Below are 44688 nucleotides of genomic sequence, written 5' to 3' on the forward strand. Positions count from 1 at the left end.
CCGGTCGGCGACCGCCGACCGCTCCGACTCCGAGCGCAGACCCAGCAGCACCGGCACCCGCCCCTCCACCGGCCGTACGCCCAGCAGGACCGGCACCCCCACCGAGGCCAGCTCCTCCGCGACCGCCCGCGCCAGCACCGCCCAGCCCCCGCCGGGGGAGAGCGTGTCGCCGAGACGCATGACGACCGGCAGCAGCGGGCTGTCACCGGGCTTGAAGCCGAGGACGCGCGCCTGCGCAGGAGCATCCTCCGCCGCGATACGGCCCTCGGCGAGGTCGGTCAGGAAGTCGCCCCGGCCGCGCGCCGCCAGCTCCTCCTCCTGCCGTGCCTGCATCAGCACCACGGCGAGGATCCCGGCCGCCCGCTCGGCGGCGATCCTGTGCACCGGCGCGAGCGGCGCGCGCACCGGCAGCAGCGCGAGCCGGGCGCGCACCGCACCCGCCCCCGGTCCGCCGCCCGGCACGTCCACGAGTACCGAATCGGCGGGCGCGTCCTTGTGCGGGCCGCGCAGCCCTTCCCACACCTGGAGCGGATCCGCTCCCTCGGGCCCGGACCCGGCCGCGTACAGCAGCTGCCCGTCGGCGGTCTCCAGGAACACCGGGTTGTCGCTGAAGTCCGCCAGGATGCCCAGCACCTGGGGGATGCCGCCGCCGCCCAGCAGCGCCCGGGTGCAGCGCCGGTGCACCTCCTCGGCCTGCTGGAGCAGCGCGTAGTGACCGTTGACGATCTCGGTGTGGATCTCCTCGGTGACCGCGACGAACGGCACCTCCCGGTGCAGCTGGACCAGTGGCAGGCCGGTCGAGCGGGCCGTCTCCACCAGCGCCACGGGCAGCCGGTCGAAGCGCGGACCCAGCTCGATCACCAGCGCCGCGATGCCCCGCTCGGCGAGGGTGCGCACGAACGCCCGCTGCTCGGCCGGGCGGGTGCCGAGGCCGTAGCCGGTGGTCAGCAGCAGTTCGCCGCCCTTGAGCAGGGAGGCGATGTTCGGGACCTCACCGGCGTGCACCCAGCGCACCGTGCGGCCCAGCCGCTCCGCGCCCGCCAGGATCTCCGGCAGACCGCTGCGCAGGCCGGGCAGCTCCAGCGCCCGCCGCACGGTGATGCCGGCGCCCCGGCTGTCGAATCGTCGGTCCGCGTGGCTGTCCATGCAGCGGACGCTACCCGCGGACCCGGCCGGGCCACATCTCGCGGCCGGCCGCGGACCCGCCCTCAGCCGCCGTACGCACCCGAGGCCGTCAGGCGCAGGGCCGTGTCGATGAGGGGGACGTGGCTGAAGGCCTGGGGGAAGTTGCCCACCTGGCGCTTCAGACGGGGGTCCCACTCCTCGGCGAGGAGGCCCAGGTCGTTGCGCAGCGCCAGGAGCTTCTCGAAGAGCTTGCGGGCCTCGTCGACCCGGCCGATCATCGCCAGGTCGTCCGCCATCCAGAACGAGCAGGCCAGGAAGGCGCCCTCGTCGCCGGGGAGGCCGTCGACGCCCTCGCTGTCGCCCTCGGTGGGGTAGCGCAGGATGAAGCCGTCCGACGTGGACAGCTCCCGCTGGATCGCCTCGATGGTGCCGATCACGCGCTTGTCGTCCGGGGGCAGGAAGCCCATCTGCGGGATGAGCAGCAAAGACGCGTCCAGCTCCTTGGAGCCGTAGGACTGCGTGAAGGTGTTGCGCTCCTTGTCGTAACCCTTCTCGCACACGTCCCGGTGGATGTCATCGCGCAGCTCGCGCCAGCGCTCCAGCGGGCCGTCCGCGTCACCGGACTCGATCAGCTTGATCGTGCGGTCCACCGCCACCCAGGCCATCACCTTGGAGTGCACGAAGTGGCGGCGCGGGCCGCGCACCTCCCAGATGCCCTCGTCCGGCTCGTCCCAGTGCTGCTCCAGGTAGCGGATCAGCTTGAGCTGGAGCAGCGAGGCGTAGTCGTTGCGGGCCAGTCCGGTCATGTGGCCCAGGTGCAGGGCCTCGGTGACCTCGCCGTACACGTCCAGCTGGAGCTGGTGCGCCGCGCCGTTGCCCACCCGGACCGGGGCGGAGCTTTCGTAGCCGGGCAGCCAGTCCAGCTCCGCCTCGCCCAGCTCACGCTCACCGGCGATGCCGTACATGATCTGGAGGTTCTCCGGGTCGCCGGCGACCGCGCGCAGCAGCCACTCGCGCCAGGCGCGGGCCTCCTCGCGGTAGCCGGTGCGCAGCAGCGAGGAGAGGGTGATGGCCGCGTCGCGCAGCCAGGTGTAGCGGTAGTCCCAATTGCGGACGCCGCCGATGTCCTCGGGCAGCGAGGTGGTGGGGGCCGCGACGATGCCGCCGGTGGGGGCGTACGTCAGCGCCTTCAGCGTGATCAGCGAACGGATCACCGCCTCGCGGTAGGGCCCGTGGTACGTACAGTGCTCGACCCACTCGCGCCAGAAGTCCTCCGTGGCCTGGAGCGACTGCTCCGGCTCCGGGAGCGCGGGCGGCTCCTTGTGCGAGGGCTCCCACGAGATCGTGAACGCGATGCGGTCACCGGGGGCGACCGTGAAGTCGGCGTACGTCGTCAGCGACTTCCCGTAGGTCTCGGCCTCCGTGTCGAACCACACGGAGTCCGGGCCGGCGACGGCGACCGTGCGGCCCTCGTGCTTGTGCACCCACGGCACGACCCGGCCGTAGGAGAAGCGCATGCGCAGGGTCGAGCGCATGGGGACGCGGCCCGAGACGCCCTCGACGATGCGGATCAGCTGGGGGGCGCCGTCACGCGGGGGCATGAAATCGGTCACCCGGACCGTGCCGCGCGGGGTGTCCCACTCGGATTCCAGGATCAGTGAGTCGCCCCGGTAGCCGCGCCGGGCCGCGCGCGGTGGCGCGGCGTCGGAGGCGTGCGCCGGACCGAGCCGCCAGAAGCCGTGCTCCTCGGTGCCCAGCAGCCCGGCGAAGATCGCGTGGGAGTCGAAGCGGGGCAGGCAGAGCCAGTCCACCGTCCCGTCGCGGCAGACCAGAGCGGCTGTCTGCATGTCTCCGATGAGTGCGTAGTCTTCGATGCGCCCGGCCACGTGCAACTCCAGTCGAACGGCCACGTAGGCCCCCATGAGGGGGCTGTCGCTTGGTGCGGTCAAGGGGGAATGTGTTGTCTTGAGTCGTTGAGCGGTGAAGCAAAGCAGTCGCTCAGCCGAGTTGGCAAAACGCCAATTCTTGCTCAACGAACTGACGAGCTCTCATTGTTCCGGTGGGTACGGGCTGGGGTGTGCCGTCTTGCCGGCCGGGCTCGGCAGCGAGTGTCCGAGCAGGATACGACGCACGTAGATGATCTGCGTGCCGCTCCGGGCAACGTGGGTGGGCCGAACGGGTGAGCAGTGGGTGAGGACCCGGTATGGGTGTGCCCAGGGGTGCCCGGCCGTGCGCGGAGCGTGGTCGGAAGCCATCGCCCCGAGGCGCTGATACCCTGGTAGCCCGTGGACCGGTGGGCACCAAACCCCCGAACCGCAGCGACGGCACCCCCGGAAATCTCCGGCAAGAACCGCTGGTGAAAGCCTCCGGGAGCCGCTCCGCACCCCCAGATCGCGACCACGGGAGCCCCCTCTTGGCCATGCCGCCCGCTGCTTTCCGAAACAGCTCCGCCACGACGACCAAGCACATCTTCGTCACCGGGGGTGTCGCCTCCTCCCTCGGCAAGGGGCTGACCGCCTCCAGCCTCGGCATGCTGCTCAAGGCGCGGGGCCTGCGCGTCGTGATGCAGAAGCTCGACCCGTATCTCAACGTCGACCCCGGCACGATGAACCCCTTCCAGCACGGTGAGGTGTTCGTCACCAACGACGGCGCCGAGACCGACCTGGACATCGGGCACTACGAGCGCTTCCTCGACCGCGACCTCGACGGCTCCGCGAACGTCACCACCGGCCAGATCTACTCGACCGTGATCGCCAAGGAGCGCCGCGGCGAGTACCTGGGCGACACCGTGCAGGTCATCCCGCACATCACCAACGAGATCAAGCACCGCATCCGTCGGATGGCCACGGACGAGGTCGACGTGGTGATCACGGAGGTCGGCGGCACGGTCGGCGACATCGAGTCGCTGCCGTTCCTGGAGACCGTCCGCCAGGTCCGTCACGAGGTCGGCCGGGACAACGTCTTCGTCGTTCACATCTCGCTCCTGCCCTACATCGGTCCCTCGGGCGAGCTGAAGACCAAGCCCACCCAGCACTCCGTGGCCGCTCTGCGCAACATCGGTATCCAGCCGGACGCGATCGTGCTGCGCTGCGACCGCGAGGTCCCCACCGCGATCAAGCGGAAGATCTCGCTGATGTGCGACGTCGACGAGGCCGCCGTCGTCGCCTGCCCGGACGCCCGCTCGATCTACGACATCCCGAAGACCGTGCACGGCGAGGGCCTGGACGCCTATGTCGTCCGCAAGCTGGACCTGCCGTTCCGTGACGTGGACTGGACGACCTGGGACGACCTGCTCGACCGCGTCCACAACCCCGACCACGAGATCACGCTCGCCCTGGTCGGCAAGTACATCGACCTGCCCGACGCCTACCTCTCGGTCACCGAGGCGCTGCGCGCCGGCGGCTTCGCCAACAAGGCCCGCGTGAAGATCAAGTGGGTCACCTCGGACGACTGCAAGACCCCGGCGGGCGCCAAGGCGCAGCTCGCCGACGTCGACGGCGTCTGCATCCCCGGCGGCTTCGGCGACCGCGGTGTGCTCGGCAAGGTCGGCGCGATCCGTTACGCCCGCGAGAACAAGATCCCGCTGCTCGGGCTGTGTCTCGGCCTGCAGTGCATCGTGATCGAGGCGGCGCGCGACCTGCTCGACATCTCGGACGCGAACTCCACCGAGTTCGACCCGGCCACCGCCCACCCGGTCATCTCCACGATGGCCGAGCAACTCGACATCGTCGCGGGCGAGGGCGACATGGGCGGCACCATGCGGCTCGGCATGTACCCGGCGAAGCTGGCCGAGGGCTCGATCGTGCGCGAGGTCTACGACGGCAAGGAGTACGTGGAGGAGCGGCACCGTCACCGCTACGAGGTGAACAACGCCTACCGCGCGGAGCTGGAGAAGAAGGCGGGCATCCTGTTCTCCGGCACCTCGCCGGACGGCAAGCTCGTCGAGTACGTGGAGTACCCGCGTGACGTCCACCCGTACCTGGTCGCCACGCAGGCCCACCCGGAGCTGCGCTCGCGGCCGACGCGTCCGCACCCGCTGTTCGCCGGGCTGGTGAAGGCCGCGGTCGAGCGGAAGACTTCGAAGTAACACACCAGCTTGTACGGTGGCCGGGGTGCTTCTCCTCAAAGGTGAGCACCCCGGCCTCTTTTTATCGGTTCGATGTGGCCGGTTTTCCGCTGGCCCGACTACTTTCGGCCGGATTCTTTTGTGCGTGTGGAAGGACAGGGCATGACGATCAAGGACACCGCGCAGGCGTGGGAGATCCGGGCGACGGAGACCCCCTTCGTGGGCAACAAGACCTCCGTCCGCACGGACGAGGTGCTCATGCCCGACGGCTCCGTCGTGCGCCGTGACTACCAGGTCCACCCCGGCTCCGTGGCCGTCCTCGCCCTCGACGACGAGGACCGTGTCCTGCTGATCAAGCAGTACCGCCACCCCGTGCGGCAGAAGTTGTGGGAGATTCCGGCCGGCCTGCTCGACGTGCCCGGCGAGAACCCGCTGCACGCCGCCCAGCGCGAGCTGTACGAGGAGGCGCACGTCAAGGCCGAGGACTGGCGGGTGCTGACCGACGTCTACACCACCCCCGGCGGCTGCGACGAGGCCGTACGCGTCTTCCTGGCCCGGGGGCTCTCGGAGGCCGACGGGGAGCGGTTCGAGGTCGAGGACGAGGAGGCCGACATGGAGCACGCGCGCGTGCCGGTCGACGAACTCGTCCGGGGGGTGCTCGCCGGCGAACTGCACAACAACTGCCTCGTCGTGGGCGTCCTCGCGCTGGTCGCCGCCCGGAGCGGTGAGGGGATCGACGCGCTGCGCCCGGCGCAGGCGCCGTGGCCGGCCCGTCCCTTCGAGGCGTGACCGCCGCGCCGCACCTCTCACCGACCCGTGCGGTGTGACCATCGGCTGATCCGATCGGGGGACGTCACCGCCGCGCTCCTCACGGAACGTCGCAGAGCGTGAACTAGGCTCGGGAAACGCCCGATCCGGAGTCCCGGCGGGCTTGCGCGTGCGGTGGGACGGGAGTGTGGCCCGTGACGGATCAGGCAGTGGACACAGGCGGCGTGCAGCTGTCCGGACACGCTGCGACGGAGGGCCATTTCCTGGGGCGTACCCGGGAGTTGAAGGAGCTGCGCGCCGACATCGAGCGCGCGGGACTGGACACCCTCTCCGGGAAGAAGGCCCCCCGCGCGCGTGTGCTCCTCATCGCCGGACGGCCCGGTTCCGGCCGTACGGCACTGGCCGAGGAGCTCGTCCGGCAGGTCGCCGAGCGTTACCGGGACGGAGTGCTGCGCGTCCGGCTCGGCGAACCCGACGGGACACCCGTTCCCGTCGAGCGCGCCGCCCGCGAACTGCTCGCCGCGCTCGGCCGGCCGGTCCCGCCCGGCGCCGGTGAGGAAGACCTTTCGGCCACTCTGCGCGAGGCCCTCGCCGAGCGCCGCGTGCTGCTCCTGCTCGACGACGCGGCCGGCGCCGACCAGGTCGACGCGCTCCTCCCGGACACCCCCGAGTGCCTGGTCGTCGCCGTCTCGGCGGGCCCGCTCACCGGGATCTCCGACGTGCGGCCCTGCACCCTGGGCGGCCTGGACACCAAGTCCGCCCTCGACCTGCTCACCCGCCACACCGGCTCGGTCCGCATCACCGTCGACCCGCGGTCCGCCGAGGGCCTCGTCGAGGCATGCCAGGGACACCCCGCCGCCCTGATCCTGGCCGGTGGCTGGCTCGCCGCGCGGCCCAAGTCGGCGGTCGCCGACCTCGCCAAGCAACTGCACGCCGAGGGCGGCGACGGATCCCCCCTCAGCCGGATCTTCCGGCTCGTGCACGCCACCCTGCCCTCGGCCGCCGCGCGGATACTGCGACTGCTCAGCCTGGCCCCGGCCGGCCTCGTCGACCCGCACACCGCCTCCGCGCTCGCCGGCTGCTCGATCGGCGCCGCGCGCACCACCCTGGACGACTTCGTCGCCCTCGGCCTGCTGCGGACCGTCGCCGCGCCGCTGCCCCAGTACGAGGTCCCCGGCTGCCTCCAGCCCCTGCTGCGGACGGCCGCCGAGACCCATGAGCGGTCGGCCGAGCTCCAGCTGGCCCGCGCCCGCATGCTGGAGCGGACGGTACGGCTGCTCCAGTCCTGCCGGGCGATCACCGAGACGGACAACCCGCAGGCCCGCGAGAAGCTCCAGGGCATGCCCCGCGCCCTGCGCTTCGCCACCCCGCGCGCCGCCGCCGACTGGCTGCGCGCCCGCCGGCCCGCCCTGCTCGCCTCCGCCCGCCTCGCGGTCGCCGACGGCGAGCTGGACACCCTGGCCAGGCGCCTGATGTCCCAGCTGGTCAGGGCGATGGTCGCGCATTTCGGCACCCAGGGCGCCGCGCCCGACCTGTACGGCATCCACCAGCTCGTCCTGGACGTCGCCGAGCGCCGCGATCTGCCCCGTGAGAAGGCCGCCGCCCTGCTGAACCTGGCGGACGTCGACGCGCGAACCGGGCGCACCGCGGAGGCTCTGGTGCGCTACCGGGCCGCGCTGGACGCCGGACGGGAGGCGAACGACCCGTATGCGACCGGCCGCGCGATGGAATCCGTAGGCGGCGCGCATCTGGAGCTGGCGGACTACGACCGGGCCGCCGACTGGTTCGGCCGGGCCCTCGCCCAGCGGCAGGCACGCGACGAGCGCGCGGACGCCGCCCGGCTGTACGGCCGTATCGCCACCGCGCACACCTACGCCGGCCGGTACGGCGAGGCGCAGCGGGGCTGGCGGGCCGCCGCCGCCGGGCACCGTAAGAACGGCGATGTCGCCGCCGCCGCGCGGGCGTTGAGCGAGCTGGCGCGGGTGCAGGAGTACGCCGGCCGGCCCGAGGAGTCGCTGCGCACCTGCCAGGAGGCGGTGGAGTGGGCCGGACGCGCCGACGACACCCGTCTGCAGGCCGCTCTCCAGCTCCGGCTGGCCGACACGCTGGAGCACCTCGACGACCCCGCGGCGGCCCGTCTGCACCGGGCCGCGGCCGAGCGCATCCTGGAAGAAGAGTCCGCCGGACCGTGATCCGGAGCCGGAACATGGAGCTAACGCCTGCGAAATCCGCAGTACATCCGCTGAAGGTTGATGCAATGAAAGGCTAGACAGCGGGAACACCTTCATTAGACTGGCTCTGCCGCACGTTCTCCTGCGGTGCATCCCGGTGCGTCCGCTACCTCCGGGTATGTGTTGCTGTTTCCCCCTCTGAGCCAAGGACCGTGATCGACGTGAAGGTCGGCATCCCCCGCGAGGTCAAGAACAACGAGTTCCGGGTGGCCATCACCCCCGCCGGCGTGCACGAGCTGGTGCGCAACGGCCACCAGGTCGTCATCGAGCGCAACGCCGGTGCCGGGTCGTCGATCACGGACGGCGAGTACGTCGCCGCCGGGGCGCGGATCCTGGAAACGGCCGACGAGGTGTGGGCCACCGCCGACCTGCTGCTGAAGGTCAAGGAGCCCGTCGCCGAGGAGTACCACCGCCTCCGCAAGGACCAGACCCTCTTCACCTACCTGCACCTGGCCGCGTCCAAGGAGTGCACGGACGCCCTCGTCGCCTCCGGCACCACCGCGATCGCCTACGAGACCGTCGAGCTGCCGAACCGCGCCCTGCCGCTGCTCGCCCCGATGTCCGAGGTCGCGGGCCGGCTGGCACCGCAGGTCGGCGCCTACCACCTGATGCGCGCCAACGGCGGCCGTGGCGTCCTGCCCGGCGGTGTCCCCGGCGTCACCCCCGCCAAGGCCGTCGTCATCGGCGGCGGCGTGTCGGGCTGGAACGCCACCCAGATCGCCGTCGGCATGGGCTTCGACGTGACCCTGCTGGACCGCGACATCAACAAGCTGCGCGAGGCCGACAAGATCTTCGGCACCAGGGTCAAGGCCGTCATGTCCAACTCCTTCGAGCTGGAGAAGGCCGTCGTCGAGGCCGACCTCGTCATCGGTGCCGTGCTCATTCCGGGCGCCAAGGCCCCGAAGCTGGTCACCAACGAGCTGGTGTCCCGGATGAAGCCCGGGAGTGTCCTTGTCGACATCGCGATCGACCAGGGCGGCTGCTTCGAGGACTCCCACCCGACCACCCACGCCGAGCCGACCTTCCCGGTGCACAACTCGGTCTTCTACTGCGTCGCCAACATGCCGGGCGCGGTGCCCAACACCTCCACCAACGCCCTCACCAACGCCACGCTGCCGTACATCGTCTCCCTCGCCAACAACGGCTGGGTCGAGGCGCTGCGCCGTGACCCCGCGCTCGCCAAGGGCCTCAACACCCACGACGGCCAGGTCGTTTACCGCGAGGTCGCCGAGGCCCACGGCCTGGCCCACCTGGAGCTGGACACGCTCCTCGGCTGACCCGCCAGGGCAAGTCGCCGTGCCGTAAAGGCGATACGTCAACATGCCGCGTCAAAGGCGCACCACCTGCCGGACCTTGCCCGACAAGGTCCGGCCCGATGTGTGTATGGTCACTTTGCGGCTCTCGGTCAACTCGCCGCGAACGTAACCCTTCGACCGATTCGCACGCCGGTGAAGCCTGCTGTGCGACGGTCGTACGCCCTTGACAGTGGGATGTTTCATTGTCGACACATCGAGTCGGGTACGGCGGATTGTGTTGCTGCGAACACCCGACACGCCATAGAGTCGCCAACCGTCGGCATGGTGCCACGCTGACCTTGTCTAGAAGTTTCCTGGTCACCAAGGAGGTAAGACGACTTGTGAATGAGTCGACATTTGCTCCCGGGGGTGGTCAACCAGGAATGCCTACGCGGAGTCAGGGCTCCACGGGGCTCGAGGCTGTCGGCTCCGTCGCTGTCCGAACCTTCGCAGCCCACCAGAGCCAGTCAAGCCCCCACACGGCTCTGCAAGCACACCAGAGCATGGATGGCCATCACGTGAACGCCATGGCCGGCGACGGAAGTGGCGCGCCCCGCAACCACTTCGCCGACTACGACGAACTGCCCGAAGGGCACTTCTACGACCCCGACGCCGAGTACGAGCCCGACCCCGAGTACGCGGCCACACTCGCGCCCGACGCTGCCCGCCAGCGCCGCGAGCGCATCGGCCCGACCGGTCGCCCGCTGCCGTACTTCCCGATCCCGGGACCGCTGACCAATCACGGTCCCGCGACGATCATCGCCATGTGCAACCAGAAGGGCGGCGTCGGCAAGACCACGTCGACCATCAACCTGGGTGCGGCGCTCGCGGAGTACGGACGCCGGGTACTGCTCGTGGACTTCGACCCGCAGGGCGCGCTGTCGGTCGGTCTGGGCGTCAACCCCATGGAGCTCGACCTCACGGTCTACAACCTGCTCATGGAGCGGGGCATGTCGGCCGACGAGGTGCTCCTGAAGACGGCGGTCCCCAACATGGACCTGCTGCCCAGCAACATCGACCTGTCCGCCGCCGAGGTCCAGCTGGTCTCCGAGGTCGCGCGCGAGTCGACGCTCCAGCGGGCGCTGAAGCCGCTGATGGACGACTACGACTACATCGTGATCGACTGTCAGCCCTCGCTCGGCCTGCTCACCGTCAACGCGCTCACCGCCGCCCACAAGGTGATAGTGCCGCTGGAGTGCGAGTTCTTCGCGCTGCGCGGTGTCGCCCTGCTGACGGAGACCATCGAGAAGGTCCAGGAGCGGCTCAACCCGGAGCTGGAGCTCGACGGGATCCTGGCGACCATGTACGACTCGCGCACGGTGCACAGCCGTGAGGTGCTCGCGCGGGTGGTCGAGGCCTTCGACGACCACGTCTACCACACGGTCATCGGACGCACGGTCCGCTTCCCGGAGACCACGGTCGCCGGTGAGCCGATCACCACCTACGCCTCCAACTCCGTCGGTGCCGCCGCCTATCGCCAGCTCGCCAGGGAGGTGCTCGCCCGGTGTCCCGCCGAGTGAGTCTGCCGGGGGCCGACGAACTCTTCCGTACGACAGGGGGAATGGCGCTCCAGCCGTCCGCACCCCGGCGTCCCGCCAACGGCGAGGTCCGGGTTCCCGCTCCGGCGGGGGACAGCGACGGTACGGCGCCCGGTTCCGCCGAGGACGCGCCGCACGCCGTGCCCGCCCAGGGCGGGGACGGCGGGGGCGCCGAACACGCGGCGGCCGGAGCCGAGCAGGGCGGCACCCGCGGCGCCGGGGAACGTTCCGGTCCGCGGCAGGGCACGCAGGAAGGTTCTGCCGCCCAGGCCGACGCCCAGTCGCGCAAGCGCGGACGGGCCCCCGCCCGCCGGCCCAGCGGCCGGGAGCGGCACGACGAGAAGATCACCGTGTACGTGTCCGCCGAGGAACTGATGGACCTGGAGCACGCCCGTCTGGTGCTCCGCGGCGAACACGGACTCGCGGTCGACCGCGGGCGCATCGTCCGCGAGGCGGTCGCCGTGGTCCTCGCCGACCTGGAGAGCCGCGGAGACGCCAGCATCCTCGTACGACGGCTTCGCGGGCGGTAGCGGTAGCCTGCGGAGGCCATGACCTCGAACGATCCCGCCCCGGCCCCCGGCGCACCGGCCGGCCGTCGGCGTGCGCTGGGGCGGGGGCCGGGCGCGGCACCCGCGGAACCGCAGGAGCGGCCCGGGGCGGTCGTACCGGAACCCGTTGCGGAGCCGGAGCCGGAACCCGTTGCGGAGCCGGAGCCGGAGCCCGTTGCGGAGCCGGAGCCGGAGCCCGTTGCGGAGCCGGAGCCGGTGCCGGTCGCTGATTCCGCGGGCAGCTCCCCGGAGCCGCCCGACGGCGTCTTCAAGGTCCGGCTCGCCAACTTCGAGGGCCCCTTCGACCTCCTGCTCCAGCTGATCTCCCGGCACAAGATGGACGTCACCGAGGTGGCGCTGTCCAAGGTCACCGACGAGTTCATGGCGCACATCCGGGCGATGGGACCCGACTGGGACCTGGACCAGACGACCGAGTTCCTCGTCGTCGCCGCGACGCTGCTCGATCTGAAGGCGGCCCGCCTGCTGCCCGCCGCGGAGGTCGAGGACGAGGCGGACCTGGCCCTCTTCGAGGCCCGTGACCTGCTCTTCGCCCGGCTGCTGCAGTACCGCGCGTACAAACGGATCGCCGACATCCTCCAGGAACGGCTGGAGGTGGAGGCCCGCCGCTATCCGCGCACCGTCGGCCTGGAACCGCACCACGCCGAGCTGCTGCCCGAGGTCGTCATCAGCATCGGCGCCGAGGGCTTCGCCCGGCTCGCGGTCAAGGCGATGCAGCCCAGGCCCAAGCCGCAGGTGTACGTCGACCACATCCACGCCCCGCTGGTCAGCGTGCAGGAACAGGCCGGGATCGTGGTCGCGCTGCTGCGCCGGCTCGGCGAGGTCAGTTTCCGCACGCTCGTCGAGGACACCGACGACACCCTCACCGTCGTAGCGCGGTTCCTGGCCCTGCTGGAGCTGTACCGGGAGAAGGCCGTCGCCCTCGACCAGGAGAGCGCCCTCGGGGAGCTGCTGGTGCGCTGGACGGGCGGGGACGGGGAGGACCAGCCCAGGGTGACCGACGAGTTCGACCGGCCGCCGGAGAGGACCGAGGAGGAGAAGAAGGCATGAGCGAGGACACCGCAGACGTCCCGGCCGGACCGCGTACCGCCGCGGGCCTCGATCTCAAGCCCGCCCTGGAGGCCGTCCTGATGGTCGTGGACGAGCCCGCGACCGAGGAACATCTCGCGAAGATCGTGGAGCGCCCGCGCCGCCAGGTCGGGGACGCCCTGCGCGAGCTGGCCGACGAGTACACCGTGCAGGGGCGCGGCTTCGAGCTGCGGTTCGTCGCGGGCGGCTGGCGTTTCTACACCCGCGGCGAGTACGCCGCGGCCGTCGAGCGGTACGTCCTGGACGGCCAGCAGGCCCGGCTCACCCAGGCGGCGCTGGAGACCCTCGCGGTGGTCGCCTACCGCCAGCCGGTCAGCCGCAGCAGGGTCTCCGCGGTGCGCGGAGTCAACTGTGACGGCGTGATGCGCACCCTCCTCCAGCGCGGTCTGGTCGAGGAGGCGGGCACGGAACCCGAAACAGGTGCGATCCTGTACAGGACGACGAACTACTTCCTGGAGCGGATGGGCCTGCGCGGTCTGGACGAGCTCCCGGAGCTCGCGCCCTTCCTCCCGGAGGCGGAGGCGATCGAGGCCGAGACCCAGGAAGCCGTACCGTCGTTCGATCCGGACGCCCCGGATGCGGACGACGGTCCCACGACGGACACGACGACGACGGAAATCTGATGCGAAGCAGCGGTAGCGGTAGCGGCAAGAGCGGTGGGCGCGGCAACCCCCGCGGCGCCGGCAACAACAGGGGCCAGAAGCCGGGCCAGGGCCGGGGTCAGGGGCAGGGCCAGGGCCGTGGCCAGGGCGGTCGCGGCGGCCAGGGCGGTCGCGGCGGCCAGGGCGAGGCTCAGGGCCGGCCCAGCAAGCCCCGCCCCGAGGAGCGCCGCTACGACGTGGGCCCCGGCGCGTCGCACGAGGGCCCGAAGGCGGGTCGCGGCGGCGCGGCCCGCGGCGGTGCCAAGGGCGGTCCGAAGAAGCCCCAGCAGCGCGGCCCTTCGGTCCCGGCGACCTCCCGCGAGTACGAGACGCGGGCCGAGGAACGCAACCGCGAGCGGTACGCGGACAAGAAGGACATCAAGCTGCCCAAGACCTTCCCGGGCGCCGAGCAGGAGGGCGAGCGGATCCAGAAGATCCTCGCGCGCGCCGGCTACGGCTCCCGTCGGGCCTGCGAGGAGCTGATCGAGCAGGCGCGGGTCGAGGTCAACGGCGAGATCGTCCTGGAGCAGGGCAAGCGGGTCGACCCGGAGAAGGACGAGGTCAAGGTCGACGGCCTGACCGTGGCGACGCAGTCGTACCAGTTCTTCTCGCTCAACAAGCCCGCCGGTGTCGTCTCCACGATGGAGGACAACGAGGGCCGGCAGTGCCTCGGCGACTACGTCACCAACCGTGAGACCCGGCTGTTCCACGTCGGCCGGCTCGACACCGAGACCGAGGGCGTCATCCTGCTCACCAACCACGGTGAGCTGGCACACCGGCTGACGCACCCCAAGTACGGCGTGAAGAAGGTCTACCTCGCGCACATCGTGGGCCCGATCCCGCGTGACCTGGGCAAGCGGCTCAAGGACGGCATCCAGCTGGAGGACGGGTACGCGAAGGCGGACCACTTCCGGGTCGTCGAGCAGACCGGCAAGAACTACCTCGTCGAGGTCACCCTCCACGAGGGCCGCAAGCACATCGTGCGCCGGATGCTCGCGGAGGCCGGTTTCCCGGTCGACAAGCTGGTGCGCACGGCCTTCGGCCCGATCACCCTGGGCGACCAGAAGTCGGGCTGGCTGCGGCGGCTGTCGAACACCGAGGTCGGCATGCTGATGCAGGAGGTCGACCTCTAGAGCGCTGCCTCTGGAGAGCTGCCTCTAGCGCGCTGCCTCTGGAGAGCTTTGTGAGAGCGGCCGGTTCCGGAGTTTCCGGGCCGGCCGCTTTCTTGTGCCCGGACACCGGCCAGGTTTATAGTCGGTACGACTATTAAAGGGGGTGGGTGGATGCCGGGCTACGACAAGTACGCCTTCGAACCCTTCGCCGTCACCGTGGACCTCGCCGTCCTCACCCTGCGCGCGGGCGCCCTGCACGTCCTGCTCGTCGAGCGCGGTCAGGAGCCGTACCTCGGCCACTGGGCGCTGCCCGGCGGGTTCGTCCTGCCGGACGAGTCCGCCGAGACCGCCGCGCGGCGCGAACTCGCCGAGGAGACCGGCCTCGCCGACGTCTCCGGACTCCACCTGGAACAGCTGCGCACCTACAGCGAACCCGGCCGCGACCCCCGGATGCGCGTCGTCTCCGTCGCCTTCGCCGCCCTGCTCCCCGACGCACCCGAACCACACGGCGGCGGCGACGCGGCCCAGGCGCGCTGGCTGCCGTACGACGGCACCGAGCCGCTCGCCTTCGACCACGACCGGATCCTGGCCGACGCCCACGACCGGGTCGGCGCCAAGCTCGAGTACACCTGCCTCGCCACGGCCTTCTGCCCGCCCGAGTTCACCCTCGGCGAGCTGCAGCAGGTCTACGAGACGGTCTGGGGCACCGGCCTGGACCGGCCCAACTTCCGCCGCAAGGTGCTCGCCACCCCCGGCTTCGTCGAGCCCGTCCCCGGCGGCGCCGCCCGGCTGACCGGCGGGCGCGGCAAACCGGCCGCCCTCTACCGCGCGGGCACCGCCACCACCCTGCACCCACCCCTGCTGCGACCGCCCCGGGAAGGACGTTCCGCATGACCACCACGACCGTCAGGAAGCGCGCCGCGACGGGGGCCCTGCTGGGCCTCGCCCTCGGGGACGCGCTCGGGTTTCCGACCGAGTTCAACGATGTCCCGTCCATCCTCGCCAAGTGCGGGCCCTGGCGGGAGATGGAACTGCCGAGGCGGGCCTTCGTCTCCGACGACACCCAGATGACGCTGGCCGTCGCGCGGGCCCTGCGCACGGCCATGGACCGCGGACTGCTCGTGCCGACCCGGCTGGAGCGGCCGCTGCGCGAGGAGTTCGTGGACTGGTACCAGTCGCCCGAGAACAACCGCGCCCCCGGCCGGACCTGCCTGACCGCCTGCGACCTGCTCAAGGACGACAGGCGGCTGTGGCAGGACGCCAGTCAGATCGGCTCCAAGGGCTGCGGCGCCAACATGCGCGTCGCGCCCCTCGGCCTGGCCCCCGGCCTCAGCGACGAGCAGCGGGCCGGCGCCGCCCAGCTCCAGTCCGGCCTCACCCACGGCCACCCCACCGCGCTCGCCGCCTCCGACCTGACCGCCCACGCCGTACGGCTGCTCGCACAGGGCGCCGAACCGGTGGGCCTGGTCGGGCTGCTGCGGTCGTACGCACTCGACAACCGCACCCGCTACCACCACCGCTGGCTCGGCGACCTGTGGACCCGCTCCCAGGACCCGACGCCCGAGCACTTCATCGCGCGGGGCTGGGACGACTGCCTGGGCGTCCTGGAGCGGCTCCAGGAGGCTCTGCGCAGCCCCTCACCGGAGACGGACCCGTGCCTGGCCACCGGGGACGGCTGGATCGCCGAGGAGGCGCTGGCGAGCGGCCTGCTGTGTTTCCTGCTCTTCCCCGACGAACCGGTCACCGCGCTGCGCCGGGCCGCCTGCTCCGCCGGCGACTCCGACTCCATCGCCTGCCTGGCCGGCGCCTTCGCGGGCGCGTACACCGGGGCCGACGCCTGGCCGACAGAGTGGGCGGACCGGATCGAGCACCAGAGCGAGCTCGTCACCCTCGGGGCGCTGTGGGACCACTGATCCCGCTCACGCCAGTGTGATGGCGTCGCCCTTCACCGTGATCTTCTGCGCGGGCAGCGGCTCGGTCGCCGGGCCGCCCGCCACCGCGCCGTCGGCGATCCCGAAGCTGCTCTTGTGGCAGGCGCAGTTGATGGTTCCGTCGGCGACCGTCGCGACGATGCAGCCCTGATGGGTGCAGACCGCCGAGAACGCCTTGAAGTCGCCCTGCGCAGGCTGCGTCACCACGACCTTCTCGTCCTTGAAGATCTTGCCGCCGCCGACCGGGATGTCGGCCGTCCTCGCCAGTTCCTGACCGGCGGAGACGGACGCGCCGGACGAGTCGCCGTCGGCGTCCTGATCGCCACAGCCGACGGCGAGCGCCGCCGCGCCCGTCGCGAGGAGAACCGTCCGGCGCGAGGCGGGGAGGGTCATGTCGTCACTCCGAAAGTGGGGAAGAAGCAGAGGATGCGTCCGAGGGACAGAGTGACACAGAACACCCGAGTCGTACCGGCGGCGGCCGGGCGCGCACGGGACGCGTCTCAGCGGGCGGGCGCCGTGTTCCGGGCCGGTCCGGGCTGACTACGCTGGACGGCGAAGACGGACAGAGAGAGTCGTCAGCCGAGTCAGCGAGGAGCAGCGCCGTGGCGGTACGAGCGGTCCGGGGGGCCGTCCAGCTGGACAGGGACGAAGCCGGACACATGGACGAGCAGGTCGGGGCGCTGCTCACCGCCGTGATGGAGCGCAACTCCCTCAGCGCGGACGACCTGATCAGCATCTGGTTCACGGCCACCCCCGACCTGCACAGCGACTTCCCGGCCGCCGCCGCGCGCAAGCTGGGCATCGTCGACGTGCCGCTGATCTGCGCCCAGGAACTCGACATCCAGGGCGCCCTGCCCAGGGTCGTCCGCGTCCTCGCGCACATCGAGTCCGACCGGCCCCGCTCGGAGATCAACCACGTCTACCTCGGCGCCGCCGCCGCCCTGCGCAAGGACATCGCCCAGTGAGGACCGCGCTCGTCATCGGAACCGGCCTCATCGGCACCTCCGCGGCCCTCGCCCTCGTCCAGCGGGGCGTCGTCGTCCACCTGGAGGACCACGACCCCGAGCAGGCCCGTACGGCGGCGGCGCTCGGCGCGGGCACCGACGAGGCCCCCGACGGCCCGGTCGACGTCGCCATAGTCGCCGCCCCGCCCGCCCACGTGGCCGCCGTCCTCGCCGACGCCATGCGCCGGGGTGTGGCCCGCGGCTACCTCGACGTGGCCAGCGTCAAGGGCGGACCACGCCGGGAGCTGGAGGCGCTCGGCCTGGACCTGTCGGCCTACCTCGGCACCCACCCGATGTCCGGCCGCGAGAAGTCCGGCCCGCTGGCCGCGACCGCCGACCTCTTCGAGGGCCGCCCCTGGGTGCTGACGCCGACCCGCGACACCGACACCGAGGTGCTCAACCTCGCCCTGGAACTGGTCTCGCACTGCCGTGCCGTCCCCGTGGTCATGGACGCCGACGCCCACGACCGGGCCGTGGCGCTCGTCTCCCACATGCCCCACCTGGTCTCCAGCCTGGTCGCCGCCCGCCTCCAGAACGCCGAGGAGGCCGCCGTACGGCTGTGCGGGCAGGGCATCCGGGACGTCACCCGGATCGCCGCCTCCGACCCCCGCATGTGGATCGACATCCTCTCCGCGAACCCCGGGCCGGTCGCCGACCTGCTCGGCGACGTCGCCTCCGACCTCGACGAGACGGTCCGGGCGCTGCGGGCCCTGGAGTCCTCCGACGAGGACAAGCGCCGCGAGGGCGCCGGCGACATCGAGGACGTCCTGCGGCGGGGGAACGCCGGCCAGGTCCGGGTCCCCGGCAAGCACGGGTCCGCCCCGCGGACGTACGAGGTCGTGGCGGTGCTCATCGACGACCAGCCGGGACAGCTGGCCCGCATCTTCGCCGATGCCGGGCGGGCGGGGGTCAACGTCGAGGACGTACGCATCGAGCACGCGACGGGGCAGCAGGCGGGCCTGGTGCAGTTGATGGTCGAACCCAAGGCGGTGGGTGTGCTGAGCGCCGCGCTGCGTGAGCGGGGATGGGCGCTGCGGCAGTAGGCGCCCGACGTCCGGGTGGGCGCCGCAGGGGGCCGCGGGCGGCGAGAAGGGCCCTCCGGACGGCCGTCGGCCGGATGAGTGACCCGCACACAGTAACCTTGTGCGGGGCGCATTCTCGTCCCGCAGCCCACCACCTCGCACCAGGAAGGTGTCCTCCCGTGGAAAACGGCGCCGCCCAGCCCGTGATTGTCGCCATCGACGGTCCCTCCGGCACGGGCAAGTCGAGCACGTCCAAGGCCGTGGCCGCCCAGCTCGGGCTGAGCTACCTGGACACCGGTGCGCAGTACCGGGCGATCACGTGGTGGATGGTCAGCAACGGGATCGACATCGAGGACCCCACGGCGATCGCCGCCGTCGCCGGGAAGCCCGAGATCGTCTCCGGCACCGACCCGGCCGACCCGACGATCACCGTCGACGGCACGGACGTGGCCGGCCCGATCCGCACCCAGGAGGTCACCTCCAAGGTCAGCGCGGTGAGCGCCGTCCCGGAGGTGCGGGCGCGGATCACCGAGCTGCAGCGGTCGCTGGCGGCCTCCGCCGAGCGGGGCATCGTCGTCGAGGGGCGTGACATCGGGACGACCGTGCTGCCCGACGCCGATCTGAAGATCTTCCTCACCGCCTCGCCCGAGGCCCGCGCGGCCCGCCGCAGCGGTGAGCTGAAGGGCGCGGACGTGCACAGCACCCGCGAGGCGCTGATCAAGCGGGACGCGGCCGACTCCTCGCGCAAGACCTCGCCGCTCGCCAAGGCGGACGACGCCGTGGAGGTGGACACCACCGAGCTGACGCTGGCCCAGGTCATCGAGTGTGTGGTCACCCTCGTCGGGGAGAAGCGGGCGGCGAAGTGAGAGAACTGCCCTCGGAGAGGGGCGCCGAGGTCGGGCGGCGCATCGGCGTCGGCCTGATGTACGGCTTCTGGAAGCCGCGGGTGCTGGGCGCCTGGAAGGTACCGGCGACCGGTCCCGTGATCTTCGCCGTCAACCACTCGCACAACATCGACGGGCCGATGGTCATGGGCGTGGCGCCCCGGCCGACGCACTTCCTGATCAAGAAGGAAGCGTTCATCGGTCCCCTGGACCCGTTCCTGACGGGCATCGGGCAGGTCAAGGTCGACCGGGACACCACCGACCGCAAGGCCATCACCCGCGCACTGGGTGTGCTGGCGGCCGGCGGCGTTCTCGGTATCTTTCCGGAGGGCACGCGGGGCGAGGGCGACTTCGCCTCGCTGCGCGCGGGGCTCGCCTATTTCGCGGTGCGCAGCGGGGCGGCGATCGTCCCCGTGGCCGTACTGGGAAGCACCGAGCGGCGCGGACGGTTGTTCAAGGGACTGCCCCCGCTGCGGTCCCGCGTCGACGTCGTCTTCGGCGACCCGTTCGAGGCGGGCGACGGCAGCGGGCGGCGTACGCGCAAGGCGCTGGACGAGGCCACCGAGCGGATCCAGAAGCAACTGGCCGCTCACCTGGAGCACGCCAGACGGCTCACCGGCCGGCCGGCGGACGCGGGCTAGCGGCACGAGGAACGAAAACGCCGGGCGTCCGGGCGGACGCTGGGCGACACTGAGTAGTGGATCAAACCGCCGAAAACGGGTGCTCCACCGATCACCACGAATGAACGCAGAGGTACGGACTTCATGAACGACCACATCCAGCCCGACGGCTCGGACTCCTTCGAGCACGACCACGGGGCACTCGGCGACGCCGAGTACGCGGAGTTCATGGAGCTCGCCGCGGTAGAGGGCTTCGACGTCGAGGACGTCGAGGGAGCGATCGAGGCCGCCGGGCACGGACCACTGCCGGTCCTCGCCGTCGTCGGCCGCCCCAATGTCGGCAAGTCGACCCTCGTCAACCGGATCATCGGGCGGCGCGAGGCGGTCGTCGAGGACAAGCCGGGCGTCACCCGTGACCGCGTGACCTACGAGGCCGAGTGGGCGGGCCGCCGCTTCAAGCTCGTCGACACCGGCGGCTGGGAGCAGGACGTCCTCGGCATCGACGCCTCCGTGGCCGCCCAGGCCGAGTACGCGATCGAGGCCGCCGACGCCGTCGTCTTCGTCGTCGACGCCAAGGTCGGCGCGACCGACACCGACGAGGCGGTCGTACGACTGCTGCGCAAGGCCGGCAAGCCCGTCGTGCTGGCCGCCAACAAGGTGGACGGACTCAGCGGCGAGGCGGACGCGTCCGCCCTGTGGTCCCTGGGCCTCGGCGAGCCGCACCCCGTCTCCGCGCTGCACGGCCGCGGCACCGGCGACATGCTCGACGCCGTCCTCGAGGCACTGCCGGAGGCGCCCGAGCAGACCTTCGGCACGGCGGTCGGCGGCCCGCGCCGCATCGCTCTCATCGGCCGCCCGAACGTCGGCAAGTCCTCACTGCTGAACAAGGTGGCCGGCGAGGAGCGTGTCGTCGTCAACGAGATCGCGGGCACCACCCGTGACCCGGTCGACGAACTGATCGAGCTGGGCGGTGTCATCTGGAAGTTCGTCGACACGGCCGGTATCCGCAAGCGGGTCCACCTCCAGCAGGGCGCCGACTACTACGCCTCGCTACGCACCGCGGCCGCGGTGGAGAAGGCCGAGGTGGCGGTCATCCTGATCGACGCCTCCGAGTCGATCTCCGTGCAGGACCAGCGGATCGTCACCATGGCGGTGGACGCGGGCCGCGCGATCGTCCTCGCCTTCAACAAGTGGGACACCCTCGACGAGGAGCGCCGCTACTACCTGGAGCGGGACATCGAGACCGAGCTGGCCCAGGTGGCGTGGGCGCCGCGGGTGAACGTCTCGGCGCGCACCGGACGGCACATGGAGAAGCTCGTCCCGGCGATCGAGACGGCCCTGGCCGGCTGGGAGACCCGCGTTCCCACGGGCCGGCTGAACGCCTTCCTCGGCGAGCTGGTCTCGGCCCACCCGCACCCGGTCCGGGGCGGCAAGCAGCCGCGCATCCTCTTCGGCACCCAGGCCGGCACCAAGCCGCCGCGGTTCGTACTGTTCGCCTCCGGCTTCATCGAGGCGGGCTACCGACGCTTCATCGAGCGCCGCCTGCGCGAGGAGTTCGCCTTCGAGGGCACGCCGATCCACATCTCGGTGCGGGTGCGCGAGAAGCGCGGCAAGAAGAAGTGACCTGAGGAGACGACACGGCCGGAGGGCGGCACCCATCGCGGGTGCCGCCCTCCGGCCGTGTCACGCCGTGTCCGTCCGCCTCGGCCCGTCCGGCGGCCTCAGCCGCTCCGCCGGGGTGCCGGGGGCAGCGCCGGGAGGTGATGCGTCCCGGTGGGCGTCTGCTGCTGCCCGGTCTGCGAGGTCTGCGGGGTCTGCCCGAGCGGTCCCACCCGCTGCCACTGCGGCGACTGCACCTGCACCTGCGACTGTCCCTGTGCCTGTCCCTGCGACGGCTGTCCGCCGAGCCGGGCGCTCTGCGCGCCCGCACTGTAGGCGCTGTACGAGCTGCTGAACGATCCCGGCCGCGGCACCGCGTACGACCCCGTGCTGTACGGGATGTTCCCGAAGGCGGTGAACCCCAGTTCCTCCTCGCCGCTGCGGTCACCCGGCAGCGAGCGGAACGACTTGACGTACTCGGCGTAGAGCGTGTCGTAGATCGGCGTGGCCGAAGGGCCGCCATGGGAGTCCTGGGCCGGTCGCGCGGACGGGATCGGGTAGGGCTGGCGGCGGGGAACGTCGTAGGTGTGCACGTATGTCCAAACGACGTGTGAGGTCAAGGGATGCGGCCGGTGACCGGCCTTCGGGGGCGCGGCGGTACGGCCGCGTCCCCGGCCGGCAGGGCCCAGGTGCTCAGGTCCCGGCGAGCGGCATGGCCGCCCCCACCAGCTTTCCGTTCGCCGCCGCCTTGTCCAGCGCGCCCCGCAGCAGGTCCTCACGGGGCTGGCGGCCGATCGAGCCCACCGGGGCCGCGAACATCAGCACCTGCTGGTGCTTGTTGGCGGCGGCCCGCCAGCCCTCCGTCACCTGCAACGGCTGGTGGGCCTGCCACCAGGCGACCGGCTGGCCGCCGTTGACCGAGGGCTGGAGCACCGCGTGCAGCTGCCCCATCGCCAGCAGCACGGACCAGCCGTGCTGCACGGGCGGTACCTCGGACAGCTCGGACAGCGGCATGAAGCCCTGCTCGATGAGCAGCGGAAGGAAGTCGTCGCCGATGTCGGTGGCTCCGGGCCGCACGATGGGCGCCGTCGGCTCCACGACCAGCGCCGGGTGCAACTCCCCGGCGATCAGGACGAGTCCGCTCGTCACACCGAGCACGGCCTGTTCGGGCACGACCTTGTCGGGGTCCAGGTCGACGGTGTCGCCGCTGATCGAGCGGACGGCGCCCTGGAGTTGCTCCTCGGTGACCTGGACGACCTGGGAGGGCAGGCAGGAGGAGTGGGCGAAGGCGAGGACGGCGGTCTCGTCCCCGATGAACAGGACGGTGCTGGTGCGCTCGTGCTCGGAGTCGCCCGGGGTGCGGCAGGACGTGCAGTCGTAACTGCCCGGGGCGTTCTCTCCGGCGAGCAGCCGGTCGGCTTCTTCGGCGCCGATCTCGGCGCGTACCTCGTCGCTGACGTCGAGCATGCGCGGCACGGGTGACTCCCTCGGATGCGGTGCGTGGGCGGGCCGGGTGGCTCCCCGGCTCATGCAGAAGACAACGGGCGAGCTGTGGCGGGGGTCACGCTGCCCGGCGAAGCGAATCGAACCGACCTGCGCGCAGGGTCACCTGACGTGCGGAATCGGCCACTCATCGTCAAGTAACGAGTGGGTTACGGAGGTTGGGCGCGTGAGGTGGGACACAGGGCAACCGGGAGGTTGGTCGACAAATACGGAAATCAGGGAATGAAATAGGTGTCCGGATCTGGACGATACCGGCGGTAACGCGGAACTGGCCTGCGGAGAAGGCCGGTTGATTGATGACGGGCCGTCGGGGACCTAGATTCCTCGGCTGTGTGCAGCGAGCACCGCTCGGGTACGTCCGCCGGCCGCGCAGAGCCAGACAGCGCGCAGCACCACCGCCGGCGGACGGGGCGGAGCACGACGACCGCGTTCCCGCGTGGACGGCGTGCTCCGCTCAGGGGGAGACCCGGGTTCGTAGAGAGGGATCTTCATGTCCGAATGTGCCGATAACACCCGCGCCGACGCTCGCGCCACCAAGGCGCGTACGACAGCGGTCCTCGCCGGGGCGGCGCTTCTCGCCCCCCTCGGACTGCTGGCCGCGGGAGGCAACGCCGCCGCGGCGGACGCCGGGGTGTGGGACCGCATCGCCCGGTGCGAGAGCGGCGGCAACTGGCACATCAACACCGGTAACGGCTACTACGGCGGACTCCAGTTCTCCGCGTCCACCTGGCGCGCCTTCGGCGGCACGGCCTACGCGCCGACCGCCGACCGGGCCACCAGGGCGCAGCAGATCGCGGTCGCCACCAAGGTCCAGCGCTCCCAGGGATGGGGCGCGTGGCCGACCTGCTCGACCCGGGCCGGGGCCTCCGGCGGCGCCCCCGCGGCCGAGAACGGATCGGCCGGGAGCGGGTCGTCGAAGGGCGGCTCGGCCCAGAACGGCCCGGCCGCGAACGGCTCGGCGAAGAGCGGCTCCTCGAAGGGCGGTTCGCCCACGAAGGGGTCGGCCACGAACGGCTCCTCGAAGGCGGCCGGCGCCGCCGAGCGTTCCACCGGGCACGGCTCCCGTGGCACGGCCCCCCGCGGCGGCGGCGACCACACCGTCCGCGCGGGCGACACGCTCAGCACGATCGCCGCGCTCCACGGAACCACCTGGCAGCGTGTCTACGCCGCGAACAGGACGGCCGTCGGCCCGAACCCCGACCTGATCATGCCGGGCCTGCGGCTGAACTTCTGACGCGGCCGACGGGCCCCGCCGGACCGGTCCGGCGGGGCCCGCTCACGAGCCCGCCTGGTGCTTCTTCGGCTCGGGCTGCGGGATCTCCGCCGCGAACTCGGGGTGGTGCAGGTCGAACGCAGGGGACTCCGAGCGGATCCGGGGCAGCGCGGTGAAGTTGTGCCGGGGCGGCGGGCAGGAGGTCGTCCACTCCAGGGAGCGGCCGAAGCCCCAGGGGTCGTCGACCTCGACCCTCTCGCCGTACCGGGCGGTCTTCCAGACGTTGTAGAGGAACGGCAGCGTCGACAGGCCGAGCAGGAACGCGCCGATCGTGGAGACCGTGTTGAGGGCGGTGAAGCCGTCCGCGGCCAGATAGTCCGGGTAGCGGCGCGGCATGCCCTCGGCGCCCAGCCAGTGCTGCACCAGGAACGTGGTGTGGAAGCCGACGAACAGCGTCCAGAACTGGATCTTGCCGAGCCGTTCGTCGAGCAGCTTGCCGGTGAACTTCGGCCACCAGAAGAAGAACCCGGCGAAGATCGCGAAGACCACCGTGCCGAAGACCACGTAGTGGAAGTGCGCGACGACGAAGTACGAGTCGGTGACGTGGAAGTCCAGCGGCGGCGACGCCAGGATGACCCCGGTCAGCCCGCCGAACAGGAACGTCACGAGGAAGCCGGTCGCCCACAGCATCGGCGTCTCGAAGGACACCGAGCCCTTCAGCATGGTCCCGGTCCAGTTGAAGAACTTCACGCCCGTCGGCACCGCGATCAGGAACGACATGAAGGAGAAGAACGGCAGCAGCACCGCCCCGGTGGCGAACATGTGGTGGGCCCACACGACGACCGAGAGCCCGGTGATCGCCATCGTCGCGCCGACCAGGGTCAGGTAGCCGAAGATCGGCTTGCGGCTGAAGACCGGGATGATCTCCGTGATGATCCCGAAGAACGGCAGCGCGATGATGTACACCTCGGGATGCCCGAAGAACCAGAACAGGTGCTGCCACAGCAGCGCCCCGCCGTTGGCCGCCTCGAACACCTGTGAGCCGAACCGCCGGTCCGCCTCCAGCACCAGCAGCGCCGCCGCCAGCACCGGGAAGGCCATCAGGATCAGGATCGACGTGAACAGGGTGTTCCAGGTGAAGATCGGCATCCGGAACATCGTCATGCCGGGCGCGCGCATCGCGATGATGGTGGTGACGAAGTTGACCGCGCCCAGGATCGTGCCGAAGCCCGCCAGCGCCAGCCCCATGATCCACAGGTCGGGGCCGATGCCGGGGGAGTACGTCGAGCTGTTGAGCGGCGCGTAGGCGAACCAGCCGAAGGCGGCCGGCCCGTCGGGCACCAGCAGTGAGCCCATCACGATGAGCCCGCCGAACAGGAAGAGCCAGTACGACAGCATGTTCAGCCGGGGGAAGGCCACGTCCGGGGCGCCGATCTGGAGCGGCATCAGCTCGTTGGCGAAGCCCGCGAAGGACGGGGTCGCGAACAGCAGCAGCATGATCGTGCCGTGCAGGGTGAACAACTGGTTGAACTGCTGGTTGTCCACGATCTGCAGCCCGGGGCGGGCCAGTTCGGCGCGCACGATCAGCGCCATGACCCCGCCGATCAGGAAGAACGCGAAGGACGTGATCAGGTAGAGGTGCCCGATCTTCTTGTGGTCGGTGGTGGTCAGCCAGTCGATCACGACCCGGCCCCGCCTCCCGCCCGCGGTGCGTACCGCCGCCGGTACGGTCTGCGTCCCCATCGCTCGCTCGCCCCTTCACTACTCGCGCCCCGGGCCTGCCTCGCCCGCGCCGCACGGGTGCCCGCGAGCTGTCGCCATGATGCTCGCGCCGCCACGCGCCCGACAGGGGGCGTACGGAGGATGTGTGGGGAAGCCGTGTATTTCCTATGAGTATTCGGCTCCCGCGAACCCTGCGGAATCGGAATGGAACGGAGTCCGGGAACGGGTCTCCGGGAACTCTCTGCCGGGCAATTGAAGGGGCCGGTACGACACGCGGAAATGACGATCGAATACCTGCGAAAGGCGTACGGAATCGCTCGTTCGTGTGACGGATGCGAACCGAAACGCGTGTCGTGGTCCTGTGACAGAAGTGTGACCGGAGTGATCCACATCTCCCGTTCGGGGTTCCCGGAACGGCGGCCCCGGCCTAGCGTTGCGGGTATGGCAACGATTCCCACTCCGCCTGCGGAGCCCCAGGACAGTCCGGACGGATATGTCGGCCTAGAGAGCGACCGGGCCGAGCGGCTCGCCCGGGAACGGGGATGGTCGACGGTGCGCTCGCTGGCCCCCGGAACGATCATCACCATGGAGTACCGGGTGGGGCGGCTGAACTTCGAGGTGCGTGAGGGCAGGGTGACGCGGGCCTGGAAGGGGTGAGGCGCGCGGGGCCGGGTCTGTGCGTACCGGTGGTCCCGCGCGAGCCGGTCAGCCGCCGGTCAGGGGACGGCCGGCCGGGGTGGTCGGCGTGTTCGGGCCGTGCGGAAGCCGGTCCGCGTGGGCCGGACGGCGACTGCCGACCGGGGTGATGGGGGCACGCTCCCCGCGGGCGGTGTGCGGACCGGGGGCGAGGTAGACCGGCGCCCTGGACGGACGCACCGTCGCCTCGCGGGCGGCGGTGGTCGCCTCGTCCTGCCGGCCGGCCGGGGAGCGCTGCTTGAGCGGTACGGCCACCGGGACCGGGACGGGGGTCGGGGCCGGCGTCGTACCGGCGCGGCGGGCGCGCCGGCGGTCGCGCAGCGTGAAGATCCAGGCCTCGGTGCGGGCGATCAACGGCTCGCACCAGGGCAGGGCCAGCAGGATGAGCAGGCCGGCGGCCCAGCCGAGGACCACGTCGCTCAGCCAGTGCGTACCGAGGTAGACCGTGGCGAGGCCGACACCGAGCGAGGTCACCGCGGAGAGTGCCGACAGCCAGCGGCGGGCTCGCGGGGTGGAGGCCAGATATGCCAGGATTCCCCAGGTCACGACCGCGTTGGCGGTGTGGCCGCTGGGAAATATATCGCCGCCGAGACCCATCTCGTTCGAGCCGATGGTGGTGGCGTAGTGAGGGCCGAGACGGCCCATGCCGATCTTCGCCGCGCCGACCGTGATGTTCAGCAGCAGCAGTGAGGCACCGAGCGTGAGCAGTGGCCGCAGGGTGTGCTGGCGCCAGGATCTCCAGCCGAGCCAGGCGCAGATCATGACGGCGGTGGGCCCGCGCTGGCCGAGGACCACGTAGTAGTCGACGAACCAGTGGATCTCGGACCACTGCTGGTACGGCCGGAAGAACATGACCTGCCAGTCGAGGCGGACCAGCCACGAGGTGGTCACCACGAGCCACACGATGGCCAGGTAGAAGGCCAGGGTCGCCGAGAACAGCGCGACCCGGTGCCTGCTCATCCGTGGCACGTCGATGTGGGCCGGCCGTTCCGGCTCACGGTCCAGCCTTGCGAACACCCGGTCCAGACGGGTGAGGTTTTGTTCGGTACGCACCCAATCGACGTTACAGCGGGTGAGCGCAGTTCCCCGCCGAATCCACGGCTTTGTGATGACGATGTGATGTGGGATTGCTCTCAGAAGTGCACTTATTCCGCTGGATTCCGTAATCCCCGAACGCTGCTCCGTTCAATTCTTTTGATCATTCCGGAGGGTGGTTTTGGCTAACTTATGAATGCGTTCGCCGAATGCATGGCCGCCATTCTCCGCCCGCTCGCTCGGCCGTCCCGGACGGTCAGGGCGGACCTGAGCCGTTCAGCCACCCCGCGCCGTACACCGCCGACGCCACCGCGACACCGCCCACGACCAGCGCCGATCGCCAGGGGCGCAGCCGGGCGAGGGCCAGGGCGAGGGGGAACAGGAGCGGGAAGGCGGGCAGCAGCAGGCGTGGTTTCGAGCCGAAGTAGCTCGAAGCGCACAGCGCGAGGGCGAGGACGATCCCCGTGTACACCAGCAGGGGGAGCGGTTGCCGTCCGCGCACACCGGCGACGTACAGCCGGATCAGCAGGGTGACGCCGATGATCAGGGCGAGACCGGCGAAGGCCGACGGAATTGACGTGAACTTGTCGATGATGAAGCGGGCGAAGGCGTAACCGCCGTCGAAACCGTTGCGCCAGCCCGCCTGCACGTCGAGATAGCCGAGAGGGCCCTTCCCGGTGCGGTGGCCGACCCAGAGGACGTAGCCGGCCGCGCCGAGGGGCGCGAGGAGGAGACCGAGGGCGCGCGGGGCGACGCGTGCGCCCCGCGCGTCCGCCGCACTCCGCTCTCGCCCGAACGAGACCACGCCCGCCACCCACACCGCGGCCACCACGGCGAGTCCCACCGGTCGGGTCAGGCCGGCCAGCGACGCCAGCAGACCGGCGGTCACCCAGCGGCCGGTGAGGACCGCGTACAGCGACCAGGCGGCCAGCGCGGTGAACAGTGACTCGCTGTACGCCATCGACTGCACGATCCCGACCGGCAGGACCGCCCACAGCAGGACCGCGCACACCCCGGCCCGGCGCCCGTACAGATGGTCGGCGACCGCGAAGATCCCCCAGGCCGCGGCGAGCGAGGCGAACAGGGAGACGGCGAAGCCCGCGTCGGCGTACGACAGCGGGGTCACCGCCGCGACCGCCCGCTCCAGCCAGGGTAGCAGCGGGAAGAACGCCAGGTTGGAGTGGACGTCACCGTTCGGCAGCCGCACCTCGTAGCCGTAGCCCAGCTCGGCGACGCGGGTGTACCACAGGGAGTCCCAGCGGGCCGTCAACAAGGTGTACGCGCTCTTGTCCCGCGCGGCGCTCCACACGGCGAGGGCGAGCAGCCCCAGGACGCGCACGGCCGCGTACCCCAGGAGGGCGGGGGCCGCCCGGCGCAGGGCCGCGGGGCCGGGCGGTGCCACGCGGGTCTCGAGATCGGTCACCGGCCGATTATCGGCGGAGCCCGGAAGCGGAGGGTGCGCCGGGGTGCGACGGGCCGTGAGGGGAGTGGCGTACGCCACATGGTTGTCCGGGAGCTGTGAGAGGTCCGCCACGTGGACGACGGACGAACTCGCGTACGCTGCGTGTCACTCGTCGTTCAGTGCGCGGGCCGGGGACCACCGCTCCTCTCCGGCCGAGCCCCGGGGAGTCCCCACCCCGCGAGCCCGCCGAACCCGAGGAAACTCTGGGAGGTACGTTCATGTCCGGGACGACCACGGCCGCCGTTCGGCTGCGCCGTCGGGCGGCCGGGGCCGGTGCCAACCGCTGGGTCGTACTGGTGGTGCTGTGCGTCAGCCTGCTCCTGGTCGCCGTCGATGCGACCGTGCTGCACGTGGCCGTGCCCGCCGTCACCGAGGACCTTCGGCCCGGCGGTATCGAACTGCTCTGGATCGTCGACACCTATCCCCTGGTCTGCGCCTCGCTGCTGATCCTCTTCGGCACGCTCGGCGACCGGGTCGGCCGAAGAAGGATCCTGCTGCTCGGCTACACGCTGTTCGGCGTGGCCTCCGCGATGGCGGCGTTCGCCGGCACGGCCGAGGTGCTCATCGTCGCGCGGGCGCTGCTCGGCGTCGGCGGCGCCATGATCATGCCCGCCACGCTGTCGATCCTGCGCCAGGTCTTCCCCGACCGGCGGGAGAGAGCGCTTGCGATCGGCATCTGGAGTGCGGTGGCCGCGGTCGGCGCGGCGGTCGGTCCGCTGCTCGGCGGCTTCCTGCTGGAGCACTTCTGGTGGGGCTCGGTCTTCCTCGTCAACATTCCCCTGATGCTGGTCAGCCTGCCGGTGGGGCGGCTGCTGCTGCCCGAGTCGAAGGGCTCGGGGGAGGGGCCGTGGGACGTGGTGGGCGCGCTGATGGCCGCCGCCGGACTGTTCGGAGCCGTCCTGGGCGTCAAGCGGCTGGGCAGCGGCGAACTCGGTCCCTCCACCCTGGCGCCGCTGGCGGCGGGCGCGCTGCTGATCGTGCTGTTCGTACGGCGTCAGCGACGGCGCAGGCATCCTCTGGTGGATCTGCGGATGTTCGCGCGGCCGGCGTTCAGCACGGCGGTGGGGTGCATCGTGCTGGCGATGCTGGCGCTGGTCGGTCTGGAACTGATCGCGGCGCAGTACCTCCAGCTGGTCCTGGACCTGTCCCCGCTGGAGACGGGCCTGCGGCTGCTGCCGCTGACCTTCGCCGCGATGTCCGCCGGGCTCGCCGGGGCGCGGCTGCTGCGGCGCTTCGGGCCACGGCGGATGGTGTGTGCCGGGTTCTGCCTCACGGCCGTCGCGGTCGTCCTGCTGACCTCGATGGGCGGGACGGACAACGCGGGGCTGATGCTGGCCGGGTTCCTGCTGCTGGGCTTCGGGCTGGAGACGACGCTGTTCGGGGCGTACGAGTCGATGCTGAGCGAGGCTCCGCCGGAGCAGGCCGGCGGGGCGGCGGCGATCGGCGAGACCTCCTACCAACTGGGCGCCGGGATCGGGATCGCGCTGCTGGGCAGTGTGATGAACGCGGCCTACGCGCCGGGGCTGTCCTCGGTGCCGGGCGTGCCGGCCGAGGCGTCGGCCGCCGCGGGGAACTCGCTGGGCGAGGCCTACGAGGTCGCCGGGCGGCTCGGGGGCCCGGCCGGGGAGGTGCTGCGGCAGACGGCGCGGGACTGCTTCGTGCACGGACTGCATGTGACGCTCGTGGTGAGCGCGGGGCTGCTGCTGCTCGGCGCGGTGATGGCGCTGCGGCTGCCGCGGGTGATGCAGTGCGAGGCACCCGCGGTGGAGCTGCCGTCGCCCCGGGAGGCCGTGCCGGTGCGGGCTTCGGCCTGACGGCCGTTTGTCTCCCACCCGCGCACGCCCGTGACTGTCGCTTGAGCCCGTGGGGGTTCGGCTACGTCGGCGGCTCTCCGTGCGTTGTGGGGGTGGGGGCTGGACGGGGTTCGCCGGGCGTCGTAACGTCGGGGGCGTTGACGTGACTAGCGCTGCTAGTTTTCTGGTTTCGGAGGGAAACATGTCGTCGTCCCTGCTGCCTCCTTTCGATCCGTCCGACCCCCTCGGGATCGACGATCTCCTGAGCGAGGAGGACCTCGCCGTACGGGACACCGTGCGCGGCTGGGCCGGTGACCGGGTTCTGCCGTATGTCGCCGAGTGGTACGAGAAGGGCGAGCTGCCGCAGCTCCGGGAGCTGGCACGGGAGCTGGGCGGGATCGGGGCGCTCGGGATGTCCCTCACGGGATACGGCTGCGCCGGGGCCAGCGCCGTGCAGTACGGGCTGGCCTGTCTGGAGCTGGAGGCCGCCGACTCCGGGATCCGCTCGCTCGTCTCCGTCCAGGGCTCCCTCGCGATGTACGCCATCCACCGGTTCGGCAGCGAGGAGCAGAAGCAGACCTGGCTGCCGCGCATGGCCGCCGGTGAGGTCATCGGCTGCTTCGGGCTGACCGAGCCCGACCACGGCTCCGACCCGGCCGGTATGCGGACCCGCGCCAAGAAGGACGGCTCCGACTGGGTCCTCGACGGACGCAAGATGTGGATCACCAACGGGTCCGTCGCGGGCGTCGCCGTGGTGTGGGCGCAGACGGAGGACGGCATCAGGGGCTTCGTCGTGCCCACCGACGCCCCCGGCTTCTCCGCCCCCGAGATCAAGCACAAGTGGTCCCTGCGGGCCAGCGTCACCAGCGAACTCGTGCTGGACGGCGTACGGCTGCCCGCCGACGCCGTACTGCCGGAGGTTGTCGGGCTCAAGGGGCCGCTCAGCTGTCTGTCGCACGCCCGGTACGGGATCGTGTGGGGTGCCATGGGGGCGGCACGGGCCTGTTTCGAGACGGCCGTCGACTACGCGAAGTCACGCGAGCAGTTCGGGCGGCCGATCGGTGGCTTCCAGCTCACCCAGGCCAAACTCGCCGACATGGCGGTGGAACTGCACAAGGGGATTCTGCTCGCCCACCATCTGGGGCGGCGCATGGACGCCGGCCGCCTGCGTCCCGAGCAGGTCAGTTTCGGCAAGCTGAACAACGTACGGGAGGCGATCGAGATCTGCCGTACGGCGCGGACGATCCTCGGGGCCAACGGGATCTCCCTCGAATACCCCGTCATGCGGCACGCGACCAACCTGGAGTCGGTGCTGACCTATGAGGGCACCGTCGAGATGCATCAGCTCGTGCTGGGCAAGGCGCTCACCGGACTCGACGCCTTCCGCTGACCCCGGGCGGGGGCAGGGCCGGCGAGCGGCCCTGCCTCAGCTCTGGTTGAAGAAGCCGTCCGCGCGGTGCGCGGCCGGGTCGCCGTTGACGATCTCGGTGTTGGCGGGGCTGAGCAGGAACACGCGGGTCGACACCCGCTCGATGGAACCACGCAGGCCGAAGATCAGCCCGGCCGCGAAGTCGACGACGCGCTTGGCGTCGCCGGCCTCCATGGCCGTGAGGTTCATGATGACCGGGACGCCGTCGCGGAACAGTTCTCCGATCGCCCGCGCGTCCCGGAAACTGTCCGGGGTCACGGTGCCGATCCGGCGGCCCTTCTGCTCGGCCGTGTCGCCCGCGACCTTGACCCGCGGGTCGGTGACCCAGGCGTCCCCGGAGTCGGTCCCCTCGGAATAGTCGTCGTCGTAGTAACGCTCGTCATCGTTGTTGTCGTCGACGAGGCCAAGCCAGGCACTCGCCTTGCGTACCGATCCCATGGACGCCTCCTCTCACAGCGGTCTTCTTGCTTTCCGCATTCCCCATGGTCGTCCATGATGCGGATGTCGCGCCAAGTGGATAGACGCCGCGCGGGGGGTTTGTGACGGTACTGGTGCACAGCCGATCCGTCGAGAGTCCAGGTGCCCCAAGGGTCGTGACCCACACGGCTGCTGACTGTGAGTGAAATATGATTCTTCGCGGCGTACGGGTGAGCGGCGGTGCGGACGGGTGAACGGGGTGGCCATTCCCACGTGACAATCGGTCGATACGATGCGGCAACCCATGGCGGTGTTCATGGCCGCCCGATGTCGTGGGCATCAACAAAAAATCACGGGGGATTCGGACATGTTCGGGATCGTGAGGCCGTGCCGGCACCGGCTCGGCGAAGGGCTCAAAACCCAGTGGATGGCGCACTTGTGCGGGCTCTGCCTAGCCCTGCGGCGCGACCACGGACAGTTCGCGCGGATCGTCACCAACTACGACGGCCTGCTCGTCTCGGTCCTGACGGAGGCTCAGGCCGAGCGGTCCGACGGATGGCGGCGTACGGCGGGGCCCTGTCCGCTGCGCGGGATGCGCTCCGCGTCCGTCGCCCAGGGCGAGGGCGCACGCCTCGCGGCGGCCGTCTCCCTGGTGCTGGCCGCCGCCAAGGTGCGTGACCATGTCGCCGACGGGGACGGGCTGCTGGCGCGCAGGCCGGTCGCCCTGGCCGCGCGCCGGGTGGCCACGAGCTGGGGACGGGCCGGTGCGCGCGGAGGGTCCGCCGTCGGATTCGACACGGCGGTGCTGGTGGACGCCGTGGACCGGCAGATCGGCATCGAGACCCTTGCCGGGCCCGGCACACCGCTGCTGACCGTCACCGAGCCGACCGAGACGGCCACCGCCGCGGCCTTCGCGCACACCGCGATCCTGGCCGGCCGGCCCGGCAACGCCCAGCCGCTCGCCGAGGCCGGACGCCTCTTCGGCCGGCTCGCCCATCTCCTCGACGCCGTGGAGGACCGGGAGACCGACGCCGTCTCGGGCGCCTGGAACCCGCTCACGGCCACCGGGACCTCCCTCGTCGAGGCCCGGCGGCTCGCGGACGACGCCATGCACGGCATCCGCCTGGCCTTGCGTGACGCCGAGTTCACGGACGCCAAGCTGGCGCATGTGCTGCTCGTGCACGAGCTGCGCACCTCGGTGGACCGGGCCTTCGGCACCGCCTCGTGCGGACACGCGCACGCGCCGGAACAGGGCGGGCCCGAGTCGTACGGGCCGCCACCGGGCAACCCCTACGCCCCGTCCGGTCCCGGCGGTACGCCGCCGCCCCCGCAGCCGCCGCACCGCAACCGGCGCGGCCTCCTCGCCGGCTGCCTGGTGTGGTCGGGCCTCGCCTGTACGTGCCAGATGTGCTGCGGCTCGTACGAGGACCCGTGGACCCGGGAGCCCAAGGAGGGGCTGTGCCAGCGCTGCGACTGCGACAGCTGCTGCGAGGGCTGTGACTGCTGCTCGAACTGCTGCGACGGCTGCTGTTGCGACGGCTGCGGCTGCGACTGCTAGTCCGGCCTTTCTCCGGTCGGCCTTTCTCCGGTCGGTCCTTCCGCGGTCGGTCCTTGCGTGGTCAGTCCTTCAGCTCGGGCGGGGAGATCTGTGACTTCTCGATCGCCGAGCCCGTAGTGCCCCACTTGTCGAGGATCCTGGCGTAGGTGCCGTCGGCGATGAGTCTGTCGACGGCCGCCCGGAAGGCGGGGGCCAGCTTCGTGCCCTTCTCGAAGGCGAAGCCGACGTCGAGACGGTGGAACTCGTTGAGGAACTTCAGGCCCTCCTGCTGGGCGACGGCGTAGCGCAGTCCGTTGATGGTGGACATCACGACGTCGCTGCGGCCCTGCTGCACCGACGACCAGATCGCGCCCTGCTCGCTGTACGTCTGCACCTCGTACGCCTTCTTCCCGGCGTCGGTGCAGACGTGCTTGTTGTCCTCCAGCGTGGCCTCGAACGTGGTGCCCGCGCCGGTGGCGATGTTCAGGCCGCACAGCTGCTTCAGGTCGGTCACCTTCGTCAGCTCGCTGTCCTCACGGGTGGCGAAGCCCTGGCCGTCGTTGATGTAGGTGACGAAGTCGATGGTTCTCAGGCGCTCGGTGGTGACGCCGAAGTTGCCGATGCCGACGTCGTACTTGCCGCTGTCGAGCGCGGGCAGGATCGCCTCGAAACTCGCCTGTTCGGTGCGGAGTCGGAGTCCCAGCACCTTGGCGACGGCCTGGGCGAAGTCGATGTCCTGGCCGGCCAGTGTCTTGCCGTCGTCGAGGTAGCTGGTGCCCGGCGGGGTGCCGCCGACGCTGACCGCGAGGGTCAGACCGCTCACCTCGGAGGGCAGCAGCGCAGCGGCCTTCGCGTCCTTCCGGACGGCGGAGACGACGTCCTCGGTGGGGATCTCGCCGGACGCGGCGGCGGCCTGGGCGGTGCCGGCGGACCCGCTGCCGTCCGGACCGGAGCCGCAGGCGGTGAGCAGCAGGGTCGCCGACATGATCAGGGCAAAGGGGATGAAAACGCGCCTGTGTGAGCGTGTGGACGTACGCATCGTGTGCGGTCTCCAAGACAGCGGAAAGGGAGGAGGAAAGCGCGAGCCGAGGGGAGGTGGCGCGGGTGAAGGCAGAGCTGGGGGAGGGCGGAACGCGAAACCGGGTGCCCTGGAATCAGGGCCCGCAGGGGGTCAGCTCAACAGGAAGAGGACCACACTCGACCGAAGTCGATGTGGGAGCGCGTGACCAGCCACTGCTGCGGATGCATGGGCCAAGTGGAACAGGCATCCGGTGGTGCGTCAACTGACGTGAGACGTACGGCTCACAGTGTGGACGGCCTTGACAGCGGGGGGAAACGCCGCCGTACTCTCGGCGGACGGCCCTGCTGAGGGGCTCGGCCGTACGGCGCCGTTCTGTGGCGCATCGGTGTGAAGGCACCCACCCGTGTTCGACTCGAAGTCACGGAGCCTTCGCATGTCTTCCGACACCCTCGCCAAAGCCTCCGCCGCACCGGACGCACCGGAGCACGAGGACATCCCGCGGATCGTCCCGCACCGCCGTCCCGGTCAGTGGACGGCCGCCGTCGCCGTCCTGGTCCTGCTCGGCCTCGCCGTCAACTCCGTCCTGCGCAACGAGGCGTTCCGATGGGACCTCGTCGCGGACTACTTCACCTCCGACTCCGTGCTGCGCGGGCTGTGGCTCACGCTCTGGCTGACGGCGGTGGTGATGGTGCTCGGATTCGCGCTGGGCACCCTGCTCGCCGCGGGCCGGCTGTCCGCCAACCCCGTCCTGAGCTCGGTGAGTTGGGGGTACGTCTGGCTGTTCCGGTCGATCCCGATCCTCGTGCAGCTGCTGCTGTGGTTCAACATCGGGGCGCTGTACCCGCAGGTGTTCGGGGTGAAGACGGTGAACCTGTTCACCCCGGTCGCCGTCGCGATCATCGGACTCACCCTGCACGAGGCCGCGTACGCCGCCGAGGTGGTGCGCGGCGGGATCCTCTCCGTCGACCGGGGGCAGATCGAGGCCGCGCAGGCGCTCGGGCTCGGCCGGTGGCGCCGCTGGTGGCGGATCGTGCTGCCGCAGGCCATGCGCTCCATCGTGCCGCCGGCCGGGAACATGCTGATCGGCACCCTCAAGGGCACCTCCATCGTCAGCGTCATCGCCGTCCAGGACCTGCTGTTCTCGGTGCAGCTCGTCTACCACCGCACCTATCAGGTGATCCCGCTGCTGATGGTGGCCACCGTCTGGTACACGGTCGTCACCTCGCTGCTCGGGGTCGGCCAGCACTATGTGGAGAAGTACTACGCGCGCGGTGCGGGGCACACCCGATGAGACACTCCCTGGTGATCGTCGGGGCCGGACCGCGGGGGACCGGTCTCATCGAGCGGATCGCCGCCAACGCACCTGAGCTGTACGCAGGTCAGGGCCCCGCCGAGGGCCTCGACATCCATCTCGTGGACCCGCATCCGCCGGGCGCCGGACGCATCTGGCGGGCCGCGCAGTCACCGCTGCTGTGGATGAACTCGCACGCCGAGGACGTCACCATGTTCACCGACGACACGGTGGACATGGCCGGACCCGTCCGGGAGGGGCCCACCCTGCACGAGTGGGCCGGTATCGACGGCCGTACCTTCGCCGACCGGCAGCTCCAGGGCGGCTATCTGCGCTGGGTGCACGAGCGGGCGGTGGCCGCGCTGCCCCCGTCCGTCACCGTCCACCACCACCCGCGCCGCGCCCTGCGCGTCGGCGGACCGCGCGGCGGCCGTCAGCAGGTGTGGCTGGAGGACCGTCCCCGGCCGCTCCCGGCCGACCTCGTCGTCCTCGCCCTCGGCCATCTCGACGCCGAACTCGACGAGGAACAACGCACGTTGACGGCGTACGCGGACGAGCACGGGCTGGTGCACCTCCCGCCGGACTTCACCGCCGACAGCGACCTGTCCGCACTGCGGCCCGGCGAACCCGTCCTGGTCCGCGGCTTCGGCCTCGCCTTCGTCGACCTGATGGTGCTGCTGACCGAGGGCCGCGGCGGCCGGTACGAGGGCGACACCTACGTCCCCTCGGGGCGGGAGCCGGTGCTGTACGTCGGCTCGCGGCGCGGAGTGCCGTACCACGCGAAGATCGGGTACGACTGGAGCGGGGAACGGCCGCCGCTGCCGAGGTTCTTCGGCCCCGCCGAGACCGCGGAACTGCTGGCCCGGCCCCAGGGGTTCGACTTCCGCCAGGACGTGTGGCCGCTGGTGGAGAAGGAGTTGGGGTTCGCCCACTACCACCGGCTGTTCGCCGTCCACCCCGAGCGTACGGCGATCGCCTGGACCGACTTCGAGGAGAAGTACGCCGCGGCCGGGGACGCCGCCGAGCGCGAGACGCTCGTGGCGTCAGCCGTGCCCGACGCGGGCGACCGGCTCGACCTGGCCGCACTCGACAGGCCGCTGGACGGGGTGCGCTACGGGTCCGCCGAGGAGTTCCAGGACGGGCTGCGGGCGTACGTCGAGGCCGACCTGAGCCGTCGGCATGATCCCGATCACAGCCCTGACCTGGCCGTGTTCCTCGGTCTGCTCTCGGTCTACGGGCAGCTCGTGCGGCTCGGCGAGATCGGGTCCTCGTGGCACGGGTTCTTCAGCTATCTGGCCTCCGGCCCGCCCGGACCCCGGCTGCGGCAACTCCTCGCCCTGTCCCGGGCGGGGGTGCTGAACTTCGTCGGCGCGGACATGGCCGTACGCGCCGAGGACGGGGTGTTCCGGGCGTCCAGTCCCACCGTGCCCGGAGTCACGGTCGAGACGCGGGCGCTGGTCGAGGCCCGGCTGCCCGAGCCGACGGTCCGGCGCGCCCGCGACCCACTGCTGCGCGCCTTGCACCGGGAGGGCGTCGCCGAGACCCCGGACGGGCTGCTGCGGGTGGACCGCCTCGACGGGCGGATCCTGGACCGCGGCGGCGAGCCGCATCCCCGGCGCTTCGCGCTCGGGCCGGGCACCGACGGGCGGACGCCCGGCGCGTTCACCCGGCCGCGCACGGGCGGGCCCGCGTTCCGGCAGAACGACGCCACCGCGCGGGCCGTCCTGGTCTTCCTGCGTGACCTGGGAAGTCCCGCCGCCGGCTGACCCACCCCCGCCGCCAACTCACCTTTCACGCGAAGGAACTACGCCATGACCGTCATGGTCGACATCAGGAAAGTCCACAAGAGTTTCGGCACGCTGGAGGTCCTCAAGGGCATCGACCTGTCGGTGCGCGCCGGAGAGGTCACCGTCGTCCTCGGCCCCTCCGGCTCCGGCAAGTCGACACTGCTGCGCACCATCAACCACCTGGAGAAGGTGGACCGGGGCACGATCAGCGTGGACGGCGCACTGGTCGGCTACCGGCGGTCCGGCGACCGGCTGTACGAGCTGCCCGAGCGGGAGGTGCTGCGCCGGCGCACCCGGATCGGGTTCGTCTTCCAGAACTTCAACCTGTTCCCGCACCTCACCGTCCTCGACAACGTCATCGAGGCGCCGGTGTCCGCGCTGAAACGGCCGCGCAAGGAGGCGGTGGATTCGGCGCGCCGGCTGCTGGAGCGGGTCGGGCTCGCCGACAAGGCCGACGCCTACCCGAGGCAGTTGTCCGGCGGTCAGCAGCAGCGGGTCGCCATCGCGCGGGCGCTCGCACTGGAACCCAAGCTGCTGCTGTTCGACGAGCCGACGTCCGCGCTCGATCCGGAGCTGGTGGGTGAAGTCCTCGACGTGATCCGGGGCTTGGCGGACCAGGGCACGACGATGATCGTCGTCACGCACGAGATCGGCTTCGCCCGCGAGGTCGCCGACACGGTCGTGTTCATGGACGACGGGCGGATCGTCGAGCAGGGGCCGCCGGCGGAGGTGCTGGAGCGGCCGGGGGAGGAGCGGACGCGACTGTTCCTCTCCAAGGTGCTGTGAGGCGAGGTCCGATGAGCCGGAGTTGCGGGGGTCGGGGGTCTGTGTGCCGGGGTTCTGCGTGCCCAGGTCCTGTGTGCCCGGGGTCTGCGTGCCGGATGAGGGGGGGTACGCCGATGACGTCATCGTCCCGACGGGGGCTGCCGCATCTGGCCGCCGCCGTCGATCTGCCGGGGGAGTACGACGTCGGCGCACACGTCGAGCTGATCCGGCTCGCCGAGCGCGGCGGGCTCGACTTCGTCACCCTGGCCGACACGTCCGCCGGGGCCGGACCCGGACCTGGAGTTGGACCTGGAGCCGGAGTCGGCCCCGGACCCGGTCTCGACGCGGTGGCCGTGCTGTCGCGGGCCGTGGCCGCCACGCGTCGCGTCGGCCTGGTGCCCATGGTCACCGGCCCGCACGCCGGTTCCGCCGACGGCGAGGCCGCGGTCGCCCACCTGGACCGGGTCAGCCGGGGGCGGGCCGGCCGGCGGATCGACGTGTCGGGCGGCGAGCCGTCGGGTCTCGCCGCCCTCACCGGTCCCTCCCCGCAGGGGCACACCGTGCGGGTGGCCGACGCCACCGACGGGCCCGCCCGCCTCGCCGCGGCCCGGTACGCCGACGTCGTACTGGCGCGGGTGACGAGTCGTGCCCAGGCCCGGTCGGTGCGGGATCAACTGCGGGCCGACGCCGCGGAGTCCGGACGGGAGCCGGATTCCCTGCGGGTGCTGGCGGCCCTGTCGATCGACCTCGGCGACGGCGAGCACGCAGCCGAGCCCGGCCATGGCGGCGGCGGTCCCCGGCGAAGCGCGCGGGGCCCCCTCTACCGGGGCGGCCCCGTCGACCTCGCCGACCTGATCGCCTCCTGGCACCGGGACGGTGCCGTCGACGGCTTCCACCTGATCCCCGTCGAACCGCGCCGCGACCTGGAGCGACTGGTCAACGGCACGGTGGCGCTGCTCCAGCACCGGGGACTGTTCCGCACCTTCTATCCGGGCGGCACCCTGCGGGAGCACCTGGGCCTGGCCCGGCCGGTCGGGCAGATCGCGGGAGGGCGGACGTGAGCGGACGTGAGCGGACGTGAGGTTCCGGAGGGGCGACTTCCGGACATCCCGAGGCCGGGCTGGCCGAAGGTGCGGGGGTGAGGTCCGAGGCGCCGGGACCGGGGTGCGGACGCCACTGCGTACGGCTCGACTTGGTCCGTACCGGGGTGCTTTCCGCTGTGCGGCACACCATGTTCGCGGCAGGCCGGCGGTGCCCGGCTCGGTCGGTTGATTCAAAGCTGGACGGCCGAAAGGCGCCCTTGCGCCGACCGGCCGTTCGGCCGAATACTCCCCCTCAGCGCTTGTCAGGAGCATGGCGTGTCCGGAATCCGGAGGAAACCCCGAACGGAATCCGGACCGCCGATGCCTCCCGACTGCGCCTCACGGGCCCCGACCCCACGCGGGCCCGCCGAATTCCCCTGGGAGGGAACGAAACGTGAGGATCAAGCGCACCACCACCAGCGGCATCACGAGACGCACCCGGCTGATCGCCGTCTCCACCGGCCTCGTGGCCGCCGCCGCCATCGCCATCCCCCACGCGAACGCCGCGGACACCACCCCCTTCAGCGCCGCGGAACTCAAGAGCGCAGGCAACTCGGTGCTCAAGGCCGACGTGCCGGGCACCGCCTGGGCGGTCGACAGCAAGACCAACCGGCTCGTCGTCACCGTCGACAGCACGGTGTCGCAGGCCGAGATCGCGAAGATCAAGAAGGAGGCCGGCGGTGACGCCGACGCTCTGACGATCAAGCGCACCGAGGGCACGTTCCAGAAGTACATCCAAGGCGGCGACGCCATCTATGCGAGTAGCTGGCGCTGCTCCCTCGGCTTCAACGTCCGTGACAGCGCGGGCAACAACTACTTCCTGACCGCCGGTCACTGCACCGACGGCGCCGGCACGTGGTGGTCCAACTCGTCCCACACCACGACGCTCGGCACCACGGCCGGCTCCAGCTTCCCGACGAACGACTACGGCATCGTCCGGTACACCAACACCTCGGTCACCAAGTCGGGCACCGCCGGGGGCGTGGACATCACCCGCGCGGCCAACCCGACCGTGGGCACCACCGTCTACCGTGACGGCTCGACCACCGGCACCCACAGCGGACGGGTCACCGCGCTCAACGCGACCGTCAACTACGGTGGCGGCGACGTCGTCTACGGCATGATCCAGACCAACGTCTGCGCCGAGGGCGGCGACTCCGGCGGCTCGCTCTACGGCAGCAACGGCGTGGCCTACGGTCTGACCTCCGGCGGCAGCGGCAACTGCAGTTCCGGCGGTACGACGTTCTTCCAGCCCGTCGTCGAGGCACTGAACGCGTACGGCGTCAGCGTGTTCTAGCCCGTCACGGCCTGTTCCGTCTCGCAGGAGAGCCCCCGCACGCGACCGGCGTGCGGGGGCTCTCGCGTGCCCGCCGCGCGGGCCCATGTGACGCGCGTAGTATTTGCAAACTGAACTACCGGTGATTTACACCGTGTTGGCCCCGGGGGTGGTGAAGGTGTGGAGGGCGCGGGGTGCTCACCCTGTGCGCGTCCTCCGTTCGACCTTGTGTGCGCCCTGTGCGGTTCGGAAGAGTTAACGCCCGTCAACCCAGCCTTCCGGGCCGCGACGGCCCCCATAGCCGTCCGGTCCGTCCCCCCACAGGAGGACCCGAGTTGAAGCACCGACGCATACCCAGGCGACGGGCCGTCATGACGGGAGCGGGCATCACCGCTCTCGTAGCCGCGGGCGTCACCTTCCAGACTGCGAACGCCAGCGAACCGGCCACCCCCGAGCCCCGGCTCCTCTCCGCTCTCGCCGCCGGAAAGCTCGGCTCGACGCTCGGCGAGGACCTCGGCGCCGACGCGGCAGGCATCTACTACGACGCGCAGAGCAAGAGCCTCGTGGTGAACGTGCTCGACGAGGCGGCCGCGAAGACCGTCGAGGCGGCCGGCGCCGAGGCCAGACTCGTTCAGAACTCCCTCGCCGAGCTGACGAGCGCCCGTACGACGCTCAAGAAGGACGCGACCATTCCGGGCACCGCCTGGGTGACGGACCCGACCACCAACAAGGTCGTCGTCACCGCCGACCGCACGGTCTCCGCCGCCGAGTGGGCCAAGCTCACCAAGGTCGTCGAGGGCCTCGGCGCCAAGGCCGAACTCCAGCGCAGCAAGGGGGAGTTCAAGCCCCTCGTGGCGGGCGGCGACGCGATCACCGGTGGCGGCGGGCGCTGCTCGCTCGGCTTCAACGTGGTCAAGGGCGGCGAGCCGTACTTCCTGACCGCCGGTCACTGCACCGAGTCGATCTCGACCTGGTCGGACTCCTCCGGCGCCGAGATCGGCACCAACGAGACCTCCAGCTTCCCCGGCGACGACTACGGCCTGGTCAAGTACACGGCCGAGGTCGCACACCCGAGCGAGGTGAACCTCTACAACGGCTCCACCCAGGCGATCACCGGCGCCGCCGAGGCCACCGTCGGCATGAAGGTCACCCGCAGCGGCTCGACGACCCAGGTGCACGACGGCACGGTCACCGGCCTGGACGCCACCGTGAACTACGGCAACGGCGACATCGTCAACGGGCTCATCCAGACCGATGTGTGCGCCGAGCCCGGCGACAGCGGCGGCTCCCTCTTCTCGGGCGGCAGCGCGATCGGCCTCACCTCGGGCGGCAGCGGCGACTGCACCTCGGGCGGGGAGACGTTCTTCCAGCCGGTGACGGAGGCGCTGTCGGCGACGGGCACCCAGATCGGCTGACGTACCGGCCCTCGGCCCTCAGGAGTCCCGCCCCGCGCGCGAGGGGCGGGACTTCCGCGTCGGTGGAGGTGGACGGAACGGCTGGGGTCTTTCGTTTGGATCCGGTCTGATCCGAACGAGAGGCCCTAGGTGGCGGCCCGCCGTGTGCGCCATGCCGTGGCCAGCAGGGTGATCGCGGTTCCGGCGACCGCCCATGCCGACAGGACCAGCAGGGCGGCCGTGACGGCGTTGCCCTCGAAGTAGGCGATCGACCGCGCGGCCCAGGTTCCCGCGCCGGGCGGCAGTGCCGGGCCGATCGCCTTCCAGAAGGGCGGGAGCAGCGGGGGCGGGAGGGCGCCGCCCGCGCTCGGGTTGCCCAGGATCACCACGATCAGGATGACCAGGCCGATGCCGGCGAGCCCGAAGAGGGCCTGGCAGGCGAGGGTGGCCGCGCCGACGGCGAAGATGATCAGGGCGCCGAGCCCCCAGAGGGCGGGGAAGCTGCCGGGCAGCGCACCCAGGACCGGTCCGACGATCAGGGCGCCGCCGAGTCCGCCGACCAGCGCGACGAGGGCCATGGCGACGAGCCGGATCACCGCCCGTCTCGGCGTGGACCGGGCGGCGCCCGCGCTGATCGTCATGATCGACGCGCAGAGGTAGCCGCCCACGCACCAGCCCACGGTCACGTAGAAGGACGACAGGCCGTTGGCGTCGCCGGTGTCGGCCGGGGCCACGTCGACGGTCCGTACCGTGCGGCCCTCGGATTTCTCCACGCGGGCGGTGAGCGCCTCCAGGGTGGTGGCCAGGACCCGGCCGCCGCCGGTGGCGACCAGGAGGGTGTCGGTGGTGCCGGCCGGGTCGACGACCAGTGCGCCGTCGATCTTCCTCTCCAGGATCTGTTTCCGGGCCGTCGCCCGGTCGGCCACCGTGCGCGGATCCAGCGGCGCGCCCGGGAGCCGCTCCAGCCGGGTGACCGTCCGCTCGGCCGCGCCCCCTGCCGCGACGACCCCGAAGGGCACGTCCTTGGGCTTGGGGTCGTGCAGCGCGCCCACGTAGGAGGCGATGAAGAGCAGGTGGAGGGCGAGCACGCCGATGACCAGCAGGGTGGCGCGCGGAGTGACCGCGTCCTTCACCTCCGCGAGGAAGGAACGGTCGGGTCCGCCGACGGCCTGTGACATGTCCCCACCGTCCGGTGCCGGGGACGTTTGCGCAGGTGGGAGGCGGCCGAACGGATGTCGTACACACGTTCGGGATTTGGTCTATGGTGGGGGTGAGAGAGTTGGGAACAAACGTTCGAGAGCTTGTTTCCGGGACCTGGCACCCGGACCCGGCGGGCTCGTTCGGACTCACGAGTGCGGGAGGTGCGTGTGCCGGGTTTCACGCATCTGCACACCGTCTCCGGGTTCTCCCTGCGCTACGGCGCCTCCCACCCGGAGCGGCTCGCCGAGCGTGCCTTCGAGCGAGGCATGGACGCCCTCGCCCTCACCGACCGCGACACCCTCGCCGGTACGGTCCGTTTCGCCAAGGCCTGCGCGAAGGCGGGCGTACGTCCGCTGTTCGGGGTGGACCTGGCGGTGGCCGCCCCCGAGCCGGTACGCAAGGAGAGGCGCCGCACCCCGGTCCGCGGAGGTGCCTTCATCGACGAGTCGGCACCCCGTGTCACCTTCCTCGCCCGCGATGGCGCCCGGGGCTGGGCCGACCTGTGCCGCATCGTCACCGCCGCCCACACCGCCCCGGACACCCCCCTGCTCCCCTGGGAGGACAACCGCGGCGA

38 protein-coding genes and 1 pseudogene are annotated in these 44688 nt (G+C 71.3%); 28 read left to right on the plus strand and 11 right to left on the minus strand.

The annotated features are described in order from the left end of the window. On the minus strand, window positions 1-1146 hold a 1146-nt coding region (locus BZL64_RS11870; protein ID WP_086768855.1), incomplete at its 3' end, for a PucR family transcriptional regulator ligand-binding domain-containing protein. Between the two features lie 62 nt (window positions 1147-1208). Then, window positions 1209-3011, minus strand: a complete 1803-nt coding sequence (locus BZL64_RS11875; protein ID WP_167396130.1) for a glycoside hydrolase family 15 protein — start codon at window positions 3009-3011, stop codon at window positions 1209-1211. Between the two features lie 533 nt (window positions 3012-3544). Here BZL64_RS11875 and BZL64_RS11880 point away from each other — a divergent pair. The 11 genes and pseudogenes from BZL64_RS11880 to BZL64_RS11930 all read left to right on the plus strand — a co-directional run bounded on the left by BZL64_RS11880 (window position 3545) and on the right by BZL64_RS11930 (window position 16344). Further along, window positions 3545-5212, plus strand: a complete 1668-nt coding sequence (locus BZL64_RS11880; RefSeq protein WP_086768859.1) for a CTP synthase — start codon at window positions 3545-3547, stop codon at window positions 5210-5212. Window positions 5213-5353: 141 nt separating this feature from the next. Continuing rightward, window positions 5354-5980, plus strand: a complete 627-nt coding sequence (locus BZL64_RS11885) for an NUDIX domain-containing protein (protein WP_086768861.1) — start codon at window positions 5354-5356, stop codon at window positions 5978-5980. Between the two features lie 173 nt (window positions 5981-6153). Then, a pseudogene (locus BZL64_RS11890) lies at window positions 6154-8212 on the plus strand (tetratricopeptide repeat protein). 139 nt (window positions 8213-8351) lie between these two features. Next, window positions 8352-9467 (plus strand): alanine dehydrogenase, encoded by a 1116-nt coding sequence (ald, locus tag BZL64_RS11895; protein WP_086768926.1) that lies wholly within the window; start codon window positions 8352-8354, stop codon window positions 9465-9467. 401 nt (window positions 9468-9868) lie between these two features. Continuing rightward, a complete protein-coding gene (locus BZL64_RS11900; protein ID WP_167396128.1) occupies window positions 9869-11005 on the plus strand; it encodes a ParA family protein in 1137 nt (378 codons plus the stop codon). Further along, window positions 10990-11553, plus strand: a complete 564-nt coding sequence (locus BZL64_RS11905) for a hypothetical protein (RefSeq protein WP_167396129.1) — start codon at window positions 10990-10992, stop codon at window positions 11551-11553. Before BZL64_RS11900 ends, BZL64_RS11905 begins: the two co-directional genes overlap by 16 nt. 18 nt (window positions 11554-11571) lie before the next feature. Next, on the plus strand, window positions 11572-12639 hold the full coding sequence (locus tag BZL64_RS11910) for a segregation and condensation protein A (RefSeq protein ID WP_086768868.1): 1068 nt from the start codon (window positions 11572-11574) through the stop codon (window positions 12637-12639). Next, on the plus strand, window positions 12636-13301 hold the full coding sequence (gene scpB / locus BZL64_RS11915; protein WP_086768869.1) for an SMC-Scp complex subunit ScpB: 666 nt from the start codon (window positions 12636-12638) through the stop codon (window positions 13299-13301). The genes BZL64_RS11910 and scpB overlap by 4 nt, the downstream gene beginning before the upstream one ends. Then, a complete protein-coding gene (locus tag BZL64_RS11920; protein WP_086768871.1) occupies window positions 13301-14452 on the plus strand; it encodes a pseudouridine synthase in 1152 nt (383 codons plus the stop codon). Before scpB ends, BZL64_RS11920 begins: the two co-directional genes overlap by 1 nt. 150 nt (window positions 14453-14602) lie before the next feature. Next, window positions 14603-15325, plus strand: coding sequence for an NUDIX hydrolase (locus tag BZL64_RS11925; protein ID WP_086768873.1), 723 nt, complete (start codon window positions 14603-14605; stop codon window positions 15323-15325). Next, complete coding sequence (locus tag BZL64_RS11930; protein WP_086768875.1) at window positions 15322-16344, plus strand: ADP-ribosylglycohydrolase family protein; 1023 nt, start codon at window positions 15322-15324, stop codon at window positions 16342-16344. The genes BZL64_RS11925 and BZL64_RS11930 overlap by 4 nt, the downstream gene beginning before the upstream one ends. Window positions 16345-16350: 6 nt before the next feature. On the opposite strand, the gene BZL64_RS11935 is transcribed toward BZL64_RS11930, so the two are convergent. Continuing rightward, a complete protein-coding gene (locus tag BZL64_RS11935) occupies window positions 16351-16755 on the minus strand; it encodes a Rieske (2Fe-2S) protein (protein ID WP_086768877.1) in 405 nt (134 codons plus the stop codon). A 209-nt stretch (window positions 16756-16964) separates the two neighbouring features. Here BZL64_RS11935 and aroH point away from each other — a divergent pair, with 209 nt between their 5' ends. From aroH to der, 5 genes are all read left to right on the plus strand, one after another. After that, complete coding sequence (gene aroH / locus BZL64_RS11940; protein ID WP_086768879.1) at window positions 16965-17327, plus strand: chorismate mutase; 363 nt, start codon at window positions 16965-16967, stop codon at window positions 17325-17327. Beyond that, on the plus strand, window positions 17324-18409 hold the full coding sequence (locus BZL64_RS11945; protein ID WP_086768881.1) for a prephenate dehydrogenase: 1086 nt from the start codon (window positions 17324-17326) through the stop codon (window positions 18407-18409). Before aroH ends, BZL64_RS11945 begins: the two co-directional genes overlap by 4 nt. A gap of 158 nt (window positions 18410-18567) precedes the next feature. Next, window positions 18568-19254, plus strand: coding sequence for a (d)CMP kinase (gene cmk / locus BZL64_RS11950; RefSeq protein WP_086768883.1), 687 nt, complete (start codon window positions 18568-18570; stop codon window positions 19252-19254). A 56-nt stretch (window positions 19255-19310) separates the two neighbouring features. Then, on the plus strand, window positions 19311-19913 hold the full coding sequence (locus tag BZL64_RS11955; protein ID WP_244205309.1) for a lysophospholipid acyltransferase family protein: 603 nt from the start codon (window positions 19311-19313) through the stop codon (window positions 19911-19913). A gap of 123 nt (window positions 19914-20036) precedes the next feature. Beyond that, window positions 20037-21515 (plus strand): ribosome biogenesis GTPase Der, encoded by a 1479-nt coding sequence (der, locus tag BZL64_RS11960; RefSeq protein WP_086768887.1) that lies wholly within the window; start codon window positions 20037-20039, stop codon window positions 21513-21515. A 98-nt stretch (window positions 21516-21613) separates the two neighbouring features. Here the strand turns inward: der and BZL64_RS11965 are convergent, their stop codons facing one another. Both BZL64_RS11965 and BZL64_RS11970 read right to left on the minus strand, forming a co-directional pair. Further along, the gene (locus tag BZL64_RS11965; RefSeq protein WP_086768889.1) at window positions 21614-22084 is read right to left on the minus strand and encodes a hypothetical protein; all 471 of its coding nucleotides are present in this window, start codon (window positions 22082-22084) and stop codon (window positions 21614-21616) included. Window positions 22085-22184: 100 nt separating this feature from the next. After that, the gene (locus BZL64_RS11970) at window positions 22185-22967 is read right to left on the minus strand and encodes a hypothetical protein (protein WP_086768890.1); all 783 of its coding nucleotides are present in this window, start codon (window positions 22965-22967) and stop codon (window positions 22185-22187) included. Between the two features lie 517 nt (window positions 22968-23484). On the opposite strand from BZL64_RS11970, the gene BZL64_RS11975 reads away from it, so the two are divergent. Further along, window positions 23485-24228, plus strand: a complete 744-nt coding sequence (locus BZL64_RS11975) for a LysM peptidoglycan-binding domain-containing protein (protein WP_086768892.1) — start codon at window positions 23485-23487, stop codon at window positions 24226-24228. Between the two features lie 42 nt (window positions 24229-24270). Here BZL64_RS11975 and ctaD read toward each other — a convergent pair whose 3' ends face one another. Further along, a complete protein-coding gene (gene ctaD, locus BZL64_RS11980) occupies window positions 24271-25950 on the minus strand; it encodes an aa3-type cytochrome oxidase subunit I (protein ID WP_086768894.1) in 1680 nt (559 codons plus the stop codon). A 420-nt stretch (window positions 25951-26370) separates the two neighbouring features. On the opposite strand from ctaD, the gene BZL64_RS11985 reads away from it, so the two are divergent. Further along, complete coding sequence (locus BZL64_RS11985; RefSeq protein ID WP_086768896.1) at window positions 26371-26586, plus strand: I78 family peptidase inhibitor; 216 nt, start codon at window positions 26371-26373, stop codon at window positions 26584-26586. Between the two features lie 48 nt (window positions 26587-26634). Here BZL64_RS11985 and BZL64_RS11990 read toward each other — a convergent pair whose 3' ends face one another. Both BZL64_RS11990 and BZL64_RS11995 read right to left on the minus strand, forming a co-directional pair. Continuing rightward, window positions 26635-27678: a phosphatase PAP2 family protein gene (locus BZL64_RS11990; protein ID WP_086768898.1), complete on the minus strand. Its 1044-nt coding sequence runs from the start codon at window positions 27676-27678 to the stop codon at window positions 26635-26637. Window positions 27679-27916: 238 nt separating this feature from the next. Next, entirely contained in the window at window positions 27917-29083 is a 1167-nt protein-coding gene (locus BZL64_RS11995; protein ID WP_086768900.1) for a mannosyltransferase family protein, read from the minus strand. Between the two features lie 257 nt (window positions 29084-29340). Here BZL64_RS11995 and BZL64_RS12000 point away from each other — a divergent pair, with 257 nt between their 5' ends. Both BZL64_RS12000 and BZL64_RS12005 read left to right on the plus strand, forming a co-directional pair. After that, window positions 29341-30936: an MFS transporter gene (locus tag BZL64_RS12000; protein ID WP_086768902.1), complete on the plus strand. Its 1596-nt coding sequence runs from the start codon at window positions 29341-29343 to the stop codon at window positions 30934-30936. A 181-nt stretch (window positions 30937-31117) separates the two neighbouring features. Then, entirely contained in the window at window positions 31118-32305 is a 1188-nt protein-coding gene (locus BZL64_RS12005) for an acyl-CoA dehydrogenase family protein (protein ID WP_086768904.1), read from the plus strand. A gap of 36 nt (window positions 32306-32341) precedes the next feature. On the opposite strand, the gene BZL64_RS12010 is transcribed toward BZL64_RS12005, so the two are convergent. Then, window positions 32342-32782, minus strand: a complete 441-nt coding sequence (locus BZL64_RS12010) for a cell division protein SepF (protein WP_086768906.1) — start codon at window positions 32780-32782, stop codon at window positions 32342-32344. Window positions 32783-33128: 346 nt separating this feature from the next. Here BZL64_RS12010 and BZL64_RS12015 point away from each other — a divergent pair, with 346 nt between their 5' ends. Next, a complete protein-coding gene (locus BZL64_RS12015) occupies window positions 33129-34319 on the plus strand; it encodes a DUF5685 family protein (protein ID WP_086768908.1) in 1191 nt (396 codons plus the stop codon). Window positions 34320-34380: 61 nt separating this feature from the next. On the opposite strand, the gene BZL64_RS12020 is transcribed toward BZL64_RS12015, so the two are convergent. Further along, entirely contained in the window at window positions 34381-35337 is a 957-nt protein-coding gene (locus BZL64_RS12020; protein ID WP_086768910.1) for an ABC transporter substrate-binding protein, read from the minus strand. A gap of 415 nt (window positions 35338-35752) precedes the next feature. Between BZL64_RS12020 and BZL64_RS12025 the strand changes: the two genes are divergently transcribed. The 6 genes from BZL64_RS12025 to BZL64_RS12050 all read left to right on the plus strand — a co-directional run bounded on the left by BZL64_RS12025 (window position 35753) and on the right by BZL64_RS12050 (window position 42935). Next, entirely contained in the window at window positions 35753-36610 is an 858-nt protein-coding gene (locus BZL64_RS12025; protein WP_086768911.1) for an amino acid ABC transporter permease, read from the plus strand. Beyond that, window positions 36607-38376 (plus strand): FAD/NAD(P)-binding protein, encoded by a 1770-nt coding sequence (locus BZL64_RS12030; protein ID WP_086768913.1) that lies wholly within the window; start codon window positions 36607-36609, stop codon window positions 38374-38376. The genes BZL64_RS12025 and BZL64_RS12030 overlap by 4 nt, the downstream gene beginning before the upstream one ends. 45 nt (window positions 38377-38421) lie before the next feature. Further along, the gene (locus BZL64_RS12035; protein ID WP_086768915.1) at window positions 38422-39183 is read left to right on the plus strand and encodes an amino acid ABC transporter ATP-binding protein; all 762 of its coding nucleotides are present in this window, start codon (window positions 38422-38424) and stop codon (window positions 39181-39183) included. A gap of 113 nt (window positions 39184-39296) precedes the next feature. After that, complete coding sequence (locus BZL64_RS12040; protein ID WP_086768917.1) at window positions 39297-40223, plus strand: LLM class flavin-dependent oxidoreductase; 927 nt, start codon at window positions 39297-39299, stop codon at window positions 40221-40223. 415 nt (window positions 40224-40638) lie between these two features. Continuing rightward, window positions 40639-41541, plus strand: a complete 903-nt coding sequence (locus BZL64_RS12045) for a S1 family peptidase (RefSeq protein ID WP_086768919.1) — start codon at window positions 40639-40641, stop codon at window positions 41539-41541. 314 nt (window positions 41542-41855) lie between these two features. Next, window positions 41856-42935 (plus strand): S1 family peptidase, encoded by a 1080-nt coding sequence (locus tag BZL64_RS12050; protein ID WP_086768921.1) that lies wholly within the window; start codon window positions 41856-41858, stop codon window positions 42933-42935. Between the two features lie 125 nt (window positions 42936-43060). On the opposite strand, the gene BZL64_RS12055 is transcribed toward BZL64_RS12050, so the two are convergent. After that, the gene (locus BZL64_RS12055; protein WP_086768924.1) at window positions 43061-44092 is read right to left on the minus strand and encodes an ABC transporter permease; all 1032 of its coding nucleotides are present in this window, start codon (window positions 44090-44092) and stop codon (window positions 43061-43063) included. Between the two features lie 189 nt (window positions 44093-44281). On the opposite strand from BZL64_RS12055, the gene BZL64_RS12060 reads away from it, so the two are divergent. Then, the coding region (locus BZL64_RS12060) for a PHP domain-containing protein (protein ID WP_143663096.1) at window positions 44282-44688 on the plus strand (407 nt) is incomplete at its 3' end.

The organism is Streptomyces bobili, assembly GCF_002154575.1.
Lineage (GTDB): Bacteria > Actinomycetota > Actinomycetes > Streptomycetales > Streptomycetaceae > Streptomyces > Streptomyces bobili.

Excerpts from the sequence above, each read along its gene's own strand:
- BZL64_RS11880 (WP_086768859.1), top strand. The coding sequence starts at position 3,545 with ATGCCGCCCGCTGCTTTCCGAAACAGCTCCGCCACGACGACCAAGCAC.
- BZL64_RS11885 (WP_086768861.1), top strand. The coding sequence starts at position 5,354 with ATGACGATCAAGGACACCGCGCAGGCGTGGGAGATCCGGGCGACGGAG.
- BZL64_RS11900 (WP_167396128.1), top strand. The coding sequence starts at position 9,869 with ATGCCTACGCGGAGTCAGGGCTCCACGGGGCTCGAGGCTGTCGGCTCC.
- BZL64_RS11910 (WP_086768868.1), top strand. The coding sequence starts at position 11,572 with ATGACCTCGAACGATCCCGCCCCGGCCCCCGGCGCACCGGCCGGCCGT.
- scpB (WP_086768869.1), top strand. The coding sequence starts at position 12,636 with ATGAGCGAGGACACCGCAGACGTCCCGGCCGGACCGCGTACCGCCGCG.
- BZL64_RS11920 (WP_086768871.1), top strand. The coding sequence starts at position 13,301 with ATGCGAAGCAGCGGTAGCGGTAGCGGCAAGAGCGGTGGGCGCGGCAAC.
- BZL64_RS11925 (WP_086768873.1), top strand. The coding sequence starts at position 14,603 with ATGCCGGGCTACGACAAGTACGCCTTCGAACCCTTCGCCGTCACCGTG.
- BZL64_RS11930 (WP_086768875.1), top strand. The coding sequence starts at position 15,322 with ATGACCACCACGACCGTCAGGAAGCGCGCCGCGACGGGGGCCCTGCTG.
- BZL64_RS11935 (WP_086768877.1), bottom strand. The coding sequence starts at position 16,755 with ATGACCCTCCCCGCCTCGCGCCGGACGGTTCTCCTCGCGACGGGCGCG.
- BZL64_RS11955 (WP_244205309.1), top strand. The coding sequence starts at position 19,311 with ATGTACGGCTTCTGGAAGCCGCGGGTGCTGGGCGCCTGGAAGGTACCG.
- der (WP_086768887.1), top strand. The coding sequence starts at position 20,037 with ATGAACGACCACATCCAGCCCGACGGCTCGGACTCCTTCGAGCACGAC.
- BZL64_RS11975 (WP_086768892.1), top strand. The coding sequence starts at position 23,485 with ATGTCCGAATGTGCCGATAACACCCGCGCCGACGCTCGCGCCACCAAG.
- ctaD (WP_086768894.1), bottom strand. The coding sequence starts at position 25,950 with ATGGGGACGCAGACCGTACCGGCGGCGGTACGCACCGCGGGCGGGAGG.
- BZL64_RS11985 (WP_086768896.1), top strand. The coding sequence starts at position 26,371 with ATGGCAACGATTCCCACTCCGCCTGCGGAGCCCCAGGACAGTCCGGAC.
- BZL64_RS12000 (WP_086768902.1), top strand. The coding sequence starts at position 29,341 with ATGTCCGGGACGACCACGGCCGCCGTTCGGCTGCGCCGTCGGGCGGCC.
- BZL64_RS12005 (WP_086768904.1), top strand. The coding sequence starts at position 31,118 with ATGTCGTCGTCCCTGCTGCCTCCTTTCGATCCGTCCGACCCCCTCGGG.
- BZL64_RS12010 (WP_086768906.1), bottom strand. The coding sequence starts at position 32,782 with ATGGGATCGGTACGCAAGGCGAGTGCCTGGCTTGGCCTCGTCGACGAC.
- BZL64_RS12015 (WP_086768908.1), top strand. The coding sequence starts at position 33,129 with ATGTTCGGGATCGTGAGGCCGTGCCGGCACCGGCTCGGCGAAGGGCTC.
- BZL64_RS12020 (WP_086768910.1), bottom strand. The coding sequence starts at position 35,337 with ATGCGTACGTCCACACGCTCACACAGGCGCGTTTTCATCCCCTTTGCC.
- BZL64_RS12025 (WP_086768911.1), top strand. The coding sequence starts at position 35,753 with ATGTCTTCCGACACCCTCGCCAAAGCCTCCGCCGCACCGGACGCACCG.
- BZL64_RS12030 (WP_086768913.1), top strand. The coding sequence starts at position 36,607 with ATGAGACACTCCCTGGTGATCGTCGGGGCCGGACCGCGGGGGACCGGT.
- BZL64_RS12035 (WP_086768915.1), top strand. The coding sequence starts at position 38,422 with ATGACCGTCATGGTCGACATCAGGAAAGTCCACAAGAGTTTCGGCACG.
- BZL64_RS12040 (WP_086768917.1), top strand. The coding sequence starts at position 39,297 with ATGACGTCATCGTCCCGACGGGGGCTGCCGCATCTGGCCGCCGCCGTC.
- BZL64_RS12055 (WP_086768924.1), bottom strand. The coding sequence starts at position 44,092 with ATGTCACAGGCCGTCGGCGGACCCGACCGTTCCTTCCTCGCGGAGGTG.